Origin of the sequence: Rouxiella sp. T17, from assembly GCF_036663475.1 — a bacterium.
Lineage (GTDB): Bacteria > Pseudomonadota > Gammaproteobacteria > Enterobacterales > Enterobacteriaceae > Rouxiella.
In genome coordinates, this window is sequence record NZ_JAWUEA010000037.1 from 1 (window position 1) to 57,671 (window position 57,671).

51 protein-coding genes and 5 tRNA genes (1 of these 56 running past the window's edge) are annotated in these 57,671 nt (G+C 51.3%); 40 read left to right on the forward strand and 16 right to left on the reverse strand.

What is annotated here, in order from left to right:
- Positions 1 to 76, reverse strand: a tRNA-Val gene (locus tag SC206_RS15315).
- Between the two features lie 42 nt (positions 77 to 118).
- Positions 119 to 194 (reverse strand) — tRNA-Val (locus tag SC206_RS15320).
- A 274-nt stretch (positions 195 to 468) separates the two neighbouring features.
- Between SC206_RS15320 and gltX the strand changes: the two genes are divergently transcribed.
- A complete protein-coding gene (gene gltX, locus SC206_RS15325; protein WP_332738358.1) occupies positions 469 to 1,884 on the forward strand; it encodes a glutamate--tRNA ligase in 1,416 nt (471 codons plus the stop codon).
- 198 nt (positions 1,885 to 2,082) lie between these two features.
- Here the strand turns inward: gltX and SC206_RS15330 are convergent, their stop codons facing one another.
- A complete protein-coding gene (locus SC206_RS15330; RefSeq protein ID WP_332738360.1) occupies positions 2,083 to 2,877 on the reverse strand; it encodes a formate/nitrite transporter family protein in 795 nt (264 codons plus the stop codon).
- 416 nt (positions 2,878 to 3,293) lie between these two features.
- Between SC206_RS15330 and SC206_RS15335 the strand changes: the two genes are divergently transcribed.
- Together SC206_RS15335 and SC206_RS15340 are read left to right on the forward strand one after the other, a co-directional pair.
- Positions 3,294 to 3,369: transfer RNA gene (locus tag SC206_RS15335), tRNA-Ala, on the forward strand.
- A gap of 77 nt (positions 3,370 to 3,446) precedes the next feature.
- Positions 3,447 to 3,522 (forward strand) — tRNA-Ala (locus SC206_RS15340).
- 189 nt (positions 3,523 to 3,711) lie between these two features.
- On the opposite strand, the gene SC206_RS15345 is transcribed toward SC206_RS15340, so the two are convergent.
- On the reverse strand, positions 3,712 to 4,899 hold the full coding sequence (locus SC206_RS15345) for a NupC/NupG family nucleoside CNT transporter (RefSeq protein WP_332738362.1): 1,188 nt from the start codon (positions 4,897 to 4,899) through the stop codon (positions 3,712 to 3,714).
- A gap of 427 nt (positions 4,900 to 5,326) precedes the next feature.
- On the opposite strand from SC206_RS15345, the gene SC206_RS15350 reads away from it, so the two are divergent.
- Complete coding sequence (locus SC206_RS15350; RefSeq protein WP_332738364.1) at positions 5,327 to 6,556, forward strand: Nramp family divalent metal transporter; 1,230 nt, start codon at positions 5,327 to 5,329, stop codon at positions 6,554 to 6,556.
- A 109-nt stretch (positions 6,557 to 6,665) separates the two neighbouring features.
- Here SC206_RS15350 and SC206_RS15355 read toward each other — a convergent pair whose 3' ends face one another.
- Both SC206_RS15355 and mgrA read right to left on the reverse strand, forming a co-directional pair.
- A complete protein-coding gene (locus SC206_RS15355; protein ID WP_332738366.1) occupies positions 6,666 to 7,172 on the reverse strand; it encodes a DUF2502 domain-containing protein in 507 nt (168 codons plus the stop codon).
- A gap of 349 nt (positions 7,173 to 7,521) precedes the next feature.
- The gene (gene mgrA, locus SC206_RS15360; RefSeq protein WP_332738368.1) at positions 7,522 to 8,511 is read right to left on the reverse strand and encodes an L-glyceraldehyde 3-phosphate reductase; all 990 of its coding nucleotides are present in this window, start codon (positions 8,509 to 8,511) and stop codon (positions 7,522 to 7,524) included.
- Between the two features lie 308 nt (positions 8,512 to 8,819).
- Between mgrA and SC206_RS15365 the strand changes: the two genes are divergently transcribed.
- Positions 8,820 to 10,484 (forward strand): alpha-keto acid decarboxylase family protein, encoded by a 1,665-nt coding sequence (locus SC206_RS15365; RefSeq protein ID WP_332738370.1) that lies wholly within the window; start codon positions 8,820 to 8,822, stop codon positions 10,482 to 10,484.
- 36 nt (positions 10,485 to 10,520) lie between these two features.
- Here SC206_RS15365 and SC206_RS15370 read toward each other — a convergent pair whose 3' ends face one another.
- Entirely contained in the window at positions 10,521 to 11,399 is an 879-nt protein-coding gene (locus SC206_RS15370; protein WP_332738372.1) for a LysR family transcriptional regulator, read from the reverse strand.
- 162 nt (positions 11,400 to 11,561) lie between these two features.
- On the opposite strand from SC206_RS15370, the gene SC206_RS15375 reads away from it, so the two are divergent.
- Both SC206_RS15375 and SC206_RS15380 read left to right on the forward strand, forming a co-directional pair.
- Positions 11,562 to 12,044 carry a multidrug/biocide efflux PACE transporter gene (locus SC206_RS15375; protein ID WP_332738374.1) on the forward strand — a complete coding sequence of 161 codons (483 nt, stop codon included), beginning with the start codon at positions 11,562 to 11,564 and terminating at the stop codon, positions 12,042 to 12,044.
- 24 nt (positions 12,045 to 12,068) lie between these two features.
- Positions 12,069 to 12,761, forward strand: a complete 693-nt coding sequence (locus SC206_RS15380; RefSeq protein ID WP_332738376.1) for an aspartate/glutamate racemase family protein — start codon at positions 12,069 to 12,071, stop codon at positions 12,759 to 12,761.
- 54 nt (positions 12,762 to 12,815) lie between these two features.
- Here SC206_RS15380 and SC206_RS15385 read toward each other — a convergent pair whose 3' ends face one another.
- Positions 12,816 to 14,075 (reverse strand): ion channel protein, encoded by a 1,260-nt coding sequence (locus SC206_RS15385; protein ID WP_332738378.1) that lies wholly within the window; start codon positions 14,073 to 14,075, stop codon positions 12,816 to 12,818.
- Positions 14,076 to 14,377: 302 nt separating this feature from the next.
- Here SC206_RS15385 and glk point away from each other — a divergent pair, with 302 nt between their 5' ends.
- Complete coding sequence (gene glk, locus SC206_RS15390; protein ID WP_332738380.1) at positions 14,378 to 15,349, forward strand: glucokinase; 972 nt, start codon at positions 14,378 to 14,380, stop codon at positions 15,347 to 15,349.
- Between the two features lie 111 nt (positions 15,350 to 15,460).
- Here the strand turns inward: glk and SC206_RS15395 are convergent, their stop codons facing one another.
- The gene (locus SC206_RS15395; RefSeq protein WP_332738382.1) at positions 15,461 to 16,213 is read right to left on the reverse strand and encodes a LytR/AlgR family response regulator transcription factor; all 753 of its coding nucleotides are present in this window, start codon (positions 16,211 to 16,213) and stop codon (positions 15,461 to 15,463) included.
- Positions 16,210 to 17,865 (reverse strand): LytS/YhcK type 5TM receptor domain-containing protein, encoded by a 1,656-nt coding sequence (locus tag SC206_RS15400; protein ID WP_442976107.1) that lies wholly within the window; start codon positions 17,863 to 17,865, stop codon positions 16,210 to 16,212. Before SC206_RS15400 ends, SC206_RS15395 begins: the two co-directional genes overlap by 4 nt.
- Before the next feature lie 211 nt (positions 17,866 to 18,076).
- On the opposite strand from SC206_RS15400, the gene SC206_RS15405 reads away from it, so the two are divergent.
- From SC206_RS15405 to SC206_RS15440, 8 genes are all read left to right on the forward strand, one after another.
- Positions 18,077 to 18,634 (forward strand): GNAT family N-acetyltransferase, encoded by a 558-nt coding sequence (locus SC206_RS15405; protein ID WP_332738386.1) that lies wholly within the window; start codon positions 18,077 to 18,079, stop codon positions 18,632 to 18,634.
- A gap of 132 nt (positions 18,635 to 18,766) precedes the next feature.
- A complete protein-coding gene (gene alaC, locus SC206_RS15410) occupies positions 18,767 to 20,026 on the forward strand; it encodes an alanine transaminase (protein WP_332738388.1) in 1,260 nt (419 codons plus the stop codon).
- A 157-nt stretch (positions 20,027 to 20,183) separates the two neighbouring features.
- Positions 20,184 to 20,714, forward strand: coding sequence for a cytochrome b (locus SC206_RS15415; protein WP_332738390.1), 531 nt, complete (start codon positions 20,184 to 20,186; stop codon positions 20,712 to 20,714).
- Positions 20,715 to 20,927: 213 nt separating this feature from the next.
- The gene (locus SC206_RS15420) at positions 20,928 to 21,800 is read left to right on the forward strand and encodes a MurR/RpiR family transcriptional regulator (RefSeq protein WP_332738392.1); all 873 of its coding nucleotides are present in this window, start codon (positions 20,928 to 20,930) and stop codon (positions 21,798 to 21,800) included.
- Positions 21,801 to 22,345: 545 nt separating this feature from the next.
- A complete protein-coding gene (gene lspA / locus SC206_RS15425) occupies positions 22,346 to 22,846 on the forward strand; it encodes a signal peptidase II (RefSeq protein ID WP_332738394.1) in 501 nt (166 codons plus the stop codon).
- Between the two features lie 435 nt (positions 22,847 to 23,281).
- Complete coding sequence (iolD, locus tag SC206_RS15430) at positions 23,282 to 25,222, forward strand: 3D-(3,5/4)-trihydroxycyclohexane-1,2-dione acylhydrolase (decyclizing) (protein WP_332738396.1); 1,941 nt, start codon at positions 23,282 to 23,284, stop codon at positions 25,220 to 25,222.
- 162 nt (positions 25,223 to 25,384) lie between these two features.
- Positions 25,385 to 26,269 (forward strand): sugar phosphate isomerase/epimerase family protein, encoded by an 885-nt coding sequence (locus SC206_RS15435; protein WP_332738398.1) that lies wholly within the window; start codon positions 25,385 to 25,387, stop codon positions 26,267 to 26,269.
- Between the two features lie 187 nt (positions 26,270 to 26,456).
- A complete protein-coding gene (locus tag SC206_RS15440; protein WP_332738400.1) occupies positions 26,457 to 27,479 on the forward strand; it encodes an LLM class flavin-dependent oxidoreductase in 1,023 nt (340 codons plus the stop codon).
- Between the two features lie 54 nt (positions 27,480 to 27,533).
- Here the strand turns inward: SC206_RS15440 and SC206_RS15445 are convergent, their stop codons facing one another.
- Positions 27,534 to 28,469, reverse strand: a complete 936-nt coding sequence (locus SC206_RS15445) for a glycosyltransferase family 2 protein (protein ID WP_332738402.1) — start codon at positions 28,467 to 28,469, stop codon at positions 27,534 to 27,536.
- 413 nt (positions 28,470 to 28,882) lie between these two features.
- Positions 28,883 to 28,957, reverse strand: a tRNA-Arg gene (locus SC206_RS15450).
- Positions 28,958 to 29,213: 256 nt separating this feature from the next.
- Here SC206_RS15450 and SC206_RS15455 point away from each other — a divergent pair.
- The gene (locus tag SC206_RS15455) at positions 29,214 to 29,669 is read left to right on the forward strand and encodes a GNAT family N-acetyltransferase (RefSeq protein ID WP_332738404.1); all 456 of its coding nucleotides are present in this window, start codon (positions 29,214 to 29,216) and stop codon (positions 29,667 to 29,669) included.
- A 90-nt stretch (positions 29,670 to 29,759) separates the two neighbouring features.
- Here the strand turns inward: SC206_RS15455 and SC206_RS15460 are convergent, their stop codons facing one another.
- On the reverse strand, positions 29,760 to 30,749 hold the full coding sequence (locus tag SC206_RS15460; protein ID WP_332738406.1) for a formate/nitrite transporter family protein: 990 nt from the start codon (positions 30,747 to 30,749) through the stop codon (positions 29,760 to 29,762).
- Between the two features lie 286 nt (positions 30,750 to 31,035).
- Between SC206_RS15460 and ccmA the strand changes: the two genes are divergently transcribed.
- The 10 genes from ccmA to mlaA all read left to right on the forward strand — a co-directional run bounded on the left by ccmA (position 31,036) and on the right by mlaA (position 39,123).
- Positions 31,036 to 31,662 carry a cytochrome c biogenesis heme-transporting ATPase CcmA gene (gene ccmA / locus SC206_RS15465; protein WP_332738409.1) on the forward strand — a complete coding sequence of 209 codons (627 nt, stop codon included), beginning with the start codon at positions 31,036 to 31,038 and terminating at the stop codon, positions 31,660 to 31,662.
- Entirely contained in the window at positions 31,662 to 32,321 is a 660-nt protein-coding gene (gene ccmB, locus SC206_RS15470) for a heme exporter protein CcmB (RefSeq protein WP_332738411.1), read from the forward strand. The genes ccmA and ccmB overlap by 1 nt, the downstream gene beginning before the upstream one ends.
- Before the next feature lie 221 nt (positions 32,322 to 32,542).
- Positions 32,543 to 33,277 (forward strand): heme ABC transporter permease, encoded by a 735-nt coding sequence (locus tag SC206_RS15475; protein WP_332738413.1) that lies wholly within the window; start codon positions 32,543 to 32,545, stop codon positions 33,275 to 33,277.
- Positions 33,277 to 33,522, forward strand: a complete 246-nt coding sequence (ccmD, locus tag SC206_RS15480) for a heme exporter protein CcmD (RefSeq protein ID WP_332738415.1) — start codon at positions 33,277 to 33,279, stop codon at positions 33,520 to 33,522. Before SC206_RS15475 ends, ccmD begins: the two co-directional genes overlap by 1 nt.
- The gene (gene ccmE, locus SC206_RS15485; protein ID WP_332738417.1) at positions 33,519 to 34,013 is read left to right on the forward strand and encodes a cytochrome c maturation protein CcmE; all 495 of its coding nucleotides are present in this window, start codon (positions 33,519 to 33,521) and stop codon (positions 34,011 to 34,013) included. The genes ccmD and ccmE overlap by 4 nt, the downstream gene beginning before the upstream one ends.
- Entirely contained in the window at positions 34,010 to 35,983 is a 1,974-nt protein-coding gene (locus SC206_RS15490) for a heme lyase CcmF/NrfE family subunit (RefSeq protein WP_332738419.1), read from the forward strand. The genes ccmE and SC206_RS15490 overlap by 4 nt, the downstream gene beginning before the upstream one ends.
- Entirely contained in the window at positions 35,980 to 36,531 is a 552-nt protein-coding gene (locus SC206_RS15495; RefSeq protein WP_332738421.1) for a DsbE family thiol:disulfide interchange protein, read from the forward strand. Before SC206_RS15490 ends, SC206_RS15495 begins: the two co-directional genes overlap by 4 nt.
- Positions 36,528 to 36,986, forward strand: a complete 459-nt coding sequence (locus SC206_RS15500) for a cytochrome c-type biogenesis protein (RefSeq protein ID WP_332738423.1) — start codon at positions 36,528 to 36,530, stop codon at positions 36,984 to 36,986. The genes SC206_RS15495 and SC206_RS15500 overlap by 4 nt, the downstream gene beginning before the upstream one ends.
- Positions 36,983 to 38,215: a c-type cytochrome biogenesis protein CcmI gene (ccmI, locus tag SC206_RS15505; RefSeq protein ID WP_332738425.1), complete on the forward strand. Its 1,233-nt coding sequence runs from the start codon at positions 36,983 to 36,985 to the stop codon at positions 38,213 to 38,215. The genes SC206_RS15500 and ccmI overlap by 4 nt, the downstream gene beginning before the upstream one ends.
- Positions 38,216 to 38,247: 32 nt before the next feature.
- Positions 38,248 to 39,123 carry a phospholipid-binding lipoprotein MlaA gene (gene mlaA, locus SC206_RS15510; protein ID WP_332738426.1) on the forward strand — a complete coding sequence of 292 codons (876 nt, stop codon included), beginning with the start codon at positions 38,248 to 38,250 and terminating at the stop codon, positions 39,121 to 39,123.
- Positions 39,124 to 39,303: 180 nt separating this feature from the next.
- Here the strand turns inward: mlaA and fadL are convergent, their stop codons facing one another.
- Positions 39,304 to 40,581, reverse strand: a complete 1,278-nt coding sequence (fadL, locus tag SC206_RS15515) for a long-chain fatty acid transporter FadL (protein ID WP_332738427.1) — start codon at positions 40,579 to 40,581, stop codon at positions 39,304 to 39,306.
- 439 nt (positions 40,582 to 41,020) lie between these two features.
- Between fadL and SC206_RS15520 the strand changes: the two genes are divergently transcribed.
- The 4 genes from SC206_RS15520 to sixA all read left to right on the forward strand — a co-directional run bounded on the left by SC206_RS15520 (position 41,021) and on the right by sixA (position 46,026).
- Positions 41,021 to 41,368 (forward strand): YfcZ/YiiS family protein, encoded by a 348-nt coding sequence (locus SC206_RS15520; protein ID WP_332738429.1) that lies wholly within the window; start codon positions 41,021 to 41,023, stop codon positions 41,366 to 41,368.
- Between the two features lie 340 nt (positions 41,369 to 41,708).
- Positions 41,709 to 43,022 carry an acetyl-CoA C-acyltransferase FadI gene (gene fadI / locus SC206_RS15525; protein ID WP_332738431.1) on the forward strand — a complete coding sequence of 438 codons (1,314 nt, stop codon included), beginning with the start codon at positions 41,709 to 41,711 and terminating at the stop codon, positions 43,020 to 43,022.
- On the forward strand, positions 43,019 to 45,184 hold the full coding sequence (gene fadJ, locus SC206_RS15530; protein WP_332738433.1) for a fatty acid oxidation complex subunit alpha FadJ: 2,166 nt from the start codon (positions 43,019 to 43,021) through the stop codon (positions 45,182 to 45,184). The genes fadI and fadJ overlap by 4 nt, the downstream gene beginning before the upstream one ends.
- 356 nt (positions 45,185 to 45,540) lie before the next feature.
- Positions 45,541 to 46,026 (forward strand): phosphohistidine phosphatase SixA, encoded by a 486-nt coding sequence (gene sixA / locus SC206_RS15535; protein ID WP_332738434.1) that lies wholly within the window; start codon positions 45,541 to 45,543, stop codon positions 46,024 to 46,026.
- A 188-nt stretch (positions 46,027 to 46,214) separates the two neighbouring features.
- Here the strand turns inward: sixA and smrB are convergent, their stop codons facing one another.
- On the reverse strand, positions 46,215 to 46,760 hold the full coding sequence (smrB, locus tag SC206_RS15540) for an endonuclease SmrB (RefSeq protein ID WP_332738435.1): 546 nt from the start codon (positions 46,758 to 46,760) through the stop codon (positions 46,215 to 46,217).
- A gap of 210 nt (positions 46,761 to 46,970) precedes the next feature.
- Here smrB and prmB point away from each other — a divergent pair, with 210 nt between their 5' ends.
- From prmB to SC206_RS15565, 5 genes are all read left to right on the forward strand, one after another.
- The gene (gene prmB / locus SC206_RS15545) at positions 46,971 to 47,903 is read left to right on the forward strand and encodes a 50S ribosomal protein L3 N(5)-glutamine methyltransferase (protein ID WP_332738436.1); all 933 of its coding nucleotides are present in this window, start codon (positions 46,971 to 46,973) and stop codon (positions 47,901 to 47,903) included.
- A gap of 111 nt (positions 47,904 to 48,014) precedes the next feature.
- Positions 48,015 to 49,100, forward strand: a complete 1,086-nt coding sequence (gene aroC / locus SC206_RS15550; RefSeq protein WP_332738438.1) for a chorismate synthase — start codon at positions 48,015 to 48,017, stop codon at positions 49,098 to 49,100.
- A gap of 18 nt (positions 49,101 to 49,118) precedes the next feature.
- Positions 49,119 to 49,955: a penicillin-insensitive murein endopeptidase gene (mepA, locus tag SC206_RS15555; RefSeq protein ID WP_442976102.1), complete on the forward strand. Its 837-nt coding sequence runs from the start codon at positions 49,119 to 49,121 to the stop codon at positions 49,953 to 49,955.
- A gap of 48 nt (positions 49,956 to 50,003) precedes the next feature.
- A complete protein-coding gene (locus tag SC206_RS15560; protein WP_332738440.1) occupies positions 50,004 to 50,555 on the forward strand; it encodes an elongation factor P hydroxylase in 552 nt (183 codons plus the stop codon).
- Positions 50,556 to 50,653: 98 nt separating this feature from the next.
- Positions 50,654 to 50,941, forward strand: a complete 288-nt coding sequence (locus SC206_RS15565; RefSeq protein WP_332738442.1) for a YfcL family protein — start codon at positions 50,654 to 50,656, stop codon at positions 50,939 to 50,941.
- 143 nt (positions 50,942 to 51,084) lie between these two features.
- Here SC206_RS15565 and mnmC read toward each other — a convergent pair whose 3' ends face one another.
- A complete protein-coding gene (gene mnmC, locus SC206_RS15570; RefSeq protein WP_332738444.1) occupies positions 51,085 to 53,136 on the reverse strand; it encodes a bifunctional tRNA (5-methylaminomethyl-2-thiouridine)(34)-methyltransferase MnmD/FAD-dependent 5-carboxymethylaminomethyl-2-thiouridine(34) oxidoreductase MnmC in 2,052 nt (683 codons plus the stop codon).
- A gap of 169 nt (positions 53,137 to 53,305) precedes the next feature.
- On the opposite strand from mnmC, the gene fabB reads away from it, so the two are divergent.
- The 4 genes from fabB to SC206_RS15590 form a co-directional block, all read left to right on the forward strand.
- On the forward strand, positions 53,306 to 54,526 hold the full coding sequence (gene fabB / locus SC206_RS15575; protein ID WP_332738446.1) for a beta-ketoacyl-ACP synthase I: 1,221 nt from the start codon (positions 53,306 to 53,308) through the stop codon (positions 54,524 to 54,526).
- 208 nt (positions 54,527 to 54,734) lie between these two features.
- Positions 54,735 to 55,301, forward strand: a complete 567-nt coding sequence (locus SC206_RS15580) for a DUF2946 domain-containing protein (protein ID WP_332738448.1) — start codon at positions 54,735 to 54,737, stop codon at positions 55,299 to 55,301.
- 114 nt (positions 55,302 to 55,415) lie between these two features.
- Complete coding sequence (locus SC206_RS15585) at positions 55,416 to 56,930, forward strand: PepSY-associated TM helix domain-containing protein (RefSeq protein ID WP_332738449.1); 1,515 nt, start codon at positions 55,416 to 55,418, stop codon at positions 56,928 to 56,930.
- Between the two features lie 153 nt (positions 56,931 to 57,083).
- Positions 57,084 to 57,671, forward strand: the 5' portion of a protein-coding gene (locus tag SC206_RS15590; protein ID WP_332738451.1) for an SLC13 family permease. The gene runs 531 nt beyond the window's last position; the window shows 588 of its 1,119 coding nt (coding positions 1-588); the start codon lies at positions 57,084 to 57,086; its stop codon lies beyond the right edge, outside the window.

Below are 57,671 nucleotides of genomic sequence, written 5' to 3' on the forward strand. Positions count from 1 at the left end.
TGGTGGGCGATGACGGGTTCGAACCGCCGACCCCCTCCGTGTAAAGGAGATGCTCTACCAACTGAGCTAATCGCCCATCATAAGATGGCTTATCACAACGCGGTCACTCTTAAAAGAGTGGTGGGCGATGACGGGTTCGAACCGCCGACCCCCTCCGTGTAAAGGAGATGCTCTACCAACTGAGCTAATCGCCCCGTCGTGATGGAGTCGCATTATAGGGATAGTTCGATTTGAGTCAACGGTTTTTAAAAACAAAAATGACTGTTCGGCGTAAAACTAGACAAGGCGCCAAAAAAGTATGCAATCCAGTCTATTCTTTATGCATCAACGGGCTATTTCATCCCTGCTTTAGACGTATCGACGTTGAGGATTCAAGTTAGAGTGATAGAATGTCTCCCACTTTTTATTAGTTAAGTGTCGCATTTTTGCGCGACATCTATTTGAAACATAGTTAAGGCTGCTTCCCAGATGAAAATCAAAACCCGTTTTGCTCCCAGCCCAACTGGCTATTTGCACGTTGGCGGCGCTCGTACTGCACTTTACTCCTGGCTTTTTGCCCGTAATCTGGGCGGCGAGTTTGTGTTACGTATAGAAGATACCGATCTGGAGCGTTCTACCCAGGCGGCAATCGATGCGATTATGGACGGGATGAACTGGCTGAATCTGGACTGGAACGAAGGCCCTTACTTCCAGACCAAACGTTTTGACCGTTATAACGCGGTTATCGACCAAATGCTGGAAAACGGCACCGCCTATAAGTGTTACTGCTCCAAAGAGCGTCTTGAAGCGCTGCGTGAAGAGCAAATGGCCAACAATGAGAAGCCTCGCTACGACGGACGTTGCCGCGACAGCCACGAGCATCATGCTGCCGACGAGCCTTGCGTCGTGCGTTTCCGCAACCCGCAGGAAGGCTCCGTTATTTTCGACGACCAGATCCGTGGCCCGATCGAATTCAGCAACCTCGAGCTTGATGACCTGATCATTCGCCGTACCGATGGCGCACCGACCTACAACTTCTGCGTAGTCGTTGATGACTGGGATATGGAAATCACCCACGTTATCCGTGGCGAAGACCACATCAATAACACCCCGCGTCAGATTAACATTCTGAAAGCGCTGGGCGCGCCGGTGCCTATTTATGCACACGTCTCGATGATTCTGGGCGACGACGGCAAGAAACTGTCAAAACGTCATGGTGCAGTGGGCGTGATGCAGTATCGCGACGACGGCTACCTGCCGGAAGCGTTGCTGAACTATCTGGTGCGCTTGGGCTGGTCCCACGGCGATCAGGAAATTTTCAGCATTGATGAAATGAAAGCCATGTTCAGCCTCGAAAACGTCAGCAAATCTGCCAGCGCTTTCAATACCGAAAAGCTGCAATGGTTGAACCATCATTACATCAACTCGCTGCCAGCCGAATATGTCGCGACGCATTTACAGTGGCACATCGAGCAGCAGGGCATTGATACCCGTAATGGTCCGCAGCTGTGCGAACTGGTTAAACTGCTGGGCGAGCGTTGTAAAACGCTGAAAGAGATGGCCGAGTCTTGCCACTACTTCTATCAGGATTTCAGCGAGTTCGACGAAGCCGCCGCGAAAAAGCACCTGCGTCCGGTTGCGCGTGAGCCGCTGGAAGCCGTGCGCGCTAACCTGGCTGCCATCACCGAATGGACGCCAGAAAACGTGCACAACGCGATTCAGGGCACCGCCGATCAGCTGGGTGTAGGCATGGGTAAAGTGGGTATGCCGCTGCGCGTTGCCGTTACTGGTGCGGGCATGTCGCCGGGCATGGACGTGACCGTTCACGCCATTGGTCAGAGTCGCACGCTTTCTCGTATCGATCAGGCGTTGGCGTTTATTGCAGAACGTGAAGCCCAGGCTTAAGGCTTGATAAAAGCGCGAAGTCGAAAGCTAAATGGATAATTCAGTAAATAGACAAGCAGTAAGTCGATAGACAAACAAAAGGCCAGCGGAGCAATCCGGCTGGCCTTTTTTGATCGTCAGGTTGCATCCATTTTCGAACGAAACCTTATTCGAACAGAAAATTGGAGATGCAAAAGCCTTCTTGGAAAATCAATCGTCTTAACGCGGCAGCGTGCTCGACTCAGAAGAGACAGTCGGACGGTAAGCCATGAAGTACATCAAACCCACGAAACCGGCACCGCCAACCGCATTGCCGAGGAATACGGCCGCGAAGTTAGGGAAATATTGTGACCAGCTCAACGCACCCGCAAAAATCGCCGCAGGAATGATAAACATGTTGGCAACCACGTGCTGGAAGCCGATGGCGACGAACGCCATTACCGGGAACCACATCCCAATCACTTTGCCGCCCATCTCTTTACTGGCGAATGCCAACCACACAGCCAGACACACCAGCCAGTTACAGCCTACGCCAGAGATAAAGGAGTGCAGGAAGTCAGCATTCACCTTTGCCTGCGCGATTGACACGGTTTTGGCGAGGAACACGCCTTCGGTCATGCCGAGCACGTGGCCGAAGAAGTAGGCCACCGCGATGCTGCCAATCAGGTTGGCGATAGTCACCCAAAACCAGTTGCGGATCACGGCAAACAGGCTGATTTGACGGGCGAACCAGGCCATCGGCAGCGTCATCATATTACCGGTCAGCAGTTCGCCGCCCGCTAAAACGGTGAGGATCAGGCCAACAGGGAATACCGCCGCGCCAAGCAGGCCGCCAAACGAGCCCCACGAAGCGGGCAGCGTGCCTACGACGTGCAGGTCGAGCAGGAAGCCAATGGCGATAAACGCGCCGGCCAGAAAACCGAGGATCAGCAGATTGCTAACGGAAGCACGACTTTTGTTCACACCTGCCGTTACGGCAAGTGAAGCGATCTCTTTGGGTGTATACAAGGACATGAGTGAGCTCGAATGTTGATTGATGTTGTTTGTAAATGAATCTTTAGTGAAAACTTTTAGTGAAAATCTTATTAGTAATAGACATCAGCGATTAAGCGATAGGAGTCTATTATGAGAATTGTCCGAGGACAAGACGCCCTAAACGTTGCGTTAACGATTCGTTAAAGAAAGCATTATCTTTTGTAGGGAAAATGATGAAGCGGATCAGGCAGCTGGCCGAATTTGGCTGCAAAAGGGCAGGGCGGAAAAAATATGTAACCGCGCATTTTTTGTTCATGACGAATGAAAAATCGCTTTAATAGCCAGTATTTGGCGGCTTTTTCAGCGGTTGATTACATAATCAAATTTAGCCGTTGACAGCTTTGGCGGGAATTCATATTATGCGCCCCGTTCACAAGATTTAATGTGTCCGGAACGGGGGTATAGCTCAGCTGGGAGAGCGCTTGCATGGCATGCAAGAGGTCAGCGGTTCGATCCCGCTTATCTCCACCAATCTTCTTCTCAGAGCAGATTGGCGTTTGATTCCTCCCAAGGATCAAACAGACGACCGTAAATTGATGAACACCCGTGGGGGTATAGCTCAGCTGGGAGAGCGCTTGCATGGCATGCAAGAGGTCAGCGGTTCGATCCCGCTTATCTCCACCAAATTTAAAGAACCCGCTCCGGCGGGTTTTTGCTTTTCTACGATTCGAAAATCCTTTCGTTCCTCGTTTTCATCCCGTCTTTGCTCTTCGAAAATCAATAAAATCAGTCTTCAGCAAAATCGATAGCCAATAAAAAAGGCGCCGAAGCGCCTTTTCAAACAATAAGTTAATACGATAACAACAGAAAACGTTAAGCCAATACCAGTCCGGCGATAGAGGCTGACAGCACGCTCACCAGCGTTGAACCGTAAAGCAGTTTCAGGCCAAAACGTGAAACCACGTTGCCCTGATGCTCGTTCAGGCCTTTGATAGCGCCCGCCACGATACCGATAGACGAGAAGTTGGCAAACGAGACCAGGAACACGGAGAGGATACCCACGCCGCGCGGTGACAGGTCATGCGCCACTTTCTGCAAATCAAGCATCGCCACAAACTCGTTCGATACCAGCTTGGTCGCCATGATACTGCCCACTTGCAGGGCTTCATGGCTAGGAACGCCCATGATCCACGCAAACGGATAGAAGACATAGCCGAGCACGCCCTGGAAGCTGATGCCAAATACCGTGTTAAACAGCGCATTCAAGCAGGAGATCAGCGCGATAAAACCAATCAGCATCGCGGCCACGATAATCGCCACTTTGAAACCGGCAAGAATATATTCTCCCAGCATTTCAAAGAAGCTCTGGCCCTGATGCGTGTTGGTCAGTTGCAAGTCCTGCTCGCCTTCAACCGTATAAGGGTTGATTAATGAAAGCACGATAAAGGTGCTGAACATGTTAAGGATCAGCGCGGCAACGACAAACTTTGGCTCCAGCATGGTCATGTAAGCACCGACAATCGACATTGAAACCGTCGACATCGCCGTAGCGGCCATGGTGTACATACGCTTTTCAGACATTTTGCCCAGAATATCTTTATACGCGATAAAGTTTTCTGACTGACCGAGGATCAGTGAGCTCACGGCGTTAAAGGATTCGAGTTTTCCCATGCCATTGATTTTCGACAAAACGGTACCAATGATACGAATAACCACCGGCAGAATGCGCACGTGCTGGAGAATACCGATCAGTGCAGAGATGAACACTATCGGACACAGTACATTCAGGAAGAAGAACGCTAATCCTTTTTCGTTCATGCCTCCAAATACGAAGCCTGTCCCTTGGGCCGCGAACTTCAGAAGTGTTTCGAACAGGTCCGAAAAGCCTTTCACAAAACCTAATCCAATTTCTGAATTAAGGAAGAAATAGGCTAATAGAACCTCGATGACCAATAGCTGGACAATAAACCGCAAACGAATTTTTTTACGATCGCGGCTCACCAGCAAGGCCAGTACTGCGACAACTGCTAAGGCTAAAACAAAGTGCAGTATTCGGGACATGTGTGCTCCAAATTTGAGGCAGGCAATATTTCGACGGTCATTTTATGTAACGCGTACATAAAAAACGTGATATGCATAGCAAATATAAGAATTAAGAACAAAAAAAGCAATCATTCCAGCGACATAACACGATTAGTGAAGATGAGAATAAAATCACCCACTCTTGGCTTTATTATGCTAATTTTACGAATGGCCAAATTACACCTGTAACGTTGTGGGTATTGGCTCCAAATATTCTAAAAATTCTGTATTAGGAAAGCGAGTCTTGATTGACTCTTTTGGCTTGAAACACCTGAAAGTTGTGACTTTTACCTTAGCCGCTCACTCCCTATCAGAGAAATAATCACGATCTCTCCAAATGCGCTTGATAATCATTCTCAGCTAAGTATGATAGGTCATCGCACAAAAAATGTAAGGGTTAATTGATATGCTGAATAGCCGAGCTGAATCCTCCAGCCGTTCCTCCAGGAAGATCAAGCTTTCGTTAATGGGGCCTGCTTTTATTGCCGCCATCGGCTATATCGATCCCGGAAACTTCGCCACCAATATTCAGGCGGGCGCATCCTACGGCTATCAGCTGTTATGGGTCGTGGTCTGGGCAAACGTGATGGCGATGCTTATTCAGTTAATGTCGGCCAAGCTCGGCATTGCAACGGGCAAAAATCTTGCCGAACATATCCGCGATCGCTTTCCTCGTCCAGCCGTCTGGGCTTATTGGGTGCAGGCAGAAATCATTGCGATGGCGACCGATTTGGCCGAGTTCATCGGCGCGGCAATCGGCTTTAAATTACTGTTGGGCTGTACGCTGCTAGAAGGCGCGGTGCTCACCGGTATCGCCACCTTTATTATTCTTGGCCTGCAAAAACGCGGACAAAAGCCGCTCGAAAGAGTGATTGGCGGTTTGCTGCTGTTTGTGGCGCTGGCCTACATTGTCGAACTGTTCTTTTCGCAACCGAAAATGCTGGAGTTAGGTAAAGGCATGCTGGTGCCAGGCCTGCCCGACAGCAACGCCGTCTATCTTGCCGCCGGCGTGCTTGGCGCGACCATCATGCCGCACGTGATTTATCTCCACTCGTCGCTGACCCAGCGTTCAAGTGATGATTCACGCGCGCACCGTTATTCGGCAACCAAACTGGACGTCGCGGTCGCCATGACTATCGCCGGTTTCGTTAATCTGGCGATGATGGCGACGGCAGCGGCGGCGTTTCACTTTAGCGGCCACAAGGGTATCAGCGAGCTGGAAGATGCCTATCTGACATTAACGCCGCTGCTCGGCCATGCTGCGGCCACGACTTTTGGTTTAAGTTTAGTGGCGGCGGGCCTCTCTTCTACCGTCGTCGGCACGCTGGCGGGTCAGGTGGTGATGCAGGGCTTCGTGAAGTTTTACATTCCGCTGTGGGTGCGTCGCGCGGTGACCATGGCACCGTCCTTTATTGTTATTCTCGCCGGTATGGACGCCACCAAAATTCTGGTAATGAGTCAGGTGTTGCTGAGCTTTGGTATCGCACTCGCGCTGCTGCCGCTGCTCTCATTTACCGGTAATCGCGAGCTAATGGGCGACATGACTAACTCGAGACCTATGCAGTGGGCAGGGCGCGTTATCGTGCTGGTCGTGGTGTGTCTGAATTTCTATCTGCTGATTGGCATGCTGAAATAATTTCGGTGACGGTAAATAAGCCTAAAAGAAGGCGATAAAAAAGGGGCACTTTTCAGTGCCCCTTTTGCTGGGTTCGATTTGGCTACTCGTCGAAAATCATGCTGGCGAATTAGTGATGATCGCCGCCGCCAGGGCCGCCCTGTGGTGGACGATGTTCGCCACCACCACCGCCGTGACCGCCACCATTACCGCGATCGCCGCCGCCGTGGTTGCCATTATCATGACCGCCGCCGCCAGGACCGCGATCTGGGCCACCGTGTCCACGATCTGGACCGCCATGGTCAGGACCCGGGCCGCCGTGGAAACGTTCTGGAGGACGCGGGCCGTTGTTGCGGTGATTATCCCACCAGCCGCGATCGCGCCAATGGCCGCCATCCCAGTAATAACCACGGTCGTTGCGGTGACCATAATATTCGTTACGATGCTGCCACCAGTACGGGGAGCGCCAGTCGTAGCCGTCCCAATAGTAGCCGCGGTCATCGCGTGAACCGATATTGATCGACAGTCCAGGAACGCTAATACTTATGCCGTCAGCGTGTGCCGGCAGGGTGGCAGGCAACAGGCCGAACAGCAGGGCACCCAAAGCAATCTTCACAACGGGTAAATTTTTCATCATGTTTCTCCATTCAACCTTATTACCGCCTTCTTTCATCGAGCCGTGACGCAAAGCGTGTTGATCTCAATGAAATTATCGGGTTTGCACCACCTCGTTAGATGACGACCTGCTTTCTATATCGCGCTACGTCGCACAAATTAGCGCGCAGATAAAGGAGTCGGTTCGTTAAATAACGTTTCAATGATGACAGTTATAAGGCTTAGATAGCGGGCAATCTATTGCCTGCAATCCTGTTTTGATTGATTTACCCAGTTTAACGATTTACTTACAGTGAGTCCCTGAAAGCATTGTTAGCAAACCTTTCTCATCTTCTTACTAATACGCACTTAACGTATCGATAAGTAAACGGTTACATCAAGATTTGTTCGATGTCGGCAATTTCCTGCTCGCTCAGTTGCAGATTACGCAAACTGTCAACGGCATCGTCAATTTGACTGGTTTTACTGGCCCCAATCAGCACTGACGTTACGCGATCGCCGCGCAATACCCATGCCAGCGCCATTTGCGACAGTTTTTGCCCGCGCGCCAACGCAATATCATTCAGCTTGCGCACCTTGGCCAGCTTCTCTTCGGTGAGCTGTTCGGGTTTCAGGAATTGACTGCCGCTGGCCGCGCGTGAATCTTCCGGAATCCCCGCTAAATAGCGATCCGTTAACACGCCACCTGCCAACGGTGAAAAGGCTATTGAACCGACGCCGTTTTGCTCCAGCGTATCCAGCAAATCAGCCTCAACCCAGCGCTCAAACATCGAATATTTCGGCTGGTGGATTAAACACGGCGTGCCGAGTCTATTAAGGATATCAAAGGCTTGCTTGGCCAAATCCGCCGGATAATTTGATAGCCCGATATAGAGCGCCTTGCCCTGACGGACGATTAAATCCAGCGCCGCCATGGTCTCTTCCAGCGGCGTTTCAGGGTCTGGACGATGATGGTAGAAGATATCGACGTAGTCCAGACCCATGCGTTTCAGGCTCTGATTCAGGCTGGCAACCAGATATTTTTTGGAACCCCAATCGCCATAAGGGCCGTCCCACATGGTGTAACCCGCTTTCGAGGAGATGATCAGCTCGTCGCGCCATGGCAGTAGATCGTCGCGCAGAATGCGGCCAAAATTTTCCTCGGCCGAGCCCGGCGGAGGCCCGTAATTATTGGCCAAATCAAAATGAGTTATACCGCGATCAAAGGCGTGGCGCACCAGCTCGCGGCTGGTTTCGTAGCGATTCACATCACCAAAATTGTGCCACAGGCCCAGTGAAACGGCGGGCAATTTCAGTCCACTGCGTCCACAACGGCGATAAAGCATCGATTCATAGCGCTCGGGATTGGCTTGATAAGGCATAAAAATCCTTGTTCAACGGTTTCAGAGGGTAAAAAAGCGTTTTAGTGTATGCGCTTTCACTCATGTTTTCAGATGCACCGATCACAACAGCCACTCTTTTTCACCATCAAAGGAAAAGTCTTAGGTGATTCATTAACCTACAAATTTAAACATTTAATCTGCGCAGGCCATTTTACGACAGGTGTATTCCCCGCTTTCCATAAGTTAATTATATAAAAATGGCCCAATCGATTTATTGAGAGAGCTTGTGCTAAACCTACTTAAGTAGGTCAATTAACTGATGGGTAACGCATTACTAGGGGATCATCATGAATAATGTGTGTAGCGTGGGTGACTATCTCGTCGAGCGACTTTCCCAGTTGGGTATTGATGAACTTTTTGGCGTGCCAGGAGACTATAACCTGCAATTTTTGGACAGCGTGATCGCGCATCCAAGGCTTAAATGGATCGGTTGTTCAAACGAGCTTAACGCAGCCTATGGCGCCGATGGCTACGGGCGCAGCAAACCGGCCGCCGCGTTGCTGACCACCTTTGGCGTCGGCGAACTGAGCGCCCTGAACGGCATCGCCGGAAGTTATGCCGAATATGTTCCAGTTATTCATATCGTTGGCGCACCCGCACTCTCCGCACAAAACAATCATGAGCTGCTGCACCATTCGCTGGGCGACGGCGATTTTAACCATTTTGCGCGTATGTCGGCCCACATTACCGTCGCGCAGGCGATGCTCACCCGTGAGAATGCCACGTCCGAAATTGACCGCGTGCTGCGTGAGGCGCTCTATGCCCGACGTCCCGTCTATATTCAGCTGCCGAGCGACGTTGCTGCCTATAAAGTGACGTTGCCCGCGGAACCTTTGCGTTTAAGCCAGCCGCCGGTAAACGAACAGGCGGTGGCTGATTTTACCGAGGCCGCCGCCGCGTTGTTAAAACCAGCTAAACGCGTCAGCCTGCTGGCCGATTTTCTCGCTGACCGATTTGGCGCGCGTGCCGACGTGCAGAAATGGGTTGATGAGGTGCCGCTGCCTCACGCCACCCTGTTGCTTGGTAAGGGATTACTTAACGAGCAGCATCCTCGGTTTTGCGGCACCTATTCCGGGCAGGCCAGTTCCGACGCGTTGATAAAGGTTATTGAAGATGCTGAGGCGATTATCACCGTCGGTGTTTGCTTCTCGGACACGGTAACTAGCGGCTTTACCCAAAATATCGCCCCGCAAAAACGCATCGATTTGCAGCCATTTTCGGCGCAGGTCGGCGATAAACTGTTTGATCAGCTGCCGCTGCGCGTCAGCATCGAAATTTTGCATCATCTCACAGCCGAGCTGGCTCCCTATTGGCGATCCCCTGTTTTGCCTGATAAACGTCTCATCGATCCCAGCGAAAGCGGGTTAAGCCAGCAGGCATTTTGGCAGCAGATGCAGAGCTTTTTACAGCCTGGCGATATTATCGTCGCCGAACAGGGAACCGCCTGCTTTGGCGCGGCGCAGCTTACGTTGCCAAAGGGTTGTGACTTTATCGCCCAGCCGCTTTGGGGATCGATTGGCTTTACGCTGCCCGCCGCGCTGGGCGCGCAAATCGCCTTTCCCGAACGTCGAGTGGTGCTGATTATTGGCGACGGTTCCGCGCAATTGACCGTGCAGGCGCTGGGTGCGGCTATTCGGTATGATCTAAAAACGGTGATCTTTATTCTCAACAATGATGGCTACACCGTCGAACGTGCGATACATGGTGCCGAACAGCCTTACAATGATATCGCCCAGTGGCAGTGGACGCTTTTACCGCAGGCGTTTGGTGCCGTGGAACCGACCCTTGTTGAAAAAGTCACCGAGGTGAAACAGTTGCAGCAGGTAATGGCGAAAATCAGCGCCGAACCGCAATTAAGTTGGGTCGAAGTGGTGTTGCCAAAAATGGACGTGCCGCCTTTACTGCGCGCCGTGACCCGCGCGCTTGAAGAGCACAATAGTTCGCGCGACTAATTCGATGGTGGTGAGCATTGTAATGAAGTCAATGAGTTAACCTTTTAGTAGGCGCAGCGGGTCGAGCAGGCTGTCGATAAACCAGCGTCCGGCGGGGCCGGGCTGGTTACTCTTCGACCACGCAACGTCAATTGAAATCATTTTCGGCCAGCCGCGTAGCGCCAGTTCTACCAGCTTGTGATGACCAAACTGTGCCACCAGCCAGCGCGGCAAAATGGACCAGCCAAAGCCCTGTTCCGCCATCTCTAGTAACATCAGGTAGTTACCTGACGACCAAGTTTGCCCCTGCGCCTGCGGTTTTTCCTTTCGCCCATAGGTTTGCAAACACAATTGGCGGTAGGTGGTTAAATCTTCGCGCCTTAATCCATCAATTTTTGCCAGCGGATGCGTTTTCGCAACGAAAAGCGCCATTTCCGTTTGGTCGGGTAACCGCGCATAGCCGATATCCGGCGGATAACTTTCCTGCACTTCCAGCATGCCGATATGCGCACGACCCGTTTGCAGCAGGTCAATCACATCGTGATCTTCGGCTATCAGACATTCGAATTCGATATCTGGGTAGAGCTGTTCGAAACGGCCCAGCATCGTTTCATAATGAGTTGGCTGATAGGTATCCGACAGCACGAAAGTCAGCCTCGGTTCCGTCTGAGTAGAAAGACGCACCGCCAGCTCATCAAGCTGCTCGCTAGCGGCCAAAATCGCCTGTACGTGAGCGAGCACCCGCTGTCCTTCGGGCGTCAGCTGGGGTTGCTTACCTTCGCGACTAAAGAGCGTAATGCCTAAATCTATCTCAAGATTTGCCACCGCCGTGCTGATGGTCGACTGGCTTTTATGCAGCTTGCGCGCCGCCGCCGAAAACGAGCCGCTGGCCGCAGTTTCAACGAAGGCGACGAGCGCTTCGGGTGAATAACGCATGGCAAAATCCTTGAGAAAGTGGAAACTAATCCATCTATTTTATCGATAGTAACTATCTTTTCACTATCACTATTTTAGATGAAAATGCGTGTCGGTGGCCTTCTTAATAAATAATAAAAAGAGGTCCGAGCATTTTCATTCAAACGTTAGAGGCAGGTCAGTATGTCAGTTACAGTTTCGTCAGCCACAAATGCAAAAGTAAAAGCGAAAGCCAAGAAAAGCTTGCCGGAGCGTATTTTCCACGCGGTCGGCTACGAGATTATCGCGCTGCTAATTTGCGCGCCGGTAGCTGCCTGGGCAATGAACAAGCCGATTTTTGATATGGGCGTGCTGTCGATTTTATTATCTACCGCCGCAATGATCTGGAACGTGGTCTACAACAGCCTGTTCGATCACTTCTGGCCGGTTAACAAAGTTAAACGTACCCTGCCAATCCGCATTGCCCACGCCTTGGGCTTTGAGGGCGGGTTTATCCTGCTGGGCTTGCCCATTGCGGCCGGATGGTTGCAAATAGGCTTGCTTGAAGCCTTTGTACTTGAACTTGGCTTCTTCCTGTTCTTCCTGCCTTATACCCTTATCTATAACTGGCTCTACGATATTCTTCGCCAGCGCTGGGTGGGCTATAGTGATGTGACGTCGAAATAACAAACGAAAGCAAGAGGATCGAAAATGAAAACGCTGGGCCTGATTGGCGGCATGAGTTGGGAATCCACCATTCCCTATTATCGAATCATCAATGAGCAGGTTAAGCAGGCGCTCGGCGGTTTACATTCGGCAAAGGTCATTATTTACAGCGTCGACTTTTATCAAATAGAGAAGCTGCAGGCTGAAGGCGATTGGGACACCGCCGGGCAGATACTGGGCGAGGCGGCGCTATCATTGAATAAAGCGGGTGCCGAAGTCATTATCGTTTGTACCAATACCATGCACAAAGTGGCCGAGGCGATAGAGCAGATTGGCGGCCTGCCTTTATTACACATTGCCGATGCGACCGCCTCGCGAATTCATGCCAAAAATCTTAAACGTGTCGGCTTGCTGGGCACGCGTTTTACCATGGAACAAGCATTTTATCGCGGCCGTTTGCAGGCGCAGGGCATTGAGGTGCTGACACCAAACGAGGCTGACAGAGCAGTGATTCATCGAATTATCTATGAAGAACTTTGTCTCGGAAGAATCGAGCCCGCCTCGCGTGAGGAGTATCGGCGGATAATTCGCCAGCTCGAAGAGCAGAGTGCCGAGGGCATTATCTTTGGCTGTACCGAAATCACGCTGCTGGTCGGAGAAGACGATGCCCGCGTGCCCGTTTTCGATACTACAGCGATACACGCACAGGCGGCGGCAAATTTCAGCCTGACGCTTTAATTAGAAAATCAGTGATTAGAAAGTCAGTGATATGAAAACCTGCAATATGAAAATCTAGTCAGCATCTTCATCCGAAGGCTTCTCGCGACGGGAGACCAGCAGCAGCGGTTTGCCCGTCAGCACCACCCAGGCAGGCAGCATTACTACGCAAAGCACCGGCAGCAGCTGAAGGTCTGGCACCACCGCCAGCGCCATAAACAGGCTGAGCCAGCCGTCCCGCGTGACGACCAGTACCAGCCCCATCACCGCGCAGGAAACCGTAATCGCCGCAGGCACCGAATCGACGTGATTATGCAGCATGATCCCCAGCGACACGCCAACAAATACCGCCGGAAAAATCCGCCCGCCGCGAAAACCGCAGGCCGCCGCAACTACCAGCGCCGCCAGTTTAGTCAGGGTGATAGCAAGCAGCTGGCCCAGCGAGAGGCTGTCGCGCGTGGCCGCCAGCAATTTCATCTCGTCATAACCCCGAAACAGCGTTATTTGCCCGCCAAGTAGAGCCAATAATCCAAGGACAAAACCGCCGAGACCCAGCATCACCATTGGGTAACGAATCGCGTGAAAAACCCGATGCACGTGGGGGAAACACCAGACCGCCAACATGCCGACGGCGATGGCTATCAACGTGACAATCGCGCCGCTAAAGACGTCCAAAAAGTGAGTGCTGGCATAAGGAGCAAGTTGCAGCGTGAAATTAGGCTCGTAAAACAAACTGCCGGTCATCGCGCCCGCACCGGCGGCAAGAAGGGGAGGAAACAGTCGATCCCAGAGTGAAATTTCCTTGCTGCCGTGCAGCGTTTGCGAAAATATCAGCGCCGCCGCAACGGGCGTGCCAAACAGCGCGCCGAGCGTTCCCGCCGCCGTGAGAATAACCCAGTCGGTCGATTGTACGCGCGGAAACAGCTGCGCGCCGAGGGTGACGGCAATCGCAATATTAATGGCAATAATCGGATTTTCAGGCCCGAGACTGACGCCGCCCGCGAGCCCCAAAATCAGCGCCAGAAGCAGGCCCGGCACGGCATTTAGCGGCAGCGGCATGCCAATCAGCGACTCTGTGGCCGGGTCCGGACCGGCATGACCCGGCAGATAACGAATCACCGCGCCGACGCCAATTCCGGTCAGCGTGAGCATAAACAGCACCCAACCGGCCGATTGCGTGTTAATGTGCAAAACGTCGGGTATATTGAACCATATTAAATTTTGCAGCGCGTGTGCGACACGTAACACGGCGACCAAAATGATGCTGGACGCAGAGCCTATCACCAGTGCCGGGACCCCGAAGGTCAGCATGGTTTTTGCGCGAGGATGCAACATGCAGGAATTCCCTTGGTAGACTGCTCTGTCTAGTGTAGAGAAGATTGCCGAATATTTGTTTTGTTACCCATTTATTTTGCGCTCAGCCGCTGCTTATATCATCAATAGGTCAAATCGGCGTTGCAGCATAGGGCAATTACCGCTATTTTGCCCTCACTGATCTGTAAGCATAAACCTAAGCACTTATAGTCCTGCTGGCCAAGTTTTTCCAGCCTTAAAACGGGTATGTCAGAGAAGGCTGATTGACATCACTGAATGCGAGCCGAAGCAGGGCAAGCAATTTAATTTTTGCGGAGATAAAAATGACCAAGTACTCCCTGGTGGGCGATGTCGGAGGCACTAACTGTCGTCTGGCACTTTGTGACCTCGACAGCGGCGAGATTTCACAGGCACAGACCTTTTCCGGCCTGGATTACGACAGTCTCGAAGCGGCGGTTCGCCACTATCTGGAGTTGCAGCATCACGAAGAAGTCGTCGATGCCTGCATTGCCATCGCCTGTCCGATTGTTGGCGATTGGGTCGCGATGACCAACCACACCTGGGCGTTTTCGATTGCCGAGATGAAGAAAAATCTGGGTCTGGAGCATCTTGAAGTCATCAACGATTTCACGGCGGTATCCATGGCGATCCCGATGCTGAAAGAGGCTGATTTACTGCAATTTGGCGGCAAAAAGCCGGTTGATGGAAAACCCGCGGTTATTTACGGCGCAGGTACCGGACTTGGCGTGGCGCACCTTATTCACGCGGCCAATCGCTGGATGAGCCTGCCGGGCGAAGGCGGTCACGTTGATTTCGCTCCAAATAGCGAAGAAGAAGACATTATTCTGGAGCAGTTGCGTACCGAAATGGGCCACGTCTCTGCCGAACGTATTTTGTCTGGCCCAGGATTGGTCAATCTTTATCGCGCCATTGTCAAATCCGATAACCGTGAGCCGGAAAACTATGCGCCGAAAGACGTGACCCGACTTGCACTCGAAGATAACCTCGACTGTCGCCGCGCGCTTTCTCTGTTCTGCGTCATCATGGGGCGCTTTGGCGGCAATCTGGCGCTGACCATGGGCACCTTCGGCGGCGTTTACATCGCCGGTGGCATCGTGCCGCGCTTCCTCGAATTCTTCAAAGCTTCAGGCTTCCGCGCTGCGTTTGAAGACAAAGGCCGCTTCAAAGACTATCTGGTTGATATTCCTGTCTATCTGATCACTCACGATCAGCCGGGCTTGCTGGGTGCGGGCGCTTACTTGCGTCAGTCTATCGGCATAACTCTTGTTATCTAAGGGTAGATTATTCTGGACGACCAATAATTACGCCTCCTCAGGACCGATTCCTGAGGAGGCGTAGTTTCTTCTGCACGCTTAACTTTTTTTGCCAACCTGCATTCGAAACTCCTAAAGGCCCATAAGTTGGCGGAAGGCTTTCACTTTACTGCGGCTGACCGGCACTTCGAAATCCAAATCGCTTAATCGCAAAATATAGGTGTTGTTGAACCACGGCACAATTTCGCGGATTTTAGACAGATTCACGCAGTAAGATCGATGACAGCGGAAGAAATGCTCTTCCGGCAAACGTAGGCAAAGCTCGGAAATATTCATTGGCATGGTGAACTCTTCACGGCGGGTATAAACCTGCGTGACTTTTTCCTGCGCAGCCGCGTAATAGATGTCATTGATATCCGTAACGATTATGCGCTCATCTTTGATCAGATTAATGCTGTGACTGACTCGATTACTGCCCGCGGCTGCCGGCACCTCAGCTTGCCTGTCCAGTTTCTGCCTGTCCCAGACGAAATGTGCCTCGAGCTTTTGCAGCATCGTGACAATGCGTGACTCGTGATAAGGCTTGAGAATGTAGTCAAACGCTTCGATTTCAAAGGCTTCTGCCGCGTGCTCTTTATAGGCGGTGATAAAAATGATGTAAGGCTTGTGGGCAAACTTGCTGATGTTTTGCGCCAACAGCACGCCGTCGAGCGAAGGAATATTAATATCCAGAAAAATTGCATCGACCTGATGAGTTTGCAGGTATTTCAGCACCTCGAGGCCGTCGTCAAATTTACCAACGATATCAATGGTGCTGTGGGTGCCAATCAGGTAACTCAGCTCTTCCTGAGCCAGAAACTCATCTTCGACAATTATTGCTCTCAACGGCTTTTTTCCCGATCAATCATAAATGAAATTTCTGTTCCCGGTTCCAGCCTGCGGATTTGCAGTCCCTGCCCGTAGAGCAACGTCACGCGGTGATGGACATTGAGCAGGCCGATTTTATTGCCCGGCATTTCGTTTTTGGCTACCCGTTCGATAACCGATTGCAGAATACCTTGTCCAGTATCTTTAACTGAGACTTTAATTCTATTACCCACGTGTTTTACGGCTATCACCACCACGCCCTTGCCGCTGCAAGGCTGGATGCCGTGAACAATCGCATTTTCAACTAGCGGCTGAATTAACAGGCTTGGGATCGAAACCGAAATATCCTCATCGATGTCGTAAATTACCGTCAGTTTGCTGCCAAATCGCGCCTGTTCGATGGCGATATAGTCCTGCACCTGATGTAACTCTTTGCGCAAATCAATCATCTCATCGTTAAGTTCAAGATTGTAACGCAGGTAGCGAGAGAGATTAATAATCAGCTGGCGCGAGGTATCTGGGTTAATTCGAATAGAAGAGGAGATCGCGTTTAGCGCATTAAACAGGAAGTGCGGATTGATCTTGCTTTGCAGCGCGCGCATTTCAGCCTTATTGGCCATTTCGCGCAGCTGCTCGGCGCGTGACACTTCCATTTGCGTTGAGATAATCTGCGACAGCCCAACCGCCATCACCTTAAGCGAATAGGTGATCCGATGGGCGTGGCAATAATAAATTTTCAACGAGCCGGTGATAATGCCCTTTTCCCACAGCGGAATAATCATTTGCGAATGAATTTGCGGCGTGCGATCCATTTCGTCATTGTTTTTGATCGTAATCCTGCCGCTGCTGATCACTTCTTTTGTATTTTCGCTGATGATTTCATGACCGATATTGTACTGATCCGCGCCGGTTCCCACGTAGGCGAGGATATTTTTGGTATCGGTAATGGCGACGGCATCGGCGTTGATGTCTTCTCGAATGATATTACACACCGTCGCCATCGATTCGGCATTGATGTTTCGAAAGTAGGGCAGCGTTTTGTTGGCGATATCCAACGCCAGCCGAGCCTGTCGCGCGGCAATCGCCTCTTTCTCATCGGCCACGCTTTGCACCAGCAGCACGATCGGCCCGATCGAAATTGCTCCCAGAATAAGCGGCGCGGAGATACTCATCACAATGTCCAATCCGAGTGCGAAAGGCCGTGAAAGTAATAAAATCAGCAGCATAGTCAAGGATTCGCACAGCATGCCTGCGGCAATGCCGACGCGCCAATGAAACTCTTTTTTGACCTTAAGATTGATATAACCCGATAGAAAACCCGCGATAATGCTGGTAATCAAACACGGAATCGAGGTCACTCCGTGAATATCGATGAGAAAACGGTGCGAGCCCGAAATGATGCCGGTGATAATGCCAACCCACGGGCCAAACAGAATGCCGCCAGAGACGATGGCGATAGTCCGCACGTTAATTAACGAGCCTTCAACGTTGATACCCGAAAGTGTGCCGAAAATCGCGAACAGTGAAAAAATAGCGGTAACGGCCGCCAGCTCCAGAGGAGTATGGGCATCATTTTCTTTTTGCAGCAGCCGACGAAACAGGCGGGTGCGCGTTAGAAAGAACAGGCAAATCAGCATTAACGCGGCGCGATCGAAAACCGCCAGCGTCATATCGAAAACGTTTTGCACAGCAAGCTCTCGGTCGGATGCCGTGGCATCGCGCTATGGGGGGAAAGTCCGATTATAGGGAAATGTGCTTTCGACGGCTATAAAACGCGACAGCATTAAAATTTTGAGCGTCTAAAAAGCGGTAAACATTTCCAAATGCGGCAAATTATGGCGTACTTGAACCGTTATCAGGCTGATAAAACAGGGAGAGGGCATGATTGTACTGACGACGCCCCGGCTGGGCATGCGGCCACTCAAACGCGATGATTGGCCACTGTTTCTGGCGCTCAATCAAGATCCGCGCGTCATGAAATTTATTGGCGATATCGATACGCCTGAACAAATTCGCCATCGTTTCGACCAACGGCTCGGACATTGGACTAAATATTCCGATTTCTGGTTATGTTTGGTGATCCGCGAATTAGCAACCGACGAACCCGTCGGGCTCACCGGATTCTTTCCGGATTGGCGACCTTATCAGCAAGCCGAGGTCGGATTTATGCTGCTTCCACAACATCAGGGGAAAGGATACGGCCAGGAATCGCTGCGTGAAGTGTTGAATTATGCATTCAAAGCTTGCGGCTTTCACCGCTTGCAAGCTAATGTTATTGAAGGTAATTATCCGTCGCGCCAGATGCTGGAGCGCTGTGGTTTTCAACTCGAAGGGCTGCTGCGGGAAAGTTATCGGCTGCGCGGTGAATGGCACAACGACTGGCTGCTGGGTCTGCTGCGCAATGACCTCGACCTTCCTGATATGCCGTTAAAAAAATAGTTGCCTAATCTATCGACAGCTTTTCCTCGCTGCGATATGTTGAGTTATCGGTCTGCGAAGGTTGCCATTGTGTTGCACAAGCAGACCCGCGTCGCTCGGATGGTCCGGGCGCTTACGTTAAATGAGGTTACTATGTCTGATTCCAGTCAAAAGCGCCGTTTCACGCGTATCGATCGTCTTCCCCCTTATGTTTTTAACATCACTTCCGAATTGAAAATGGCTGCGCGACGTCGCGGCGAAGACATTATCGATTTCAGTATGGGGAATCCGGACGGACCGACGCCGCCGCACATTGTTGAAAAACTGGTGACAGTGGCTCAGCGTGAAGATACCCACGGCTATTCAACCTCCAAAGGCATTCCCCGTTTGCGCCGCGCGATTTCTCGCTGGTACGCAGACCGTTATCAGGTGGATATCGACCCTGAAAGCGAAGCCATTGTGACTATCGGTTCGAAAGAGGGTCTGGCGCATCTTATGCTCGCCACGCTCGATCACGGCGATACCGTACTGGTGCCTAACCCAAGTTATCCTATTCATATTTATGGCGCAGTGATTGCCGGTGCGCAGGTGCGTTCCGTGCCGCTGGTCGAAGGCGTAGACTTCTTCGGCGAGCTTGAGCGCGCGATAAAAGAGAGTATTCCACGTCCTAAAATGATGATTTTAGGCTTCCCCTCGAACCCTACGGCGCAGTGCGTGGAGCTGGATTTCTTCGAGCGGGTAGTGGCGCTGGCTAAACAGTATAACGTGATGGTTATCCATGATTTAGCTTATGCGGATATCGTTTATGACGGCTGGAAAGCACCTTCTATCATGCAGGTGCCGGGTGCGAAAGATATCGCAGTCGAGTTCTTTACGCTTTCGAAAAGCTACAACATGGCCGGTTGGCGTATTGGCTTTATGGTCGGTAATCAGGAGCTGGTCAGTGCCTTGGCACGTATTAAAAGCTATCACGATTACGGCACTTTTACGCCGCTTCAGGTTGCCGCGATTGCCGCGCTGGAAGGCGACCAACAGTGTGTGAAAGATATAGCCGAGCAGTATCGCCAGCGTCGTAACGTGTTGGTGCGCGGCTTGCACGAAGCGGGATGGATGGTCGAAAATCCGAAAGCCTCGATGTATGTCTGGGCAAAAATTCCTGACGCCTATGCGCATTTAGGTTCGCTGGAATTCGCAAAAAAATTGCTTGCCGATGCCAAGGTCTGTGTTTCACCAGGTGTAGGTTTTGGTGATTATGGCGATACTCACGTTCGTTTCGCGCTAATCGAAAATCAGGATCGCATTCGACAGGCGGTGCGCGGTATCAAAGCGATGTTCCGTGCCGATGGCCTGATCGCCGCTAAAAAAGGCAGTGCAGAAGAAGCCGAACAGAAAGCGCCTACCCGCGAGATTTAAGTGCGCTAAAGCGGCCCTTACTCAGCAAGAGCATTATCAAATGAAACCGAGCTTCCGCAGCTCGGTTTTTAATTTCATAAAAAACCCTTAATTTGACGCTACTATTTCCCTACGGTTTGACGTATTTTGTAACACTTTGCGTGACTAGGGAAAATAGATGAAAAATCGTTATTCAACATTGCAGATAACTCTTCACTGGCTCACCTTATTGATGATTATTCTGGCCTATTCCGTCATGCTCGGGCGAGGTTATTTCCCTGACGAGTATCGGCTGCTGGTTCGACAGTTACACTATAACTTTGGGATTAGCGTGTGGGTGCTGGTCTTTATCCGCATCGGTTTGCGCCATCGTTTTCGTTCGCCTCCCATCACGCCGCCACTGCCGCGCTGGCAGGCACACGTTGCTACGCTGACTCACTGGCTGCTCTATTTACTGTTTTTGGCGTTGCCAACGCTCGGTTTTCTCACGGTACTTTTCGCTGGACGACAAATCTTCCTGCTTGGCTGGGAAATTCCACAGTTTGTAACCCCTCGTCCAGAATGGCGTTCAGGATTGCGTGACACTCACGAGCTGGTAGCAACATTGGGTTATTATCTGGTTGGCCTGCACGGCGTGGCTGCGCTGTTCCACCATTATTTTATTAAAGACGATACCCTTAAACGCATGATGCCGGGCAAAAAAGCCTGATTTTCATTCGATAGTCAACGCATAACCCTCTGTAAACATGAGCTGTTTTACAATTTTCTGATGACGATCCTATTTGTTGCTCACTGAAAGGCGTAAACTGAGTTTTCTGTAACGAGGGGGCTTGGTAAGATAAGTCCATGAAAGTTATAAGTTAGCGCAGAGAGGGAGCCCCTTGCTGCTACAATAGTTTGACTTAAGGTGTTGATAATAAATATGGCTACTCCTTCACAACTCGCGCAGCTGCAAGATCAAATCCGTACCAGCTATGATTCCTTGAGCAAAAGGTTGAAGCAGGTTGCCCGTTATATTCTGGACAACGGCAACACGATTCCTTTCGAAACCATTGCCTCGATTGCAGAAAAAGCCAGCGTTCCGCCTTCCACGTTAATTCGCTTTGCCAACAATTATGGTTTTGACGGTTTTAACGAGATGAAGCAGGTTTTCCGTCAGCATCTGATGGAAGGCACGGTAAATTATACCGAGCGTGCCAGCCTCTCTCGCCAAACTGCCAGTGAGGGCACCCAGTCGCCTGAAACGCCTGCCGACATTCTCAAAGTATTTAGCATGGTAAACGAGCAGGCGCTGCAACAGCTGAGCAGTCAAATCAAACCAGAAGATCTTGAGCGCGCAGTCAAACTGCTCGACGAAGCGGAAAATATTTACGTGATTGGTTTCCGCCGCTCGTTCAGTATTGCCGCCTATTTGACCTATGCATTTCGTCATCTTGAACGTCGCACATTTTTGATCGACGGCTTGGGAGGAATGTTCAACGAACAGCTCAATATGGTGCGGCCGACCGACGTCGTTATTTCGATCAGTAACTCGCCTTACGCGCAGGAAGTTGTGGATTTAGTTTCGATGGGTGCTGCTCAGGGGGCAAAACAGATTGCCATTACCGACAGCCTGGTCAGTCCGTTAACGGCCTTCAGTGACGTGTGTTTTATTGTGCGTGAAGCGCAGGTGGATGGTTTTCGTTCGCAAATTGCATCGATGTGTTTAGCTCAAACGCTAATGATGTCACTTGCGCTCAGCAGCGCCAGCAAGATTGACTCGCTCGAAAACAAAAATCAGCTAAAAACTAAATAGCGTAGCTAAAAACTTAATAGCCTCATCGATATCCATATTTCACGTCATGACGACTAGCCATACCATAACTTTTAGCCACAGCCATTAGCCATAACTTTTAGTCATAACAACAAGCAGAGCCTTTTACGACCTCCATGTCGTAAATGGCCATAGACTACAATTTTTCCGTTCTCCGGTGTAACCTCGGTTTAAGCAGTAAGCGCTACCTTAACCGAGACGGTGAACGGAAAGCATTTAGCTATGTTTTGCTCTCCGCGCTTTCCCTATTACGTTCTGACTAGCCTCTTCATAGGAGGGTAGTCGGGCCGTGAAAATCAATATAATTAATCGAAATATAAATTTCAATTTAATTTTATTTGGAATTTATATTTTTATGACGTGGCGCACATCTCATCTTGGCTTCCTATTGAGGATTTCGCGTAGCCAATAAGGGTTTTGCGTAGGTATTGAGAGGGAACATAATCTATTTCAGAAGTGCGCTGACGCTTTCGTTACCAAAATTAACCTCTTATACTGACCTCTTTTCCCATTTCGAGCGCACATTTATGAAATTTAGTAAGCGACTTAGCCTCATTACTCTCGTTTTCGCACTCTGCGTCGGGATTGATCAAATAACCAAAGCGATTGCTAAGGCGACGCTCTCTATGGATTCTGTCCAACACTATCTGGGCGGGTCTATCAGACTATTACTGACTCACAATACCGGCACTTTTCTTGGGCTTGGCGGCACGTTACCGGCCAATGTTCGCTATGCGCTAATGATTATCGGCTTGGGTAGCTTCTTGTTGGCACTGCTGATTTATACCTTAATGAACAGGCGAGCCAATGCGCCGACAGTGATAGCGCTGACCATGATTTTCTCGGGTGGCTTAAGCAATCTGCTCGACCGCATTGTTTATGGCGGATACGTGGTAGATTTTTTGAATATCAGCGCGGGCATGCTGCAAACTGGGGTATTTAACGTGGCGGATGTCATGCTGTTAGCAGGCGCTTTTATTTTGGTTGCGGTAGGATTCAAAACCAAACCTCAAATTGCACACAGCTAATTTATGCTTTTTTTTCAAATAATTAATGCTGTTTATCAAACCCTTCTCGTTATGATTAAGAGGAGCCAAGGCCTTTTAAGGCCTACTCCTTTTAAGCCTGCCACTTTTAGTTCTCAACTTTAACGTTTCATTTTAGAGTGATTTTGAAAATTATGATTCGTTTGCGAAGCACTATTCTACAATCGAGAAATTCACCTTTAACTCAATGAAGTTAAAGGTAAAGATTAATTATTCTGTTATCTACCTCGCCTGATTTGCTGGTTCTCCCTCTCATCATTTTCGATACATTTGTTTTATTTTTATGATGATTGTCTCAAAATGAAAAATTGATTCGGTTTTTTCATTTCACTAAACCATAAAATCTTTATAATCTTTTCATATCATTTTTGATGAATACATCACCACGGTATCGGCGTTAACCGCAAGGAACGGAAGATGAAAAAGATCAGATTAACGATGGCACAAGCTCTGGTCCGCTTTTTGGATCAACAGTATGTCAGTGTAGATGGCGAAGAGATTAAATTTGTCACCGGTATTTTTGCCATTTTCGGACACGGTAACGTGCTTGGATTGGGACAGGCGCTGGAGCAGGACAGCGGGCAGCTGATCGTTCATCAAGGACGTAACGAACAGGGCATGGCGCATGCTGCAACGGGCTATGCCAAGCAGAAACTGCGTCGCCAAATTTATGCCTGTACCTCTTCCTTAGGTCCTGGCGCAGCCAATATGTTGACTGCTGCGGCGACCGCGACGGCCAACCGTATTCCTCTTTTATTGTTGCCGGGCGATGTCTTTGCATCACGCCAGCCTGATCCTGTGCTGCAACAAATTGAACAAAGCCACGATCTCAGCATCAGTACCAATGATGCGTTCCGTACCGTTTCCAAATATTGGGACCGCGTTGTGCGCCCCGAGCAGCTGATGACCGCCTGTATCAGCGCCATGCGCGTACTGACTGACCCAGCTGAAACCGGCGCGGTAACATTGTGTCTGCCCCAGGATGTTCAAGGGGAAGCCTATGATTATCCTGAATACTTCTTCCAAAAGCGCGTCCACCGTATTGATCGTCAACCGATCACCGAAGGCGCGTTGGCCGACGCTATCACGCTGATAAAAAGCAAGCGCAAACCACTGATTGTCTGTGGCGGCGGGGCGAAATACTCGCAGGCTGGTCAGGCGTTACAGAAACTGGCAGAAACTTACGGCATTCCTTTTGCGGAAACCCAGGCCGGTAAAGGCACCTTAACCTCCGAACATGCGTTTAACCTCGGCGGGATTGGTGAAACAGGAACTCTCGCGGCTAACCAGCTGGCAAAAGAGGCCGACCTGATCATCGGCGTGGGTACGCGCTATACCGATTTCACCAGCTCCTCGAAATGGATATTCCAAAACCCTGACGTTTCATTCTTGAACATTAACGTCAACCGTTTCGACGCTTTCAAACTTGATGCTGTGCAGGTTGTCGCAGATGCACGCGTAGGGCTTGAAGCACTCGAAAATGCGTTGAAAGGCAGTGATTATCATGCTGCTTGGGGCCACCAGATTGCCGATGTTCGTGAAGAACTGATTGCTGAAACAAAACGTGTGTATCAGGTCGAGTACAGCGGCGAAGATTTTGTTCCAGAAATTAACGATCATCTGGATCGTAAAGCTGTCTACGCCGAATTCGAAAAAATTACCGGATCGCTGCTGACTCAAAGCCGCGTTTTGGGAACATTAAACAGCTCTTTCGATAAAGACGCCGTGATCGTTGCCGCTGCGGGCAGCCTGCCGGGAGATTTGCAGCGTATCTGGCGCACCACCGACACTAACGGCTATCACGTCGAGTACGGCTATTCCTGCATGGGCTATGAAGTGAATGCTGCACTGGGTGTAAAAATGGCCGAGCCAGAGCGTGAAGTCTATGCGCTGGTGGGCGACGGTTCATTTATGATGCTGCACTCAGAACTGGTCACGTCAATTCAGGAACACTGCAAAATCAACGTGATACTGCTGGATAATATGACCAACGGTTGTATCAACAATCTGCAGATGGAACACGGCATGGACAGCTTCTTTACCGAATTCCGCTTCCGTGGAGACTCAAGTTCCAAACTTGATGGAGGTTTTGTGCCAGTAAGCTTTGCCAAAATTGCTGAAGGGTACGGCTGTAAAACCTACACCGTGACCACTCTCGAGCAGCTGCGCGAGGCGCTGGCCGATGCGAAACGTCAAACCGTTTCTACACTTATCGATATCAAAGTGCTGCCAAAAACGATGATCCACAAGTATTTCAGCTGGTGGCGAGTCGGTGGGGCGATGGTTTCAGAAAGTGAATCGGTTGATAAAGTCGCCGACATGCTGCGCGAAAACATTGGCAAAGCGCGCGAATACTAATTCCAGCCGCCTGAAATGTTTCATTTTGAGCTCAAGGTATTTGAACATTACAGTTTGAATATCAAAGTTTGAATATAAGAGCTTGAATATCAGAATTTGAATATGATCATTTCAAAATAAATGTTTTGGGCTGATAAATATCGAACTTGGATCGGAGCTGACATGAAAATTGCTTTTGATGTAGACGTAATCAGGGATAGAAGCATTACCGAAATGGTGCGCCAAGTTTCGGAATGGGGATATAAATATATCGAACAATCGCCCCATCCGCGCATCAATCCATTCTATAAACATCCAAAAGCTGGCCTGGATGTAATGAACGAATATAAGCGCGCGCTGACGCAGTACGGCGTTGAGATCTCCTCTTTTATCGTGGTTTATCGCTGGTCTGGTCCAGATGAAGATCGCCGCATTGCCGCCGTGCGTAACTGGAAAAGGATGATTGAAATCGCCGTCGATATGGGTGTTGAAGTGATTAACACTGAGCTTTCCGGCGATCCGAACCAGCCAGAGATCTGCGAAGAGCGCTGGTATCAGTCGATGGAAGAGCTGTTGCCAATCATCGAACGTGAAGGTATTCGCGTTGAAATTCAGTCGCATCCGTGGGATTTCTGCGAAGAAAACAACGAAACTGCGGACATGGTTAAGTCGCTGCGCAGTGATAACGTTAAATATCTTTACAGCGTTCCTCACACCTTCTTTTATGACAAAGGGAAGGGCGATGTTGCCACCATGCTGGATTATGCAGGAGACGATTTGTCACACGTGCTGATCGCCGACACCATGAACCACACTAAACATTGTCGTTATATTGTGAACCCGCCGGGCGTCGATGCCGTGGTTCACCAGCATGTCGGCATTGGAGAAGGTGAAATCAATTTCGACGCGCTGTTCGAAACGTTACGCAAAATGAATTTTGCCAACCGCAAATTTAAAGTCGGCGGCGAATCCATTATTGCCACCTCGCTTTTTGGATATCCAGAAAAGATGCCGACGCAGGCTGTTGCAACGCGTGAACGTATTGAACGCGAGCTGCTGAATCGCTAGAACTTTTATTTCAGTTCCATTTTTAAAGAGCGCGTAAATGCGCTCTTTTTGTTTCTATCGTTCAATATATTGGAACTAAACCATCAGAAATCTTCAATAATTCTGCCATGTTCAGCCACTGTTACCGAACTCTCATTGTTATATGATGGTATTAACATCATGTTTCGGAAAACAGGACACATGCATTATGAAAAAGATTGGATTTCTGTCGTTTGGCCATTGGACACCTTCTCCACAGTCGGGCACACGCTCTGCTGCCGATACGTTATTACAATCCATTGACCTGGCTGTTGCAGCCGAAGAATTAGGCGCCGACGGGGCTTATTTTCGCGTTCACCACTTTGCTCGTCAGCTAAGTTCACCTTTCCCGCTGCTGTCTGCCGTAGGCGCAAAAACCAGCCGGATCGAGATTGGCACGGGCGTTATCGACATGCGCTACGAAAATCCGCTCTATATGGCGGAAGATGCGGGCGTGGCGGATTTAATATCCGGTGGTCGTTTGCAGCTCGGTTTAAGCCGTGGCTCGCCTGAACAGGTGATCGACGGCTGGCGCTATTTTGGCTATCAGCCTGCCGAAGGGGAAACTGAGGCCGACATGGCGCGTCGCCATACCACGGCGTTTCTTGAAGTTCTGAAAGGCGAGGGTTTTGCAGAACCTAATCCACAGCCAATGTTCCAAAACCCGCCGGGATTATTGCGCCTTGAGCCATATTCTGAAGGGCTGCGCGAACGTATCTGGTGGGGAGCCGGTTCTAACTCAACGGCAAAATGGGCGGCACAGTTGGGAATGAACCTGCAAAGTTCCACTCTTAAGGATGATGAAACTGGCGAACCGTTCCATATTCAGCAGGCCAAGCAGATCCGTGCTTATCGCGAAGCCTGGAAAGAGGCGGGTCATGCGCGGGCACCACGTGTTTCGGTTAGTCGCAGCATCTTTGCCTTGATCAATGACCAAGACCGGGCCTATTTCGGCCATAGCGGTCAGGAAGGTGACAAAGTCGGTTTCCTTGAAGAGAATAATCGTTCCATATTTGGACGCAGTTACGCCGCCGAGCCAGAACGCTTGATTGCACAATTAAAACAGGATGAGGCAATTGCCGAGGCCGATACTTTGTTGCTTACCGTGCCAAATCAGTTGGGCGTGGATTATAACATTCACGTGATTGACTCAATCCTAAAGCATATTGCTCCGGCGATGGGTTGGCGTTAATAGTAGTTAGAATAAAAAAATGAGACCTATGACAGCGTCTCGAAAGGGGCGCTGTTATTTATTATTATTATCGTCAAATCGTTTATTATTTTTGAGGATAAATCGAGGCCTGTGTTTTACCTCAATATAGATTCTTCCGACATATTCACCTAAAACACCGATGCCTATTAACTGGATGCCACCCAAGAATAATATCGAGACGATGAGTGAAGAATATCCCGCCACCGAGTTTCCCCAAATGACCTTGGAAATAATCATCATTATGCCGGCAATAAAAGAGCATACAGCAACTAATCCACCTAAATAGGTCCAGATTCGTAGAGGAACGGTTGAAAAGCTGGTAATCCCTTCCAGTGCGAGATTCCACAATCTCCAGGTATTAAATTTTGTGCCTCCGTTGACGCGCGCGTAGCGAGTATATTCAACGATCGCATAATTACCCTCTAACCAATTTAATAACCCTTTCATAAAAAGGTTACGTTCCGGTAGAAGCTTCAATCTTTCAACAACATGTCGAGACATAAGCCGAAAATCACCCACGTTCTCTTCGAGCGCTGGACGGCTAATTTTATTATTGAGTTTATAAAACCATTCAGCCGTGGCTCTTTTCATGCGGCCATCGGAAGAACGATCGACCCGCTTGGCGAGCACTACATCATAGCCTTTTTGCCATTCGGCAATCATCTTGGGAATAACGTCCAGCGGGTCCTGAAGGTCAACATCAATTGGGATAACCGCATCGCCGCCTGCGTGTTCGAGGCCCGCCATCAATGCCGCTTCTTTACCAAAATTACGCACGAAACTCAGCGATTCCACCAAAGGATCCTGCTTTGAAAGTGCATCAATTATCGCTTCGGTTTTATCCTTGCTGCCATCATTTATAAAGACGATTTGAACAGTATAGTCAGCAAGTTCTCGGCGCACGCTTTCATAAAAAAAGGGAATAGCTGCCTCTTCGTTAAAAACAGGGACAACGAGAGATATCATCATGTTATTTTCCCAGAAAAGGACAAGTGCAGTAGAGCAGACGTTTTAATTAGCTTGTACGTAATATAATGAAAAGTCTATGTATTAATTCTTAGACTATGAAGTTGCAACAGTTTAAAATTACTCTTTTGATAAATAAAATTTGAGTATAATTAAGAGAAGTGCCAATAAATAGGAGCTAAGCATCACATATAGATATTTAAACAAGATAGGTTAAATCTGAAGCTTATTGATTAACTCTATGTTTGGAATAAGTAATTTATGATATTTATTTGTTGAATTAAAAATTTAATGATTTTTATTCATTCAGAATAATTAAGGATAAATTCAGAGAAGTGACAGTGTGAAGGATGGCGTCTTAATGCCCAAATGGTTTGTCTATTGACTAAAACTAATGATTAAAAATAACTCAATAGTGGTGTCCCCTACTGGAATCGAACCAGTAACTAGCCCTTAGGAGGGGCTTGTTATATCCGTTTAACTAAGGAGACTCTGTATTACCCCGATGCGCCAAGTACGCATTGGGCGTGTATCCTACCGTAAATGCTCATATTTTTACAAGCCTTACCTTCCCTTTCTTCCCTGTCGGTTTTGCTGTAATTGCTCTTAAAATAGCCTCGTTCATGGGCTATTGTGAACAAATTGAGCACAGAAACAGCTTAGGCACCTTGTATGGCGTACTTAATGTACAGGGGAATTATGCTAGCCTCTTGCTTAACGATGGCAGCGAATTTAAGCGAGGGTTGTATGGATTTCGAAGAAGTCAGAGTAGAAGAGGGGAACCTTCTCGCCGATCTCAGAGCTATCGCGATGAAGCCAAGTCTTGAAGCTTTGGGTCGTTTTAATGAACATACCGTCCGAAGCCGTTTTCTCGACGCTTTTGTGCCTGCTGATTCTATAAAATTGACCATTAACGGCAAATTAGCCGGTTTTTTTGTTCTGCGTAATCGAACCGATCACCTGTACCTCGACCATTTATATATTCATCCCGAGTTTCAGAACCGCAAGCTTGGGCAAGCCGTTATACAGTATGTTCGTAAAGAGGCAGCGCAGCGCCAACTTCCAATCAGGCTTGGCGCATTACGCGGAAGTCCGGCAAACCCATTCTATCTAAAAAACAACTTTATAAAGATTGGAGAAAGCGATTTCGACATCTATTACGAGCATCCTATACCAACGTTATTCCAGAAACCTGACGAGTAGGATCCCAACGCGGTCACTCATTAATATAGTAAACACCCACGGTTGCCTTATGAAATAGGGCAATAGTGGGTGCGTTTGCTTAATCCTTCATTACTTCTCGAGTTTGTGGTCCTGATCCTGTGATTTTTTATTCTCCTGATCTCGAGGTTTATTCTCCCGACCCTGCCGTTTTTTCTCCTCATCCTGCTGGGCTTTTTTACGCTCGTTGCTTAAATCGTTTCTGATTTGCGCGTGGCTGATGAGGGCGAAAATAAAGGAGCCGCCGATGATATTGCCTGCGAGAGTAGGTAGCGCGAATGGCCAGAAGAACTCTTGCCACGGAATAGCGCCCGACAAGACCAGATACATCACCTCGACCGAGCCGACCACAATGTGGGTCAAATTGCCGATGGCGACCAGATAGGTCATAAGCAGGATCACCCAGATTTTCGCCGCGCCGGCGCTCGGCAGCATCCAGACCATGGTGGCAATCAGCCAGCCCGACACCACGCCCCCTACAAACATAGCGGCGGGATCTTTCTCCATGACCTCCATGCTTATCTCGGTCATCGCTTTCATAATAGAAGGTTCGAACAGCGGCAAATTGATAAATGCCAATGAAGCACAGGCCGCGCCAATAATATTACCCGCCAACACCACGCCCCAAAGTCGAAATAAAATACCAAAATTCTTAAGCGTCGGTTTATGCATAATCGGCAGTACGGCGGTCACGGTATTTTCGGTAAACAGCTGCTGACGCGCCATGATGACAATAATAAAGCCGACGGTGTAACCTAAATTCTCCAGAAAGAAGCGGGCAGGCGTATCTTCCAGTTGTTCACGAAGAATCGCTTTCGTCACCAACGAGGCGCTAATAGATAAACCCGCTGCAATGGCCGACCATAATAATGCCAGTCCGTCGCGCTCGAGCTCTTTTTCACCCTCCATTCTGATTTGCTCGTGAACGGCGGCGGCGCGCGAGGGTAGATTTTCTTCGTCGACCTCGATTTCCGTACCGTCTTCCTCTTCTTCGCTGTCCACTTCCGGGCCGTCTTTAATATTTTCTTTTACAGAATGCGCCGCGTTGCTGCTTTGGTTCATTGATTACCCCTTAGTGAAAGACCTGCTCAAAACGCCTGACTTAAAGAAAAGTCACGCGTTAACATTTTGTTTCATTCACTAAGCATAGGTTAGTTTTCGCCCCTTATTTGCTGCCGCGAAAGGGAGGCAAAAAATAACAACTTTTTAACACTTTGTTATTAGATGCTAAAAGCTGTATTAGTTCTGTAAAATTGAAGTTAGTTAGCGGTAAACTGCGCGGCCAAAGCCTACAGCGTTTGTAAGGCCTATGTTATGATGCCGTTTCCAAAAGATAAGAGACTCGTCCATGTTTGAAGCGCTTAATCTCAGCTGCGTTCGTGATGAACGAACCCTGTTTAGCGGCTTGAGCTTTACCATTCAACCGGGCGAGATAGTCCAGATTGAAGGCCACAACGGCGCGGGCAAAACCAGTTTGCTGCGCATTCTTGCGGGCTTATCGGCCGCCGATGAAGGTGAAGTTCGCTGGCAAGGGGAAAACACTCGCCGTCAGCGTGAGGTTTTTCATCAGCATCTGCTGTTCCTCGGCCATCAGGCGGGCATTAAATCGGTCTTGACGGCTTATGAAAATCTGGTTTTTTATCAGACAGATAGCAGCGATAAATCTCAAGGCGCTATCTATCATGCGCTGGAACAGGTCGGATTACTCGGTTACGAAGATGTCGCCGTCGCGCAGCTTTCGGCAGGCCAGCAACGCCGCGTCGCGCTGGCAAGATTATGGTTAAGCACGGCACCGCTGTGGATTTTGGATGAACCCCTGACCGCTATCGACAAACAGGGCGTCGCCACATTAATTGAACTTTTTGAACGTCATGCCCAAAACGGCGGCATGGTGTTATTAACCACTCATCAGGAATTGCCGGGCGTAAGTCGCGCAGTGCGCAAAATACGACTGACAAGTACAGAGTTAGCTTAATGTTTCTTAAAGTATTGCGTCGAGAGCTGAAAATCGCTTTCCGAAAAAACGCGGAAATTATTAATCCGCTGTGGTTTTTTCTGATTGTCATCACCTTATTTCCGCTAGGCATTGGCCCTGAACCCAAGCTGCTCGCGCGCATTGCGCCGGGCATCGTGTGGGTCGCGGCGCTGTTATCCTCGTTACTTTCGCTCGAAAGATTATTCCGCGATGACTATCTCGACGGCTCGCTCGAGCAGCTCATGCTGCTGCCCGCGCCGCTCACCCTCACGGTTATCGGCAAAGTGTGTGCTCACTGGCTGGTCACGGGTTTGCCGCTGTTAATCATCTCGCCGCTGATGGCGTTGCTGCTGTCGCTGGATTTCAACACCTGGAAAGCGGTGGCGCTTACGTTGCTATTAGGCACGCCGACGCTGAGTTTTATTGGCGCGATCGGCGTGGCGTTAACGGTCGGTTTGCGAAAGGGCGGCGTATTGCTGAGCCTGCTGGTATTACCGCTGTATATTCCGGTGCTTATTTTTTCGACGGGTGCAATAGACGCCGCCTCAATGGCGATGCCGATCGGCGGTTATTTGGCGATTTTAGGCGCGATGTTGGCGGGAAGTATTACGCTGGCACCTTTTGCTACCTCTGCCGCGTTGCGAATAAGTGTGCATTAAGTCGATAAGATGTGAGCGAAAAGGGCGAACATTTACGGCAAGTTACAATAAGTCTGAAAAAACGCAACCTTTGACTAACATCACACTTCTCGATAGGGAACAATAGGGGTTATGCCCAAAAGAGCGGCAGGCGACGGATACGCCCCTGACTGTTCAGCGTAGCTCGAAGACAAGGTTACGGCATTCAACACAGTATAATTTTAATGTGAGCACCAATAAAAATGTGGAAATGGTTACATCAACTCGCAAGGCCTGAGCGGCTTTACCACGTCTGCGGCCGATTTATTCCCTGGCTCGCGATCGCTGGCGCTGTCTGTCTCCTCATCGGCTGGGTCTGGGGCTTTGGCTACGCGCCGCCCGATTATCAGCAGGGCAACAGTTATCGCATCATGTATATCCACGTGCCGGCGGCTATCTGGTCGATGGGTATTTACAGCTCAATGGCGATTGCCGCGTTTATCGGACTGATTTGGCAGATGAAAATGTCCGAACTGGCGATGGCGGCGATGGCACCGGTTGGCGCGGTATTTACTCTCATCGCGCTGGTGACGGGCGCGGCGTGGGGCAAGCCAATGTGGGGAACCTGGTGGGTGTGGGACGCGCGTCTGACCTCCGAACTGGTGTTGCTATTTCTCTATCTCGGCGTAATCGCGCTGTATAACTCCTTCGAAGATCGCCGTACGGCGGGTCGCGCAGCCGGAATTTTAGTGCTGGTCGGCGTGGTCAATATCCCGATCATTCACTACTCCGTGCAGTGGTGGAACACGCTGCATCAGGGCTCGAGCGACTTTGGCAAAACGATCGATCCGAGCATGCGTTATCCGCTGTTCTGGTCGGTATTTGGCTATCTGTTCTTCTTTATTACTCTGACGCTGATGAGATTGCGCAACGGCATTCTTCTTCAGGAGCGCCTGCGCCCGTGGGTTGCCTCGCTGGTTAACAAGGAGCGCGGCTAATGAACGCAGCATTTTCAAGCTGGCAGGATTTCTTTGCCATGGGCGGCTACGCCTTTTACGTTTGGCTGTCGGTGATTGTGACCCTGAGCGCGCTAATCGGCATTGTTATTCATACAATGTGGACGCGTCGTCAGCTGCTGGGTGAAATTCGTCGCCGTCAGTCGCGCGAGCAGCGCATCCGCCAATCGAAAAAACAGGCCAGCGCGCCTCGTTCGCCGGAATCTTCCCGGGAGAAGTCATTTTGAATCCACGTCGTAAAAGCCGCCTTTATCTGGCGCTCATCGTGCTGGTTGGCCTTGGGCTTGCCACTACGCTGGTGATGTACGCGCTGCGCTCCAACATCGATTTATTCTATACGCCGAGCGAAATTTTGCAGGGCAAAGGTGAGGATCACCAACTGCCGACCGTCGGCCAGCGCCTGCGTATCGGCGGGATGGTCATGCCCGGATCGGTCAAGCGTGATGATAAAACGCTGGAAGTGCATTTTAAAATTTACGATGCGCGCGGCGCGATTGCCGTGACCTATTTCGGCATCTTGCCAGACCTGTTCCGCGAAGGGCAGGGCGTCGTGGCGCAGGGCGTGATGGAAGCCAATAACGTGGTCATGGCGAAGCAGGTTCTAGCCAAGCATGACGAAAATTATGTTCCACCGGAAGTGAAAGACGCGATGAAAGATAACCATACGGGGCCAGCCTCGGCGTACGTTGCTCCTGCGAAAGGAAACGGCCAGTCATGATCCCTGAAATAGGTACGTTTGCACTCTGTCTGGCGCTCGGGCTGTCGACATTATTGAGCATTTATCCCCAGTGGGGCGCGTCGCGGCAGGACGCACGGATGATGGCAATGGCGCGTCCGCTCTCCTACGGCATGTTCGGCTGCATCCTGCTGGCGTTTATTATTCTGGTCCACGCCTTTGTGGTGAACGATTTTTCCGTAGCTTACGTCGCGAATAACTCCAACACGCATCTGCCGGTTTACTACCGCATGGCGGCAACCTGGGGCGCGCACGAAGGCTCGCTGCTGCTTTGGGTTCTGTTACTGAGCTGCTGGACGACCGCCGTGGCGCTGTTTAGCCGCCGGATGCCAAACGACGCCGTCGCGCGCGTGCTGGCAGTCATGGGGCTGATTACGACTGGCTTCCTGCTGTTTATCCTGCTGACTTCCAACCCGTTTCTGCGCACGCTGCCGAATTTCCCGATCGACGGCAGTGACCTGAATCCGGTATTGCAGGATATTGGCCTGATTTTCCATCCGCCTATCCTTTATATGGGTTACGTCGGCTTCTCCGTGGCCTTTGCCTTTGCGATTGCCTCGCTGATGGCGGGTCGACTGGATACCGCGTGGGCGCGCTGGTCGCGTCCGTGGACTCAGGCCGCGTGGGTGTTTCTGACCATTGGCATCGTGCTGGGCTCCGCGTGGGCCTATTACGAGCTTGGCTGGGGCGGCTGGTGGTTCTGGGATCCGGTCGAAAACGCCTCGTTTATGCCATGGTTGGCCGGTACCGCGCTAATTCACTCGCTGGCGGTCACCGAAAAACGCGGCACCTTCAAAGCCTGGACCGTGCTGCTGGCGATCACCTGTTTCTCGCTCTGCCTGCTCGGCACCTTCCTGGTGCGCTCGGGCGTGCTGGTGTCGGTTCACTCCTTTGCCTCGGATCCGGCGCGCGGGATGTTTATCCTCGCCTATCTGGTGATAGTGATCGGCAGTTCGCTGTTGCTGTACGCCATTAAAGGCAATACCGTGCGGGCGCCAAGCCGCCACGAACCTTACTCGCGTGAAAGTTTCCTTTTAGGGAACAACGTGTTGCTGGTTGCGGCGATGCTGGTGGTGTTGCTCGGCACGCTGCTGCCGCTGGTACACAAACAGCTGGGCCTCGGCAGTATTTCGATTGGCGAACCCTTCTTTAACACCATGTTTACCTGGCTGATGGCACCGCTGGCGCTGCTGCTCGGCATTGGTCCGTTAGTGCGCTGGCGTCGTGACGAGCCGAGCAAGCTGTGGCGTCGTTTGGGCCTTGCGCTGGTGGTGACGTTGCTGCTGTCGATTCTGCTGCCGTGGCTGTTGCAGGACAAAATCGTCGGTATGACGGTAGTGGGCATGATGATGTCAGTGTGGGTGATTTTGCTGACGCTGATGGAACTGCACGAGCGCGCGACCCATCGCCACTCGTTCTGGCGCGGTTTGACGCACCTTTCTCGCAGCCATTGGGGCATGGTGCTGGGCCATCTTGGCGTGGCGGTGACGGTTATCGGTATCGCTTTCAGTCAAAACTACAGCGTTGAACGTGATGTTCGAATGAAAGCGGGCGATAGCGTCGATATTCAGGGTTATCATTTCGAATTCAAAAGCCTGACCGATATTCAGGGCTCCAATTATTCCGGTGGTGAAGCGAATATCGAAGTCACCAGCAACAATAAATTCGTCACCATGCTCCACGCCGAAAAACGCTATTACAGCGTGGCGCGCAGCATGATGACGGAGGCGGCAATCGACGGCAATCTGGCGCGCGACCTTTACGCCGCGCTGGGCGAAGAGCTCGACGACGGCTCGTGGGCGGTGCGTCTTTACTACAAACCGTTCGTGCGCTGGATTTGGCTGGGCGGCATCTTTATGGCGGTCGGTGGCATCCTGTGTATTTTCGATCCGCGATACAGAATGACTAAAAAAATGAAACGTCTCGACAAAAAAGCCGTGGAGGAAGTATGAGCCGTAAAATCCTCTTTATTCCGCTGTTTCTATTTTTGGCGCTGGCGGCGGCATTTTTGGTGCAGCTTACCCGCAACGCGCACGGCGACGATCCTACGCTTTTAGAGTCGGCATTAGTGGGCAAACCGGTGCCGGTATTCAAGCTTGAATCGCTGTTCGAGCCGGGCAAAACCTACGATCAGGCCGTTTTTCACACGGGGAAGCCGATTCTGCTGAACGTCTGGGCGACGTGGTGTCCGACCTGTCGCGCCGAGCACGATTATTTAAATACGCTGGCGGCGAAAGGCGTTCACGTGGTGGGGCTTAATTACAAAGACGATCGCGGCAAGGCGGTTAACTGGCTGAATACGCTTGGAAATCCTTACGCGCTGAGCCTGTATGACGGCGACGGCATGCTGGGGCTGGATCTTGGCGTCTACGGCGCGCCTGAAACCTTCTTAATCGACGGCAACGGCATCGTGCGTTATCGCCACGCCGGCGACCTCAACGAGCAGGTCTGGCAGCAAGAAGTGCGTCCGCTGTATCTCAAGTACGGGGGCAACGCATGAAAATCTTGTCGCTGTTTTTGGGGCTAATCCTGAGTTTTAGCGTGTTCGCGGCTATCGATACCTATCAGTTTACCTCGCCGCAGCAGGAGCAGCAGTATCGTCAGCTGACCGAACAGCTGCGCTGCCCGAAATGCCAGAATACCAACATTGCCGCCTCTGATTCGATTATCGCCGCGGACATGCGAACGAAAGTCTATCAGCTTTTGAATGAAGGTCAGTCGAGCAAGCAGATTATCGATTACATGGTCGCGCGCTACGGCAACTTTGTGACCTACGAACCGCCGGTGACGCCGTCGACGCTGATTTTATGGGTTGGGCCTGCGCTGTTCGTACTGGTCGGCGCGCTGGTTATTATTTTACGCGCGCGCCGTCGTCAAACGGGCGAGCAGATGTCTTCGCAGGAACAGCTGCGTTTGGCGCAGCTGCTCGGCGAAAATGACAGGAAAGAATCATGATTGTTTTTTGGCTGGTCATTGTTGCGCTGATGCTGGTGGGCATCGCGCTGTTTATCGTTCCCGTTATTCGCGGCGATCGCGCCGATTTAGCCACCAGTCGCGATGACCTGAACAAGGCATTTTATCATCATCGTCTGACCGAGCTGGAAGAGGATGAAGATCAGGGCGTAGTGGCCGATCGCCCGTTATTCGTCAAAGAGTTGCAGGAAAATTTACTGAGCGACATTCCGGGACACGCAGGCAATGCGGGGCAATCGAGCAAGATTGGCAAGCCCATTCCACGCTGGACGCTGATTCCGGGCGCGCTGCTGCTGGTGGTCGTGAGCGGCGGCTTCTATCTTTATACTGGCGGGCTCGGGCAGGTCAGCGCCTGGAATCAGGTCATGAAAAGCATGCCCGATTTACGCGCGCGGGTAGCCGATGTTAACGCCAAGCCGCTAAATATGGTGGATATTCAAAACCTTGGCCTTGGCTTGCGCACCGATTTACAGGCTAATCCAGACAATGCAAAAGATTGGCTGATGCTGGGCCGCGTAGGAACAGCGCTGAATAATGCCAGCACCGCCACGCAGGCTTTTGCCCGCGCCTACGCACTTTCGCCCAATGATATGGATATCAAATTGGGCTATGCTGACGTCCTGACGCGTTCTACCGATCCGCAGGATAATATCAACGGCGGCAACATGCTGCGTGATATGCTCGAACATAATCAGGGTAATCTGCAGGTATTGAGTTTACTGGCATATAATGAATACGAGCAGGGTCACTATCCGCAGGCGATTGGGGCGTGGCAGGTGATGCTGAAGATTTTGCCGGCCAACGATAAACGTGCCGACATGGTCAAAGCCAGCATTGAGCAGGCGAATGCCAAATCGGGTATGGATAAGGTAAAACTGGGCGTTGCCGTGGCGTTATCGCCGCGCGCGCAGCAGCAATTACCGCAGCAGGGTACGGTATTTATTTCAGTGACGGATGGCAGCAGTCCAGTGCCGGTGGCGGTTAAAAAGCTGCCGCTGAGCCGCTTCCCACTTTCTGTTACGGTCGATGATACCAATGCCATGATGCCGCAGCGCTTGCTTTCTTCACTGCATCAATTAAAAGTACGGGTACGTATTTCGCAAAACGGCCTCGCGACCCCGTCATCAGGCGACTGGTATGGCGATAGCCCGCTGACCGATTTCTCGGGCACCGGACAGGTCAATATTGAAATTAATCAGCAGGTTCCTTAATAAGGAGCCGAAGCATAAACAGGGAGATCATAATGGACTTTCGCCTGACTGGGCTGGCGTTTGCCACGTTATTGTTAGTGGGCTGTGCAAGTAGCGACGATAAACCGAAATCGTTGGTGACCTCTTCCGGATCGGCGCCGACCACGGCGTCCGCGACCGGTAAAGCCCCGACGGCGGCGGACGCAGCTAATCCACCGCCGCCAGAAGCGGTTGATCCCCAAATTGGCGGTCGCTCTGATCCGTTGCAGAGCTTTAACCGTTCAATGTTCAACTTCAACTATAACGTGCTGGATCCCTATGTTTTACGCCCGGTTGCCGTGGCGTGGCGCGACTATTTGCCTTCGCCCGCGCGTAATGGCCTGAGCAATTTCTTCGACAATCTGAGCGAGCCATCCACCATGGTGAACTATTTTGTTGAAGGGAACATTAACGAAGGGGCGAAACACTTCACCCGATTCTTCCTGAATACCATCCTCGGTATGGGCGGATTAATTGACGTCGCGTCAATGGCTAATCCAGAGTTGGCGAAACAGGAGCCGCACCGTTTCGGCAGCACATTGGGCCATTACGGCGTGGGTTACGGCACTTACGCCGTGTTGCCGGGCTATGGCAGCTTCACGCCGCGTGAAGACGTGGGCGGTTTAGTCGACGACCTTTATTTCCCGCTGAGTTACCTGACCTGGTGGATGACCGCCGGCAAGTGGGCGATTCAGGGCATCGAAACCCGAGCGCAACTGCTGGATTCCGACGGCCTGCTGAAAAACTCGTCTGACCCTTACGAGTTCCTCCGCGCGGCTTACTTCCAGCATCACGACTTCCTGGCCAGCGGCGGCAAGCTAACGCCGGTCGACAATCCTAACGCCGCGGCAATTCAGGGCGATCTGGATAGCATTGATTCGGCTGACTGATTATAAATTTCGTCAACTGTGATGAATGACCCCAAAACAAAAAGCGCCGAAAGGCGCTTTTTTTATGCTACAAACAGATGCGTTATCAAATGAAAATGTAAACGCATCTAATTAGTCAGGCTTATTCAGATCGCTTTTACATTCGATAGCGAGCAGAACGTCGCTATTAGAACGTCGCTATCAGAACGTATAGTTAAAGTTCACGCCGTATAACATCGCGGTGCCTTTGGCATCGAACTGGTAATTAGGAACGCCGTCGGCGACTTTTTCGCTGATGTGAACCGATTTGCCGTGCATATAAGAGACGCCGAGGTCGACAGAGGCGTCTGGGGTAAAGGCGTAGGTGGAACCGACGCTCAGCCAGAGGCGATCCTGATCGGGAATCGAAATAGTGCGGTTATCCGCCGGAACCGGGCTGTCGTCATAGGCGATACCGGTACGGAACGTCCACTGATCGTTGTAGTAATAAGTCGTACCTAACGCCAGACGATAGACGTCGTGATAGCCTTCTTCCTTCTGGAACAAGGTGTTGCCGTTGGTGCCGGTCGCTTTCAGCTCTTGGAACTGGCTCCAGCTGGTGTAGGTCAGACTGTAATGAATCGCCCATTTTGGCGCAACGCGGTTATAACCCGAGACTTCCCACATCTCCGGCAAATTCAGCGTCAGCGAGCCTGGCACAGTATTACCGCCCGTGCCGCCAGCAACGACGGGCAGGTCGCTGCGATAGTTGCCGTCAAAATCGATGTCTACTTTCGAACGATAGGTGAAGCCGTAACGGTTGTTTTCATCAACCTCATAAAGAATACCGGCGTTCCAGCCGTAGCCCCATGCATTACCATTCAAATGTGCAGCGGTAGTGCTGGCCGGAATGGTACCGCGACTTTGCAAGGCAACCAGTTCACCCGCGTTTCGTTCGATTTTCGCTTTGGCATAAACAGCATCGAAACCGACACCGAAGCTAAAGTGCTGGTTAAGGCGATAGGCGGCGCTGAGGTTAAGGTTTTCGGTGATGAGATCGGTTTTGCCAGCCAGCGGTCCCGCCGGATAGTCATTTTCGAATTCGGTTGATAAACCATAGTTTGAGGTGGCCGATGCGCCCAAAGCCCACTGATCGTTTAACGGCAAGATAAAGTGCAGGTTCGGAACCCAGGCATTCGGCGCAATATTGCCATCATCGGTGCTGCGGCCGGTAACGGGAGAATTGCCGGTGAGTTTGACATCAGGATCGACATAAATGGCGCCGCCGGAGAAGGTAGGGCGGTCGAACATGGTCATGGTCGCCGGGTTACGACTGCCCGACGCCGCGGAATCCGCTATCGCGCCTTCGCCCGAAAACGATCGGCCCAATCCGGCTGCCGTGTACTCGTTAAGTTGAAATCCTGCCGCAAAAACTTGAGTTGAGACTAACGCCATTGCAGCTGCCACAGCTGACCTTGTAAACAGGTTTTTCTGGTTCATGACCAAAACCTCATTTTATGATTTATAGAACAGCGTCATTTATAGAGTGACTTATAAACAGCGATGAACGGCGGATTCGTGGCACCGCAAAGGGCCAACTAATCAGACCAGTGAGCGAATTATAGGTCCGACCTGTACACATGTTGCAATGTTGTTTCACACTTATTGGTATTTAGATTTTAAAAATTAGATCCGCTTAACAAAAAGTTGACGATTCTGATTCACAAAACTAACGTTGCGGATTGAACTATTGATGAGAAAAATAAATCATTTGATGGGTGGCGTATTAATCCTGTGATTTGAGTCACTTAAAAACCTTGTTAAAACTAGGCCTTTTTGTCTCGACCACCTAGGAGTAGGATTAGAAGCAGGTAAACGGTCTTATTCAGGAATTATCACGCCCTTGGGCAAGACGTTCACGACGTCAAAAGGAGAGAATATGTCAGCCTCAAACACGCAAACGGAACTGTCACACAGCGCGCAAAACGTCTCCCATTCATCGGCTTCTTTAACCGGCATAAACGAAAATGAAGCCTGTTGCCGTGTCGAGATTGGTACGGTTATCGATAACAGTGACTGTACGACGACCTACCAAAAGCTATTTTCGACTCAGGCAGAAGCGAAAACGATGTTTGAAAAGCTGGTCGCCCGCGCCCGCATGACAGAATCTGAACCTTGTGTCATAAGCAGCCAGTTTAAAGATGTTGATGGAGGAATTGAGCTGATTGCCGATTTCACTTTCTGCTGCCAGATTGAATCCATTAATTTTCAACTTGCTTTGCGCTAACGCGTTTTGCAGCAATGTGCCAAATCAAGCCCTGCCGAAGATAGCAGGGCGTTTAGGTTTGTTTCGGTATTGTCGCCTTCGACCCGCCTGGTTTAATTACAACCGGCTTTCATCGCAAACTTTGCGATTCCTCTCAAATCGTCATTCCTGACTTTGCCATTCTCCTGCACATAGTTAACACTATTCATCAGGTCAGACCTGTATTAACTGATATTTAATAAAAGCTTTTTCAAAAAATAGCTTCAACAGGACTTTCGACATATCAGGACTTTCACCCTATCAGGCAAGTCGCGACAGACCCTTTTTTGGCATTGAACGTTTGATTTACTCAGGAGCCAGCATGAATAAGGCCGTTCCACTGGTTACACGTCAGGGCGATCGAATCGCTATTGTTGAAGGTTTACGCACGCCATTTGCTAAACAGGCAACCGCGTTTCACGGCATTCCGGCCGTCGATTTAGGAAAAATGGTGGTGAACGAACTGCTGGCGAGAAGCGGCGTTGACCCACTGGTGATTGATCAGTTGGTGTTTGGACAAGTGGTTCAAATGCCCGAAGCGCCTAATATTGCTCGTGAAATTGTGCTTGGGACCGGCATGAATGTCGCCACCGATGCCTACAGCGTTTCGCGCGCCTGTGCGACCAGCTTTCAAGCCGTCGCCAACGTGGCCGAAAGTATTATGGCCGGAACAATAAGCGTGGGCATCGCGGGCGGGGCGGACTCCTCTTCAGTACTGCCCATCGGCGTTAGCAAGGCGTTGGCCCGCACGCTTGTAGACGTCAATAAAGCGCGCAGCCTTTCGCAGCGCCTCTCCTTGTTCAGCAAACTCAAATTTCGCGATCTATTACCCGTTCCGCCAGCCGTCGCGGAATATTCTACCGGCCTGCGAATGGGCGATACGGCCGAACAAATGGCTAAATCTCACGGCATAAGTCGTGCGGAGCAGGATGAGTTAGCCCATCGTTCACACCAGCGCGCCGCCGAAGCCTGGGAAAATGGCCTGCTTGATGCCGAAGTGATGGCTGCTCACGTGCCGCCGTATAAAGAGGTGGTGCAAAGAGACAATAACGTGCGCTTTGATTCCAGCATCGAGCAGTATGCCAAATTGCGCCCCGCGTTTGACCGCAAGCACGGGACGGTAACGGCTGCCACCAGTACGCCGCTGACCGACGGCGCGGCGGCAGTGTTAATGATGAGCGAGTCTCAGGCAAAAGAGTTGGGAATCAAGCCGTTGGGATACTTGCGCAGCTTTGCTTTCGCCGCTATCGACGTTCATGAAGATATGCTGCTCGGCCCCGCCTACGCCACGCCGATCGCGCTGGATCGAGCAGGATTAACGTTGTCGGATCTTGATCTGATCGACATGCACGAAGCTTTCGCCGCCCAAACGTTGGCAAATATTAAAATGTTCGCCAGCGCGCATTTCGCGCATGAAAAATTGGGTCGTGACGCAGCAATTGGCGTAATTGATATGGAAAAATTCAATGTATTAGGCGGATCGCTGGCCTATGGTCATCCTTTTGCCGCGACGGGCGCGAGAATGATTGTGCAAATGTTGCATGAACTACGTCGCCGTGGTGGCAAACTCGGCTTAACGACGGCCTGCGCCGCGGGTGGGTTAGGTGCCGCGATGATTCTGGAGGTGGCAGAATGAGCGACAAGCCGCTAATTTACCCGGCTGAAACGCCTTATCAGCTAAAAAAATCGGCGTTTACGCTACATTTTACCGATGACAATATTGCCATTATCACCATCGATGTGCCCGACGAAAAAGTTAACACGTTAAAAGCCGAGTTTGCCGATCAAATCATTGAGCTGCTTAAAAGAGCGCAGCTGCATCCGCAGTTAAAAGGCGTGGTGTTCGTTTCTGGAAAAAAAGACTCATTTATTGCCGGCGCCGATATCAGCATGATTGCTCGTTGCGAGCAGGCAAGCGAAGCCGAAGCTTTAGCAAAGAAAGGGCAGGCGGCGATGGCCTATATTGCCGGCGTAAATGTTCCGGTCGTTGCGGCGATAAAAGGCGCCTGTCTTGGCGGTGGATTAGAGCTGGCGCTGGCCTGCCACAGTCGTATCTGTTCTTTGGATGACAAAACACAGCTCGGATTGCCCGAAGTGCAGCTCGGCCTGTTGCCCGGATCAGGCGGTACGCAGCGATTACCGCGCCTGATTGGCGTCGCCAACGCGTTGGATCTTATGCTGACCGGCCGCTCTCTGCGACCCAAACAGGCGCTGCGTCTTGGTCTAGTCGATGACATTGTGCCGCCCTCGATTCTGCTGCAAACCGCGCTCGACAGGGTGCGCAAAGGTCGTCCGGCCAAAAAAGAGCTGGCTTATAAAGATCGTCTGATGCAGGGCGCGCTGGGTCGAAAATTGCTGTTTCACTTTGTGCGCAAGCAGACTCGGGCAAAATCCAGAGGGCATTATCCGGCAACGGAAAAAATTATCTCTGTTGTCGAGACGGGTTTACACGAAGGCAGTGGCAATGGTTATCAAGCAGAGGCGGCGGCGTTTGGTGATTTGGTCATGACGCCACAGTCTGCGGCTCTTCGCGCGCTATTTTTCGCCTCGACGGCATTAAAGAAAGAGCGCGGTGCTGAAGCCGAGCCCCGTCAAATTCAGAAAACAGCCATACTCGGCGGCGGATTGATGGGCGGAGGAATTGCTTACGTTACGGCGACTAAAGCGGGCCTGCCCGTCAGAATTAAAGACATTAATCATCAGGGGATCAGCCGTTCATTAAAGTACAGTTGGGACCTTCTCCAGAAGAAAGTTAAGCGCAGACATCTTACCGCCGCAGAGCAGCAAAAACAGATGATGCTGATTTCTGGCACCACCGATTACAGTGGATTTAAACAGGCTGATCTGGTCGTTGAAGCCGTATTCGAAGAGCTGGCGCTGAAGCAGCAAATGATCCGCGAAGTTGAAGAAAATGCCGCGCCGCAGACCATTTTTGCCTCAAACACCTCTTCTCTACCGATTCATAAAATCGCTCAAGGTGCGACAAGGCCGGAGCAGGTGATCGGTCTGCATTATTTCAGTCCGGTTGATAAAATGCCGCTGGTCGAGGTCATTCCTCACGCTCGGACCAGCCCGGAAACGGTCGCGACCGTGGTGGCCTTTGCCAAAAAGCAGGGCAAAACGGCTATTGTTGTGGGTGATAATGCGGGTTTCTACGTTAACCGCATTCTTGCTCCCTATATCAATGAGGCCACACGCTGCCTGCTAGAAGGCGAAAGCATTGAACATATTGACGATGCGCTGCTTGAATTCGGGTTTCCGGTCGGGCCGTTACAGCTGCTCGATGAAGTGGGTATTGATGTCGGCACCAAGATTGTACCTATTCTCGAGGCCGCGTTTGGCGAGCGTTTTGCTGCTCCCGCCGAGCTGGATGCCATATTAAAGGATGACCGGAAAGGCCGCAAAAATGGCAAGGGTTTCTATAGTTATCCTTCTAAGGGAGATAAAGGTAATAAAAGGCGAGCCGACCCTTCTATTTATGGGCTTTTAAACGTGACGCCACATAATAAGCAAAGTAAGCCGGTGATTGCCGAACGTTGCCTGGCGTTGATGCTGAACGAAGCCGTTCGCTGTCTTGACGATGGCACGGTGCGCAACGTGCGCGATGCTGACATTGGCGCAGTTTACGGCATCGGCTTTCCGCCGTTTTTAGGTGGCCCGATGCGCTACATCGATACGCTTGGCGCCGCTAATCTGGTCAAAAAACTTCAGGATTTACAACAAAAATATGGCGATCGCTTTGCGCCCTGTGAAGGACTGGTCCGTCGGGCCGCAGAAGGACAAAAATTGTATAGCTGATAAATTGCGCGTAAAATAGGCGATCGTTTGGTCTAAAAGCGCTGCATTTAAAACACCTGTGCTCAAAACATTTGGCGATAGAGTAGTGAGAGATTCTCAGTTTTAAGGTCTATCGACCTTCAGCAGGTTAGGTTGTTCGTTAAACGCACGACTATTTACATCTCGTGGCAGTTGGTGTAAAAAACAGCGTTTTATTTGCGATGACTTTCAGGCAAAATGCACGGCCGCGATACAGACCGCGTGTTTTCGTTGATACTAAGTTGGTGTAGTGCCCTGCTAGGATGTGGGCAGAAGGGTAATACAGCACGCGAAGCGTTCCTGTATAGCGCTATTTTTGTTAACAAAAGCGGTGCAATATGCAAGTTGTGATTATGCGTCACGGTGAAGCTGCTCTCGATGCAGCCAGCGATTCCGTCAGGCCTCTTACCGATTGTGGTTGTGACGAAACGGTATGTATGGCGTCCTGGTTAAACGGTCGCTCTGTGAAAATTCAGCGCGTGCTGGTGAGTCCGTATCTGCGGGCGCAGCAAACGTTGGAAAAAGTACGTCAGGGCCTCGCGCTTCCTGAGAGGGTTGAAGTCTTACCTGAGCTAACGCCGGGCGGTGACCCTGCGCAGGTAGCGGAAGAGCTTCAGGCTTTGGCGAAAGAGGGCGTCAGCGCAGTGCTGGTGGTTTCTCACCTGCCGTTGGTGGGTTATCTGGTGGCAGAACTCTGCCCGGGCCAGTGTCCGCCGATGTTCGCGACCTCCGCGATGGCCAGCGTTGAAATCAATGCCGAAACCGGACGTGGAAGCCTCGATTGGCAATACAGCCCGTCGCAGGTTATTGCTAAAGCCTGCTAACTTTCTCCAAGAAAGGGCAGTTTTCAGGCTACAGCAATCACAGGCTACAGCGATCAAAAAAGGCACAGTTTACTGTGCCTTTGTCGTTTCTATCGCTTTACCGATCTGCAATTTTCTATAAATCTTGTTGAACATTAATGTCACAGATCTTTGGAATCGCAATTCTTCGATTTTATAGTTCTTGGGTTTTACAGTTCTTGAGTTTTATCGTCCAATTCAACCAAGACTAACAGCGCCGCATTGCCTCCGAATTCTCGAGGTGCCTGATGAAATGCCTCAACGTCTGGATGCTGCGCCAGCCACAGCGGGGTTTGCTGCTTCAAAATATGCTTGCCGTGGCCGTGCATCACGCAGGCGCAGTGCACGTGCTCTCTGCGACAGGCGGCAATCAGCGCGCCCAGCTCTTTTTTGGCTTCGTTTTGCGTCAGACCATGTAAATCGAGAAACAGCTCGGGAGAGTAATCGCCACGACGCAGCTTTTTCATCTCAAAATGACTCACGTCTGGCCGCACGTGGCGCACGGGACCTTCGTCGTCCAGCATGGGCTGAAACTCATCCGAAAAGTAATAGGTCGCGTCTATCTGCTCTTGCTGCAAACGTTTTGGTGAAGACACAACGGGCGCTTTACGCTCGGGTTTATGCAAAATAGTGTCATTTTTCAGCCGCTTGGTTCCCGGCACGGCTTCTCGGAACAGCGTCAGCTCTTCCTTACTCAGCGAGTATTTTTTCTTCATCGCAATATCATCATTCGTCTCACATTTTGACAGTCTACATGCTCCATCCTTTCTTTCTAAATAAAACTCTTTTCCGCCTTGCTCCAACGCCAATCATTTTGGGAGAGCGTTTAGGGGGATTATTACTGATTTGTTGCCGTCTTCGTGGCAAACTATGCGGAAATTTTATGGCCGTGAACAAGGCCACCCGCCGTACCCCAGGAGAGAAAATTGGATAAAATATTCGTCGACGAAGCCGTCAGTGAGCTGCATACCATTCAGGATATGCTGCGCTGGACCGTCAGCCGCCTGAATGCCGCTAATGTATATTACGGCCATGGAACGGATAATCCCTGGGACGAAGCCGTACAACTGGTGCTGCCAAGCGTCTTTTTACCGCTCGACATCCCTGAAGACATGCACTCCGCGCGCCTGACTTCAAGCGAGCGTCATCGCATCGTCGAGCGCGTGATCCGCCGCGTCAACGAGCGCGTGCCGGTTGCCTATCTGACCAACAAAGCCTGGTTCTGCGGCATGGAATTTTACGTCGACGAGCGCGTGCTGGTGCCACGTTCGCCGATCGGTGAGCTGATCAACAACCGTTTCGCCGGTATTTTGCAGCATCAGCCGCAGCATATTCTCGACATGTGTACCGGCAGCGGCTGCATTGCGATTGCCTGCGCCTACGCGTTCCCCGAAACTGAAGTCGATGCCGTCGACATCTCTGCCGACGCGCTGGCCGTAACCGAGCGCAACATCGATACCCACGCTATCGAGCAGTGGGTTACGCCGATTCGCTCCGACCTGTTCCGCGAACTTCCTCCGTTGCAGTACGATCTGATTGTGACCAATCCGCCTTACGTCGATGAAGAAGACATGGCCGATTTGCCCGATGAATACCGCCACGAGCCCGAGCTGGGTCTGGCATCCGGCAGCGATGGCCTCAAGCTGACGCGCCGTATTCTGGCCTGTGCGCCAGATTACCTGACCGACAACGGCGTGCTGATTTGTGAAGTTGGAAACAGCATGGTGCACCTGATGGACCAGTATCCGGACATTCCATTTACCTGGCTCGAATTCGAAAACGGCGGTGACGGCGTGTTTATGCTGACTAAACAGCAGCTGCTCGACTGTGCCGAGCATTTCAGCCTGTTCCGCAAGTAACACTTTTGCTATTTGATAAAATTATTAATCGATTGAATTCTCTTTGAATGAATTCTTTTCAGTAAATAATTTATTGATTTTAAACAGTTAACTAATGGTTAAGGAGCCGTGATGGCAGGGAACAGTATTGGGCAGTTTTTCCGCGTCACTACGTTTGGTGAGTCCCACGGGATTGCGCTGGGCTGTATTATTGATGGCGTGCCGCCGGGTATTCCACTGACCGAGGCTGACCTGCAGCACGATCTCGATCGCCGTCGTCCGGGTACGTCGCGCTACACCACGCAGCGTCGTGAAGCCGATGAAGTCAAAATTCTGTCTGGCGTATTCGAAGGCGTGACCACGGGCACCAGCATTGGTCTGATCATCCAGAATACCGACCAACGTTCGCAGGATTACAGCGCGATCAAAGACGTATTCCGTCCGGGTCATGCTGATTACACCTATGAACAAAAGTACGGCACGCGCGATTATCGCGGCGGCGGTCGTTCTTCTGCGCGTGAAACTGCGATGCGCGTGGCGGCCGGTGCGGTAGCTAAAAAGTATCTGGCGCAGAAATTTGGCGTTCAGGTGCGTGGTTATCTGTCTCAGATGGGCGATGTGGCGTGCGAGCTAAAAGATTGGGATTTCGTCGAAACCAACCCGTTTTTCTGCGGTGACGAATCTAAAATCGAAGCGCTGGACGAACTGATGCGCGAGCTGAAAAAAGCCGGTGACTCGATTGGCGCCAAGATTACCGTGGTGGCCGACAACGTGCCAACGGGTCTCGGCGAGCCGGTATTTGACCGTCTGGATGCCGATTTAGCGCACGCGCTGATGAGCATCAACGCAGTGAAAGGCGTTGAAATTGGCGACGGTTTTGCCGTTGTTGCCAAACGTGGCAGCGAAAATCGTGATGAAATCACGCCACAAGGTTTCGAAAGCAACCACGCGGGCGGCATTTTGGGCGGTATCAGCAGCGGACAGCCTATCGTCGCGCACATGGCGCTGAAACCAACCTCCAGCATTACCGTGCCGGGCCGCACCATTAATCGCGAAGGCGAGCAGGTCGAGATGATAACGAAAGGGCGCCATGACCCTTGCGTTGGCATTCGCGCCGTGCCGATTGCCGAAGCGATGATGGCTATCGTGCTGATGGATCACCTGCTGCGCCAGCGCGCGCAGTGTGGCGACGTCAACTCCAGCGTTCCGCGCTGGTAAAAAGGATCTAACCATAGAATGCGGATTAAAATCGGATTAGCCGGTTTACTGGCGCTTGTCGTGTCGATTCCAACGCTGGCGGCCACGCCGTGGCAGCGCATTACCCAGCCGATTGCTGGCGTGCCGCAGGCCGTGGGCAGCTATGCCAATGGCTGTCAGATAGGCGCTCAGCCGCTGCCGATCAATTCACCCGATTATCAGGTGATGCGTACCGATCAGCGCCGCTTCTATGGTCAGCCCGATCTGCTGACTTTTATTAAAAGGCTGTCGGCAGAAGCGAATCGTGAAGATTTGGGCACCGTGCTGATTGGTGATATGGCGATGCCTGCCGGTGGGCGTTTTAGCAGCGGTCACGCGAGCCATCAGTCAGGTCTCGACGTCGATATCTGGCTGCAAATGCCGCGCAAACGCTGGACGGCGCAGCAGTTGCTGAAACCGCAGCCTATCGATTTAGTCAGCCGCGACGGCAAAAGTATTGTCAAAAGCCAGTGGCAGCCGCAAATTGAAAAACTGATCAAGCTGGCCGCGCAGGATACCGACGTGGTGCGTATCTTCGTTAATCCGGCGATTAAACAGCAGCTTTGTCTTGATGCCGGTAGCGATCGCGAATGGCTACACAAAGTCAGGCCGTGGTTCGGACATCGCGCGCACATGCACGTGCGTCTGCGTTGCCCGGTTGGCGACCAAAGCTGTGAAAGTCAGGCTGCGCCGCCTCCGGGCGATGGCTGTGGTGCCGAGCTGCAAAGCTGGTTCCTGCCGCCGAAGCCGGGCAGTGGGATCACTGAAAAGAAAGAGCCGCCGCCGTTGCCAGCCATTTGTCAGTCGCTGCTGGATAAACATGCCGGTCAGCTTTAATTGCCTTTTTGTCTTGAATCGAGTTAGTCAGCCACTATGTCAGCTAATATGTCAGAGTCAGTAGAAAATCATCATTATCAGCAGCTTATCGATATTTTTGATGGCTGTTTCAGTCAGGATTATAACACCCGACTGATTAGAGGCGACGATGAGCCTATTTACCTACCTGCCGATGAGCAGGAAGATTACAATCGCATCGTCTTCGCTCACGGCTATTTTGCCAGCGCGCTGCACGAAATTTCACACTGGTGCGTCGCCGGTGCCGAGCGTCGTAAGCAGGTCGATTTTGGTTACTGGTATTGCCCAGACGGCCGCGATGCGCAGACGCAGGGCGAATTTGAAAAAGTTGAAATCAAGCCGCAGTCTTATGAATGGATGTTCTGCGTCGCGACGGGCTTTAACTTTAACGTCAGCTGTGACAATCTGAGCGGCGAATGTGAGCCAGACCGCGTTGCTTTTCAACACAAGGTTCGTGAAGAAGTGTTGAAAACGCTGGAGAAAGGCTTACCGGAGCGCCCGGCGCGCTTTATCAACGCCTTGCAAGCTTACTATCATACGGCCCCGCTGAGTGCAGACGCTTTTCCTGTCCCTGCGCTTTGATTTAACGACTGTCGTAGCAATTGATAGCTAACATAACGGCTAATAGCTGACAGTGATGACCGCCATAAAAGGTCAGCAAGAAATAGAAGAGGAAGAGGATGATCGCAGAGTTTGAAGGGCGTATTTTTGCGCTAATCGAAGACATGGTCGAACACGCCACCGATGATGAACTGTTTGCCAGTGGTTATTTGCAGGGGCACTTAACGGTGTCGGTTGCGGATGCCGAAGCCCATGGCGAAAACACCTCCGAGCAGTTGAAAGTTCGCGTGCAGAGTAGTTTAGATAAAGCCATTCTGGCAGGCGAACTCTCCCCGCGCGATCAGGTTCTAGTGCTCGGCATGTGGGAAAATCTTTATCAAAAAGCGTTGCCAGAGACTGAGCGTTAATCCGTTTCTTTTGCCTCTGCGCGCCAAGCTTTTATTAATTTAAGCCGTTGATTGAAAGAAAGTTCTGATAACACGTATCGATAAATAAAAGGGCCATTCAGGCCCTTTTTTACGTCTGTTGATCGCTGCTGAATAGCCAGCAATTAGTCGAGCGAACTGATAGGTCGACCTTTGAGCAGCTTGCGCACCCACATCCGGTTTGGATTTAACGCCGCGAGCGTCGTGGAATCCATTGGCAGCGGCTCGCCCGCGATCTGGCTGGCGAGAATCTCTGCCGTCAACGGCGCGGAGCTAAGCCCGCGTGAGCCTAAACCGCCCAGCAAGAACAAATTGCGATGCACCGGCGCGGGCGCAATCTCCTCTTGCTGCTTTAACTGACGCGGCAACTCGGCGTAGGCGGCGAGCAAATTGTCATAATCGGGCATCGCGCCGCTCATCGGCAGGTGATCGCGCATTGCGCAGCGCACGCCATTGCGCGCCAGACCTGCATTCACATCCACCTGCTGCGGCCAGTCGAGACCCGGCAAACAGTCAATGAGCCGCTGGCGATTTTGCTGCTGGTCTTCATCACGATAAACGCCTTGCTGCTCGCCGCGATGATAGCTGGCGCCGATACAGTGCTGCTGATTATTGGGATTAACCGGCGTCATGTAGCCGTCGTAGCACAACACCTGCTTGAGCTCGCCTAATATCGGCGTGGTCGGCACGTGTGAAACCTGACCGCTGACGGCGTAAACCTGCAGTTTTTCACTTTGCTCGAAACGGGCAATATCCGCGCCGTTAGCCAACACGACAGTGGCATGATCGACGGACAAACCCGACGCTAATGTCAACGTCCAGCGTCCTGAATCAGTGGGCTGAAGCTCGGTAACCGGTTGTTGATAATGCGTTTTCAGGCCAAGTGATTCGGCCAGCGTGATGGCCTGCGCGGTAAGTTCGGCAGGGCAAAGCCAGCCACCCAGCGGATAACTCACGCCGCCTTTGTTGCACGGCAAACCGACTGCCGCTGCAAACTGTTCGGCATCCAGCCCCGTCGCCAAGGCCTGCGGCCACTCACCGGCGAGAATTTTGTCAATCTTGGCCTGGCTTTTTTCATCGAAGCCGAGTTGCGCCACGCCACACCAGTCGTGATCAAAAGCCAGACCTGAGGCGGCGAGGGCGCTGTACTGGCGGCGAGCAAAGGTAAAAGCGTGGGCGAAAAATTGCTCGATGGCGTCGTGACGGCCGTTGAGCAAAGGATACACCGCGCCCTGACGGTTTCCCGACGCGCCCTGCGCCGGTGCTGCGTCAGCACAATAAAGTGTGACGTTGAAACCACGACGCAGCAACGCCAACGCGAGCAGGGCGCTGGCTACGCCGCCGCCCACGATCGCGATATCCTGCGGATTTTCGGCGGCAGGGCGTTCATACCACGGCGCGGGATGAGGCTGTTTCGGGCCAGCTTCGCGCCATCCGCTCAACATTTCACGCTTTCTGCCGTGGCCTTTCACGCGACTCACGTTGAATCCGGCCTGCTGCAATCCGCGGCGCACAAATCCTGCCGCCGTAAAGGTGGCGAAAGTGCCTTCCGGACGGGTCATTTTCGCCATTGAGGTGAAAAGCGCGTCGGTCCACATGTCGGGATTTTTAGAGGGCGCAAAGCCGTCGAGGAACCAGGCATCGACCTGCTGATAAAGACTGGCATCGCAATTGGGCAAGAGGTCGGTGACGTCACCAAACCATAAATCGAGCGTGATGCGGCCGCCGTCGAGTAATAAACGATGGCACCCGGCAAAAGGCAGCGGCCACTGCGCGCGCAGCTCATCGGCAAAGTCGGCTAATTCTGGCCAATGGCGATGCGACATCTCCAGATCGGCGACAGAAAGTGGATATTTTTCATAGCTAATGAAATGTAATCGTTGAAGCGTTGTCTGATGAGGCTGTTGCAGGTTTTCGTCAGCTTGCTTGAATTCTGCGAAAGCTTGCCACAGGGTCAGAAAGTTTAGACCGGTGCCAAATCCGGTTTCGGCAATGACCAGCAGAGGGCGCGAATGACTGGCAAAACGCTCTGGAAAATGGTTGCCATTCAGAAACACGTGTCGGGTTTCGGGTAAGCCGCCGTCGTCCGAAAAGTAGATGTCGTCGAACTGTCGGGAAACAGGTGTACCCTGTTCGTTCCACCTTAAATCGGCTGGCTGTATTGGGGTGTGATCCACGTAAAACTCTCTGGGTTCTAGGCTGTGCGCGAAGTTTAACTGTCTGGTATGCTTCGCGCAAATTTCAATTCTTTACACAAGGATTTGCTGATCGGACTTGTTCGGCGTACAACTGTACGCTAAAGTGCATGACGAAATCCCGAATAGTTAATAGTAAAAGAGGTATTAAATGAAACGTGCTGTGATTACTGGCCTGGGCATTATCTCGAGCATCGGTAACGACAAGCAGGAAGTACTTGAGTCGCTGAAACAAGGCCGCTCGGGCATTACCTACTCCGAAGAATTTGAAAAAGCCGGGATGAAATGTAAAGTCTGGGGCAATGTGAAACTAGACACCGCTGGTCTAATCGATCGCAAAATTGTGCGTTTCATGAGCGATGCCTCTATTTATGCTTATCTGGCGATGGAGCAGGCAATTGCCGATTCAGGCCTTACGCCTGAAATGGTTTCAAACGAACGTACCGGCCTGATTGCAGGCTCCGGCGGCGGCTCACCGCGCAACCAGGTTGCTGGTTCAGACGCGATGCGTGCTACCGGTTTGAAAGGTGTTGGCCCGTTCATGGTAACTAAAGCCATGGCTTCAGGCGTTTCCGCCTGTCTGGCAACGCCGTTCAAAATTCGCGGCGTAAACTACTCCATTAGCTCGGCCTGTGCGACCTCTGCTCACTGTATCGGTAACGCCTACGAAATGATTCAGCTGGGCAAGCAAGACGTTGTTTTTGCTGGCGGTGGCGAAGAGCTTTCATGGGAAATGGCCTGCGAATTCGACGCAATGGGCGCAATGTCTCGTAAATATAACGAGACCCCAGAAAAAGCCTCCCGTACCTATGACACTGAACGCGATGGCTTTGTTATCGCTGGCGGCGGCGGTATGGTTGTTGTTGAAGAGCTGGAACACGCTCTGGCACGTGGCGCGCACATCTACGCAGAAATCGTAGGTTACGGCGCAACGTCTGACGGCGCTGACATGGTTGCTCCCTCTGGCGAAGGCGCAGTACGTTGCATGAAGATGGCGATGCAGGGTGTTGATACCCCTATCGATTATCTGAACGTACACGGCACTTCAACGCCAATCGGCGACGTGAAAGAGCTGGGCGCAGTTCGCGAAGTGTTTGGCGAAAATACGCCAGCTATCTCTTCCACTAAAGCCATGACCGGTCACTCTCTGGGTGCTGCAGGCGTTCAGGAAGCGATCTACACCCTGCTGATGGCTGAGAACAACTTTATTGCACCTAGCATTAACGTTGAAAACCTCGACGAAGCAGCGCAGGGCGTTAACATCATTACTGAAAAAACCGATCGTCAGCTGACGACTGTTATGTCTAACAGCTTCGGTTTCGGTGGCACCAACGCCACGCTGGTAATGCGTAAGCTGCCAAACGACCGTTAATTTGCTTTAACTTCTAAAGTTATAGATTTTAGGCGTTGTCGTGTTAAGTCTGCTGAAAGCCCATCTTTTGATGGGCTTTTTTATTTTTATGGCTACAGAAAAACTATGCTCAAATCCGTTTAACGCTCTGCCGCTAATCACTGCATTTGTGCTGCAATTCGGTTACACTCTTCGCCGTCTTTAGTTATCAGATTAAAAGTTACTAAACATGACGGTTTCGCTTAATCAAATAGTTCATTCACGTCGACGCTTCCTGGCATGGCTGGGTATCTGCGCGATCCTGATGCTATTTATTGCGCCCGTGGTGTCGAACACGCTGGTGGCGCAGGGCGTGCCAATGCCCATGATGGGCGATATGTCTTCAATGAACGACATGCCTTCATCAATGCCCATGGCTTCTATGGACGGCATGAACGGCATGTCTTCAATGTCCTTGTCTTCAATGTCTTCTTCTTCATCCGATAAGCCGCATTCAGCCAGCGCCGAGCATCAGCATCAAAACCTTTCTTCATCACAGAAAACGTTGCCTATTCAACAGGCTGATACCATGTCACCCAGCGATATGATGGGTGCAGCCTGTGGGTACTGCGTGCTGTTAATGCATCTCCCGCTGCTAGTATTGCTTGCCGTTGTCATTATCAGCACGCTGGTAGCTGTGATTCGTCCGGCGTATTCGCGCCTGATTTGTTGTTTGCTAGTCTCGCCCATTCTCACTGATTCCCAGCCTCGTGCGCCGCCTTTGTCAGCTGGGTTTGCCTTACGCACCGCCGCGTAACGCCAACTCACACCTCTAAAATCTTCATTGCAAAATAACGCATAACCTAGTCGATGTTGTCGGCTGGCCGCGGCGTTGTTTGACGTTTTTACTGACAAGCTTCAGGACATGTTCATGAATCACTCCGAAGGTCGCACTATGGCGACAGGCGAACCCAATACTGCCGCCGCCGCGCTGGCATTATTAAAACGTATCCATTTTTATATCGGCCTCTTCGTTGGCCCCTTTATCTTTATTGCTGCACTCACCGGCGTGCTTTATGTCATCACGCCGCAGATAGAAAATAAACTCTATGCCGAACAGCTGCTTACGACCTCAAACGGCGACGCCCAGCCGATTTCCCGACAAGTAGAGGCCGCGCGTGCCGTCGTCGGCGAGCAGGCTAAAATCTATGCCATTCGCCCCGCGCCCACGCAAGATGAGACGACCCGCGTGCAGTTCTCGCAAGAGGGTCTTGGCGCGTCAAAAAGCCGCGCCATTTTTATCGACCCCGTCACCCTCGACGTTAAGGGCGATCTGATAGTTTACGGCACCAGCGGCGTGCTGCCGTTCCGTACCTGGCTTGACGATTTACATCGCGGCTTACTGCTTGGCGACATCGGCCGTAATTACAGTGAGCTTGCCGCCTCTTGGCTCTGGGTTGCCACCTTGGGCGGCGTACTGCTTTGGGCCTTTACGCGAACGGGTAAAACGCGCGGCCGTCGGATAAGCAAGCAGGGCGCGCGGCAGCGGCGCGGGCGTCTTTGGCATACTTCACTCGGACTTATCCTTTTGGTCGGACTGCTGTTTTTCTCCGCCACGGGCCTGACTTGGTCGCAATGGGCTGGCAATAATATCGGCATTTTCCGCGCGGATATGGGCTGGTTAACTCCCGCCGTCACCACCAGTCTGGGAGAGAGGAACTTAGAAAATAATAAAGATGCGCAGCCCGCCGACGAGCACGCCGAACATCATATGTCGGCGATGGGCGACATGAAGATGGCCGACATGCCCGGTATGGACATGAGCTCGATGTCACCGAACGCAGCGCCCGCAGCGAAAGACGTTACTGTCAGCGCCGCCACTTTCGACGGCGTAGTGTCCGCCGCGCGCGATGCCGGTATCGACGCTGCAAAAATCGAGATTCGCCCAGCTTATCAGGCAGATAAAGCCTGGACGGTCAGCGAAATCGATCGCAGCTGGCCGACGCGGGTAGACGCCGTTTCTGTCGACCCTAATACCTTGAAAATTGTTGATCACGTCTATTTCTCCCAGTTTCCGCTGTTGGCCAAACTAACGCGCTGGGGCGTAGATGCTCATATGGGCGTGCTATTTGGCGTAGCTAATCAGCTGCTGCTGGTCTTTTTCGGGCTCGGCACCTGCGCGCTCATCGCCTGGGGTTATGTGCTCTGGTGGCAACAACGCCCTAAAATGGCCGGTCAACGACACCCTGCGACAACACTGATTCACAGCTGGCGGGCCTTGCCGGTGCTGGCGCGCTGGTGTTTTCTGGCACTGGTCATTGCGCTTGCCTTTAGTCTACCGGTGATGGGCGTCAGTTTACTGTTGTTCCTGTTGATAGACGTGCTGCGCTGGCTGCGGCAGACCCGCGCAGAATCGTCTCGGCAGATGACCTCTTCGGCAAAATAACATCATTCATCAGAGGCGCAAGGGGCGCCTCTTTTTTATTCACCGTTTTGCGAGACGTCGCGGAGAGTTGTGTTATTCCGCTCGCGAAAAGCAAAAACCTGAGGTAACGTCTTGCCATCGATTATCGTCCTCAAAATTTGCGGTATTTTTAATATGGCTCAGGCGTTAAGCACACTTTTTCGTCCTTTTTTACGTGACCGTTTTTTACATGTTCTGCTGCTTTTAGGTTTGGTTCTGAGCTGCTTTCATCCGGAAAAGGTTTCACAATTTGCCAATTTTGTTGACTGGAATACCATCGTTACGCTGCTCGGATTACTGATGCTGACCAAAGGGGTCGAAATTAGCGGCTACTTTGATTTTGTTGGCCGCAAGATGATCAATACGTTGGATAACGAGCGCCGATTAGCGCTGTTTTTAGTCAGCGCGGCGGCCGTGCTTTCAACCTTTATGACCAACGACGTGGCGCTGTTTATCGTCGTGCCGCTGACGATTACGCTGAAGAAACTGACTGCACTGCCTGTCACACGACTGATTATTTTTGAGGCATTGGCAGTTAACGCGGGTTCGCTGCTGACGCCAGTCGGCAATCCGCAAAATATCTTGCTGTGGAACCGCTCGGGCAGCTCTTTTGTGCATTTTATTGCTCAGATGGCGCCACTGGCGCTGGTTACAATGGCCGCATTGCTGCTGGTGACTTGGTTCAGCTTTCCTTCTCATACGCTCAAGAAAAAAGAGACGCGG

Excerpts from the sequence above, each read along its gene's own strand:
- gltX (WP_332738358.1), top strand. The coding sequence starts at position 469 with ATGAAAATCAAAACCCGTTTTGCTCCCAGCCCAACTGGCTATTTGCAC.
- SC206_RS15330 (WP_332738360.1), bottom strand. The coding sequence starts at position 2,877 with ATGTCCTTGTATACACCCAAAGAGATCGCTTCACTTGCCGTAACGGCA.
- SC206_RS15345 (WP_332738362.1), bottom strand. The coding sequence starts at position 4,899 with ATGTCCCGAATACTGCACTTTGTTTTAGCCTTAGCAGTTGTCGCAGTA.
- SC206_RS15350 (WP_332738364.1), top strand. The coding sequence starts at position 5,327 with ATGCTGAATAGCCGAGCTGAATCCTCCAGCCGTTCCTCCAGGAAGATC.
- SC206_RS15355 (WP_332738366.1), bottom strand. The coding sequence starts at position 7,172 with ATGATGAAAAATTTACCCGTTGTGAAGATTGCTTTGGGTGCCCTGCTG.
- mgrA (WP_332738368.1), bottom strand. The coding sequence starts at position 8,511 with ATGCCTTATCAAGCCAATCCCGAGCGCTATGAATCGATGCTTTATCGC.
- SC206_RS15365 (WP_332738370.1), top strand. The coding sequence starts at position 8,820 with ATGAATAATGTGTGTAGCGTGGGTGACTATCTCGTCGAGCGACTTTCC.
- SC206_RS15370 (WP_332738372.1), bottom strand. The coding sequence starts at position 11,399 with ATGCGTTATTCACCCGAAGCGCTCGTCGCCTTCGTTGAAACTGCGGCC.
- SC206_RS15375 (WP_332738374.1), top strand. The coding sequence starts at position 11,562 with ATGTCAGTTACAGTTTCGTCAGCCACAAATGCAAAAGTAAAAGCGAAA.
- SC206_RS15380 (WP_332738376.1), top strand. The coding sequence starts at position 12,069 with ATGAAAACGCTGGGCCTGATTGGCGGCATGAGTTGGGAATCCACCATT.
- SC206_RS15385 (WP_332738378.1), bottom strand. The coding sequence starts at position 14,075 with ATGTTGCATCCTCGCGCAAAAACCATGCTGACCTTCGGGGTCCCGGCA.
- glk (WP_332738380.1), top strand. The coding sequence starts at position 14,378 with ATGACCAAGTACTCCCTGGTGGGCGATGTCGGAGGCACTAACTGTCGT.
- SC206_RS15400 (WP_442976107.1), bottom strand. The coding sequence starts at position 17,865 with ATGACGCTGGCGGTTTTCGATCGCGCCGCGTTAATGCTGATTTGCCTG.
- SC206_RS15405 (WP_332738386.1), top strand. The coding sequence starts at position 18,077 with ATGATTGTACTGACGACGCCCCGGCTGGGCATGCGGCCACTCAAACGC.
- alaC (WP_332738388.1), top strand. The coding sequence starts at position 18,767 with ATGTCTGATTCCAGTCAAAAGCGCCGTTTCACGCGTATCGATCGTCTT.
- SC206_RS15415 (WP_332738390.1), top strand. The coding sequence starts at position 20,184 with ATGAAAAATCGTTATTCAACATTGCAGATAACTCTTCACTGGCTCACC.
- SC206_RS15420 (WP_332738392.1), top strand. The coding sequence starts at position 20,928 with ATGGCTACTCCTTCACAACTCGCGCAGCTGCAAGATCAAATCCGTACC.
- lspA (WP_332738394.1), top strand. The coding sequence starts at position 22,346 with ATGAAATTTAGTAAGCGACTTAGCCTCATTACTCTCGTTTTCGCACTC.
- iolD (WP_332738396.1), top strand. The coding sequence starts at position 23,282 with ATGAAAAAGATCAGATTAACGATGGCACAAGCTCTGGTCCGCTTTTTG.
- SC206_RS15435 (WP_332738398.1), top strand. The coding sequence starts at position 25,385 with ATGAAAATTGCTTTTGATGTAGACGTAATCAGGGATAGAAGCATTACC.
- SC206_RS15440 (WP_332738400.1), top strand. The coding sequence starts at position 26,457 with ATGAAAAAGATTGGATTTCTGTCGTTTGGCCATTGGACACCTTCTCCA.
- SC206_RS15445 (WP_332738402.1), bottom strand. The coding sequence starts at position 28,469 with ATGATGATATCTCTCGTTGTCCCTGTTTTTAACGAAGAGGCAGCTATT.
- SC206_RS15455 (WP_332738404.1), top strand. The coding sequence starts at position 29,214 with ATGGATTTCGAAGAAGTCAGAGTAGAAGAGGGGAACCTTCTCGCCGAT.
- SC206_RS15460 (WP_332738406.1), bottom strand. The coding sequence starts at position 30,749 with ATGAACCAAAGCAGCAACGCGGCGCATTCTGTAAAAGAAAATATTAAA.
- ccmA (WP_332738409.1), top strand. The coding sequence starts at position 31,036 with ATGTTTGAAGCGCTTAATCTCAGCTGCGTTCGTGATGAACGAACCCTG.
- ccmB (WP_332738411.1), top strand. The coding sequence starts at position 31,662 with ATGTTTCTTAAAGTATTGCGTCGAGAGCTGAAAATCGCTTTCCGAAAA.
- SC206_RS15475 (WP_332738413.1), top strand. The coding sequence starts at position 32,543 with ATGTGGAAATGGTTACATCAACTCGCAAGGCCTGAGCGGCTTTACCAC.
- ccmD (WP_332738415.1), top strand. The coding sequence starts at position 33,277 with ATGAACGCAGCATTTTCAAGCTGGCAGGATTTCTTTGCCATGGGCGGC.
- SC206_RS15490 (WP_332738419.1), top strand. The coding sequence starts at position 34,010 with ATGATCCCTGAAATAGGTACGTTTGCACTCTGTCTGGCGCTCGGGCTG.
- SC206_RS15495 (WP_332738421.1), top strand. The coding sequence starts at position 35,980 with ATGAGCCGTAAAATCCTCTTTATTCCGCTGTTTCTATTTTTGGCGCTG.
- SC206_RS15500 (WP_332738423.1), top strand. The coding sequence starts at position 36,528 with ATGAAAATCTTGTCGCTGTTTTTGGGGCTAATCCTGAGTTTTAGCGTG.
- ccmI (WP_332738425.1), top strand. The coding sequence starts at position 36,983 with ATGATTGTTTTTTGGCTGGTCATTGTTGCGCTGATGCTGGTGGGCATC.
- mlaA (WP_332738426.1), top strand. The coding sequence starts at position 38,248 with ATGGACTTTCGCCTGACTGGGCTGGCGTTTGCCACGTTATTGTTAGTG.
- fadL (WP_332738427.1), bottom strand. The coding sequence starts at position 40,581 with ATGAACCAGAAAAACCTGTTTACAAGGTCAGCTGTGGCAGCTGCAATG.
- SC206_RS15520 (WP_332738429.1), top strand. The coding sequence starts at position 41,021 with ATGTCAGCCTCAAACACGCAAACGGAACTGTCACACAGCGCGCAAAAC.
- fadI (WP_332738431.1), top strand. The coding sequence starts at position 41,709 with ATGAATAAGGCCGTTCCACTGGTTACACGTCAGGGCGATCGAATCGCT.
- fadJ (WP_332738433.1), top strand. The coding sequence starts at position 43,019 with ATGAGCGACAAGCCGCTAATTTACCCGGCTGAAACGCCTTATCAGCTA.
- sixA (WP_332738434.1), top strand. The coding sequence starts at position 45,541 with ATGCAAGTTGTGATTATGCGTCACGGTGAAGCTGCTCTCGATGCAGCC.
- smrB (WP_332738435.1), bottom strand. The coding sequence starts at position 46,760 with ATGAAGAAAAAATACTCGCTGAGTAAGGAAGAGCTGACGCTGTTCCGA.
- aroC (WP_332738438.1), top strand. The coding sequence starts at position 48,015 with ATGGCAGGGAACAGTATTGGGCAGTTTTTCCGCGTCACTACGTTTGGT.
- mepA (WP_442976102.1), top strand. The coding sequence starts at position 49,119 with ATGCGGATTAAAATCGGATTAGCCGGTTTACTGGCGCTTGTCGTGTCG.
- SC206_RS15560 (WP_332738440.1), top strand. The coding sequence starts at position 50,004 with ATGTCAGAGTCAGTAGAAAATCATCATTATCAGCAGCTTATCGATATT.
- SC206_RS15565 (WP_332738442.1), top strand. The coding sequence starts at position 50,654 with ATGATCGCAGAGTTTGAAGGGCGTATTTTTGCGCTAATCGAAGACATG.
- fabB (WP_332738446.1), top strand. The coding sequence starts at position 53,306 with ATGAAACGTGCTGTGATTACTGGCCTGGGCATTATCTCGAGCATCGGT.
- SC206_RS15580 (WP_332738448.1), top strand. The coding sequence starts at position 54,735 with ATGACGGTTTCGCTTAATCAAATAGTTCATTCACGTCGACGCTTCCTG.
- SC206_RS15585 (WP_332738449.1), top strand. The coding sequence starts at position 55,416 with ATGAATCACTCCGAAGGTCGCACTATGGCGACAGGCGAACCCAATACT.